We start from the raw sequence: 57,671 nt of genomic DNA, 5'->3' as shown, positions 1-57,671 counted from the left end.
GTTCGGTCGTGCCTGAATTGATGGTGATGACAGGGATCTTCTTGTCGGTGAGTTTCTTGATGGCGCCCTGCAGCACGTTGAAATCGGCAATCGTGACAATGACGCCGTCATACCCTTGGGCCGCAGCCTGTTCGATCAGGCGTGCCATGTCGGCCAGATCGCCATTGGGCGGGTTGCGGTAGTCAACGCGCACGCCATAGTCCTCGCCAGCCTGCTTGACGGAGTTCTTGATGGTGTTCCACCACGAGTCGGAATCGGGTGCATGGCTGATCAGGGCGAACTTGGTTTGGGCGGCAGCAAAGCTGCTGGTGACCACCATGGCGCTGACGAGCAGGGTTTTGAGAAAGGCCTGACGGGAATACTTGCGTGTTTTCATGTTGTCTCCTTGGAAGCGTGTTGAAAGCGTGAAGAGCCGAAATTGCCGGGCGCTTGGGGTTGCCGGACAACAGACGCGGGGGCGCCGCAATCTGAGAAAAATTTTATCGAGTTTCTTGAAAAATAGAAATATGTTTCTGATTAGGATAAACCCTAGACCGAGTTTTCTTTTTTTGCATCTTGTTAGATAATTATTTCTAAACCTGATTCCCTCCAACGAAATTGACCCCATGACCACTGAACCCCATCCCCCGGTCACCGAAGAAGCGCTGATCAAGGCCATCGCGCGTGATTTTGAGGGGCTAAGCCGCCAGCTCAAGGCCATTGGCCGGCATATAGAGCAGCATCGCTCGCAGTTGGGAATTCAATCCATCCAGGAGGTGGCGCAGTACTGCGACGTGCAGCCCTCGGCCGTGGTCCGCTTTGCCAAGCATTTCGGGTTCAGCGGTTTTTCGGCCATGCAAAAGCTGTTTCGGGAGGGCCTGGCCCAGCAGATTTCGCCCAGCCGCAACTACCAGTCGCGCATACGCCAGGCCATCGAGTCCGGTGCGCGGGATCTGACCAGTGCCGAGATCGCGCACGCCCTGATAGGCGGCGGCATCGCCGGCATGGAGGAGTTGCAGCGCACGCTGCAGGAGCCCGCCTTCGAAGAGTCCGTGAACTTGCTGGCAGGTGCCGAGACCGTCTGGTTGATGGCGTCACGGCGTTCGTTCGCGGTCTCCACTTATCTCGCCTATGCCTTGCAGCACACCGACAAGCGGGTGCAGCACATCACGTCCATGGGCAGCATGCAGGACGGCCAGCTGCGCGGCATGCTGCGCGAAGATGTGCTGATCGCGATTTCGTTTGCCCCGTATGCCGAGGAGACCGAAAGCATCGTGCGGCAGGCCCACGAACGCGGCGCCCGCATCATCGCCATCACGGACAGTCGCCTGAGTCCGCTGGCGCGTCTCGCGACCTGCTCGCTGCTGGTGCAGGAAACCAGTGTCTTCGGCTTTCGTGCCCTGACCAATTCCATGGCGGTCGCGCAAAGCCTGTTCATGGCCCTGGCCTACCGCCTTGAACTCGATTACCAACCCACCCGCGCCCAAGCGGTCTGATATTTCCTGAAAGCCCCCTCCATGAAAAAAGTTGCCTTGTTTGGCGCCGGCCGCATTGGCCGCATCCACGCCACCAACCTCTGCGCCCTGCCGGGTGTCGAACTTGCTGCCGTCAGCGACCCCGTCGCCGCCTCCTGCGCAGAACTTGCCCAGACCTACGGTGCCCGAGTTGACTCCATTGACAACATCTTTGCCGATCCGGGCATTGATGCGGTCGTCATCGGCAGCCCCACCACCACGCACAGTGATCTCATCACCCGTGCGGCCCGGGCGGGCAAGCACATCTTTTGCGAAAAACCGGTGGACCTGTCGGCGGTTCGTGCCCAGGCTTGCGCGCAAGCGGTGGCCGCAGCGGGTGTGGCGTGCATGATCGGCTTCCAGCGACGTTTTGACCCGACCTTCAACCAGGCCAAGGTGCGCCTGGACCGGGGTGACATCGGCAACCCCGAGATGCTGGTCATCACCAGCCGCGACCCCGGCGCGCCGCCCGTCGACTACATCAAAAACTCGGGCGGCATTTTCCGTGACATGCTGATCCACGACTTCGATGTGTTTCGCTGGATGCTGTGCGGTGACGGCGACGAGGCCGCCTGGCTCAGCGCAACCGGTTCTTGCCTGACCGATCCCGCCATTGCGCAGGCCGGTGACATGGACTGCACCGCCGTCACCATCCGGACCAAGAAGGGACGCCTGTGCCAGATCAACACCACGCGCCGCGCCGCCTACGGTTATGACCAGCGCTTTGAGGTGATCGGCTCCGCCGGCATGCTCCAGTGTGGCAACCATCGCCCCAGCGAAGTAACGCAGGCTGACGCGCAGGGCACCCGCGTTGACAACCCGGAAGCCTTCTTCCTGCAGCGCTATGCGGATGCCTATCGCCTTGAGATAGCGCACTTCTTTGAACAACTGCAGACGGGTGGCGTCTTTCGCACCACCATTGAAGACGGTGTCCGGGCCCAGGTGCTGGCTGATGCGGCCGCGCAAAGCGCGGCGTCTGGCCAGGCGGTTGAATTTTGAAGGCGACCACCATGAATCCCAAGATGTTGAGAGTGGGTATCGCCGGCCTGGGCCGGCTCGGCCAACGCCACGCCGAGGCCCTGGCGTTTCGGACCCGCCATTGCCAGCTGGTGGCCGCCTGCAGCCCGTCTGCCAGTGAACGTGCGTTCGCCGGCGAACAACTGGGGGTGGAACGGCTGTACGAGGACTTTGACGCTTTTGTTGCCGACCCCACGCTGGATGCGGTGGTGCTGGTCACGCCAACCTCGCTGCACGCCGACCAGACCATTGCGGCACTGAAGGCGGGCAAGCACGTGTTCGTGGAAAAACCTTTGGCGCTGAATGTCGAGGACTGCGATCGGGTGCTGGCCGTAGCGCAGCAACACCCCGCGCAGGTTGCGATGGTGGGGTTCGTGCGGCGCTTTGACCCGAGCTATTTGAACGCGTACGCAACTGTTGCCGCGGGCGAGATCGGGCGACCATTTCTGGTTCGCTCGCAAACCTGTGACCAAAATGACCCGGATGGGTTCTTCGTGCGTTTTGCGCCGACCTCCGGCGGCATCTTCATGGACTGTAGCGTGCACGACATCGACCTGGCGCGCTGGATGCTGGGCAAGCCCCGGGCCTTGCGGGCCTTTGCCACCGGCACCATTGCACTGCATCCGGCGCTGGCGGAGTTTGGCGATGTGGACAACGGCATGGCGGTGGTGGAGTTCGAGGGCGGCGCACGGGCGGTGCTGTATGCCTCCCGCACCATGGCGCATGGCCACGAGACCAGCACCGAAGTGATTGGGACCGCAGGCAAGCTGACCGTTGGCGAACACGCGGCGCGCGATCGCGTAGTTCGCAGTGACGGCCATGGGGTGCGCCACGCCGTGGTGAAAGATTTCTACGAGCGCTTCGAGACCGCTTTTGCGGCCGAGATGGCGGCCTTTGTCGAGGCCTGCCGAGGGGAGCAAGCCCTGGCCCTCACGCTGGCGGACGCGCTGGAAGCCACCCGCATCGGACTGGCCATCACCCGTTCCCTGCGCAGCGGTCTGCCCGAGACGGTGTGAACCGTTCCCGGCGCCCCATCATGAGGTGCCTTGATTCGCTGCAACGCCGAATTTACGCTATTGATTTTATAGCAGAAACCGACCGTTCTTATTGGGCTAGAGGCTTAAATTCCGGACATAAAATCCGATTGGTCCGGGTAACTTTCAGGCAGACTCATTGAACGACCAGGCCGGGTCTCGCCCCGGCCTGACAGTGAAGGGCAAGCCGCTATCACCAATAGCCGCTCGTACGGGCACGTTTCACAGTCCCTGCTAACTCAATGCCCAAACAGTAATCGGCTGAGGTTGAAAACCAAGCCCACTACAAAGGCTTGAAACAAGGCCACGCGCGACGACGGCTGGGCCAAGTTCGTGGAATTCAGCAAGGCCCTGCTTCGCCAGAGCACAATCAGCACCCCAGCCGCCAGCGGGCTAAGCAAGGCATTGAGCCATTGCCACACGGGCATGCGCAAGGCCAGCACCGGAAAGAAATAAACGCTGGCCAGCCCCAGCACAAAGCCCAGCGCCGCACCCACCAACGCGTCACTCAGCGGGTCCGTATCAGGCGGCGCACGCAAAGATTTGCGCAGTCCGACATTGGACAGCTCGGCCAGCAATGTCAGCACACCATTAATGAAGATTTCGGCCAGCCACTCCATCATGCAGCGCTCAGCTTCTGCCGCGCTCCTGAATTTAGGCGGTCAGCCGCGCCAGCGCTTCCTGGTATTTGGCGGCCGTCTTGTTGGCCACGTCGGGCGGCAGCTGCGGTGCCGGCGGGGTTTTGTCCCAGGGCTTGCCGTTGATGCGCACGCTCTCCAGCCAGTCGCGCACAAACTGCTTGTCGTAGCTGGGCGGGTTATCGCCTGCTGCAAAAGCCGTTTCGTAACCCTCAATAGGCCAGTAGCGTGAGGAGTCGGGCGTCAGCACTTCGTCCATCAGGGTCAGGGTGCCGTGTTCGTCCAGGCCAAACTCGAACTTGGTGTCGGCGATGATGATGCCCTTGGTCAGCGCAAAGGCCGCAGCGGTTTGGTAAATCTCGATGCTGATCTTTTTGATCTGCGCGGCGAGTTCAGGGCCCACCACCTTCACCACCTGCTCGTAGCTGATGTTTTCGTCATGCTCGCCCACCTCGGCCTTGGCGGCCGGCGTGAAGATGGGCTCGGGCAGTTTGCTGGCGTTTTTCAGGCCGGCTGGCAGCGGCACGCCGCAGACCGACTGGCTGTCCTGGTACTCCTTCCAGCCGCTGCCGGCCAGGTAGCCGCGCACTACGGCTTCGACCGGGATCGGCTTGAGGCGCTTGACCAGCATGGAGCGGCCCGTGACCTGCGGCACCTCGGCCGGCGTGACCACGCTTTCGGGCGCTTCGCCGGTCAGGTGGTTGGGGCACAGATGGCCCAGCTTGTCAAACCAGAACAGCGCCATTTGCGTGAGCAGCGCGCCCTTGCCCGGGATCGGCTCGCCCAGGATCACGTCGAACGCGCTGAGCCGGTCGCTGGCCACCATCAGCAGCCGGTCCTTGCCGACGGCATAGTTGTCACGGACCTTGCCGCGGGCGAGCAGGGGCAGGCTTTCAAGGGAGGAGGTGTGAAGAGTAGTCATAGAAGTTGCAAGCGCTTATCAATAGTGGCGAGGGCGATGAAATCACGGTCGGCGTGGAGCAGGGGCTCGCCCGCCTCGATAGCGCAGGCGGCGATCAAGCAGTCGTTGGGACTGCGAATGGTGATGCCTTGCCATCGACAACGGGCATAGAGCATGGCAGCGTGGCGAGCAAGGTCTCTCGCGTCGTCGGGCTTGAACAAGGGTACCGCGTCCAGTCGGGCTTGCAAAAGCATGAAATGCTGTGGGTTGGGTGCGCCCTGAAGCACTTCCCGGTAAACGACCTCCGGCATGAGCAATGTCTCACTGGCGCGTATCGCTTGTTGCAGTCTCAAATCGACCAACGACCCGGTTGCCCGCAGCAGTTCAATCCAAGCCGAGGAATCCGCAATCATGGGCGCTTGATCGCAGGTATTTTTTTTGCGCGCAGCTTCGCTTTGGGCGCGCTCACGGTTTTGGGCCACGCGGCTTGCGGCTCAGACACGGAAGGAGGGGTTTCCAAAGACTGGGAATAGCGCGGGTGGGTAAACAAGGCCTTGGGATCGTAGTCGTCAGCAATCACCCCAGTGCCTGCCAGCGCCAACAGCCCGGAATAGTCCGGCGCTTTCACGTAAGCGCGCAGCGCGGCCTCGACAGCCGCTTTTTTGGTGGTGACCCGGGCGCGGGCCATGGCCTGGGCGACCAGTTCATCGTCCAGAACAATATTGGTTCGTGTGTTCATGCCTATACACCTTCGATGTGTATAGCAATTATGCCACCGTGCTCTCCGGTAAGCCACTGGCTCAAAGCAACCCTTCAGCTCAATGCACTACTTGCGCCAGTTCGCCCTTGGCGTATTTGGCCGCCACGCTAGAGAGGCTCTCGCCCTTGATCTTGCCGGCCTGGCCTTCGCAGCCAAACTCGATGTAGCGCTGCTTGCAGATGGCCTTGGCGGCCGCTGTGGCGGGCTTGAGCCATTCGCGCGGGTCAAACTTGCTGGGATTCTCGGCCATGAACTTGCGTGCCGCCGCCGTCATCGCCAGGCGGATGTCGGTGTCAATGTTGATCTTGCGCACGCCAAACTTGATGGCTTTCTGGATCTCTTCGACCGGCACGCCGTAGGTTTCCTTCATGTCGCCGCCGTACTGGCGGATGATGGCCAGCAGGTCCTGCGGCACGCTGGACGAGCCGTGCATCACCAGATGGGTGTTGGGAATGCGACGGTGGATTTCCTGGATGCGCGCTATCGCCAGGATGTCGCCGGTGGGCTTGCGCGTGAACTTGTAGGCGCCGTGGCTGGTGCCGATGGCAATCGCCAGCGCGTCGAGCTGGGTGCGCTTGACGAAGTCGGCGGCCTGCTCGGGGTCGGTCAGCAACTGGTCGTGCGTCATGACCGCATCGGTGCCGTGGCCGTCTTCCTTCTCGCCCTGCATGGTCTCCAGGCTGCCCAGACAGCCGAGTTCGCCCTCGACCGACACCCCGGTCGCGTGAGCCATTTCCACCACCTTGCGCGTCACGTCGACGTTGTAGTCGTAGTCGGCGATGGTCTTGCCGTCGGCCATCAGCGAGCCGTCCATCATGACCGAGCTGAAACCGAGGCTGATCGCGCCGCGGCACACGTCGGGGCTCTGGCCGTGGTCCTGGTGCATCACGACCGGGATGTGCGGAAAGCTTTCCACCGCGGCCTGGATCAGGTGCTTGAGGAAACCTTCGCCGGCGTATTTGCGCGCGCCGGCGCTGGCCTGCATGATGACCGGGGCATTGACCTCGTCGGCCGCCTGCATGATGGCGGTGACCTGCTCGAGGTTGTTGACGTTGAAAGCTGGAATGCCGTAGGTGTTGACTGCCGCATGGTCCAGCAGCTCGCGCATCGAAACGAGTGCCATGATCGAAATCCCCAGAAAGTTGAAAGCCTGCCCAAAAAGGTGGGTTTCGCGGCGCCCCGGCCAGCGCAGCCTGCAGGCTGTTTTCGCCATGGTGAAACGGATGGTAACCGCGAAGTAACCAGCCTTCGATTCTACCGTCTGGCGCTGACGTTCAGGCCGCCGGGCTTTGCATGAAGCCGACCACCCGCTCCAGCACACGCAAGGAGTGGGCCAGAGCCCCAATGATGCTGTTCAGTTAGCCCCGTTCACCCTGAGTTTGTCGAAAGGGCCTGTGCGCCCGGCACCAAGGCTTCGACAGGCTCCTAGGCCACGCGGCAAATCTTGAGCATGTTGGTGCCGCCGGGTGCGCCCATGGGTTCGCCGCAGGTGATGGCATACACATCGCCGCTTTGCACGATGTTGCGGCGAAGCAGGTCCCCTTCGGCCTGTCCCAGTGCGGTATCACGGTCGGCGCTGGTGTCCATCAGCAGGGGGCGCACATTGCGGTACAGGGCCATCTTGCGCTGCGTGTCCAGGCGCGATGTCAGCGCATAAATGGGCACGCGGATGTCGTGGCGGCTCATCCACAAGGGGGTGGAGCCGCTGTCGGTCAGGGCCACAATCGCCTTGGCGCCCAGGTGGTGCGCGGTAAACAGTGCGCCCATGGCAATCGACTGGTCGATGCGGGTGAAAGTCTTGCCGGCAAAATCGGCTTCCAGTTCCTTGTACTCGGCTTTCTCAGCCTCCAGGCAAATCTTGGCCATCTCCTCCACCGTCTCCAGCGGGTACTTGCCGGCGGCGGTTTCGGCGCTGAGCATGACCGCATCGGTGCCGTCGAGCACGGCGTTGGCCACGTCGCTGACCTCGGCCCGCGTGGGCACCGGATTGACAATCATGCTTTCCATCATCTGCGTCGCCGTGATCACGACCTTGTCATACGCCCGGGCCAGCTTGATCATGCGTTTTTGCAGGGCCGGCACCGCCGCATTGCCCACCTCAATCGCCAGGTCGCCGCGCGCCACCATGATGCCGTCGCTGACCTTGAGAATTTCTTCGAGCTTGGGAATGGCTTCGGCTCGCTCGATCTTGGCAATCAGGCCGGGCTTGTGCTTGTAGGGCGCAGCGGCCACATCACACAGCTGGCGCGCCATCTCCATGTCGGTCGCGTTTTTCGGGAAGCTCACGGCCACGTAGTCGGCCCGAAAGCTCATCGCGGTTTTGATGTCTTCCATGTCCTTGGCCGTCAGGGCCGGTGCCGTCAGGCCGCCGCCCTGCTTGTTGATGCCCTTGTTGTTGGACAACACGCCACCGAGCTTGACGCTGGTGTGCACCTCTTCGCCCCGCACGGCATCCACCGTCAGCACGATCAGGCCGTCGTTGAGCAGCAGCACGTCGCCGGCCTTCACATCGCGCGGCAGCTCCTTGTAGTCCAGGCCCACGCCCTTGATGTCGCCGGGCTCGGTGCGGGAGGCATCAAGCACGAATTTCTCGCCCGGCTCCAGCATGACCTTGCCTTCGGCGAATTTGCCGACACGGATTTTGGGGCCCTGCAGATCGGCCATGATGGCCACCTCGCGACCGGCGCGCTGCGAAGCCTCGCGCACCAGCGTGGCCCGGTCGATATGGTCCTGGGCGGTGCCATGGCTGAAATTGAGGCGCACCACATTGACGCCTGCGCGAATCATTTCTTCCAGCAAAGCCGGATCACTGGAAGCAGGGCCGAGGGTGGCAACAATTTTGGTGGCGCAACGAATCATGAAAAAAGGTCTCCTTGTAATTTGGTTTCCATTTTTACATGAAACTGGTTACCAATCGGTTACCAAAAGCAGCCCTGCCGGACCTTGCCGCAAATCAGCCCGCGGCGCGCCTAGCCAGAATCTCGAAGGCCGGCAGGGTTTTGCCTTCCAGCACTTCCAGGAAGGCGCCGCCGCCTGTGGAGATGTAGCCCACCTGTTTCTCAATGCCGTATTTGGCAATCGCTGCCAGCGTGTCGCCGCCGCCGGCGATCGAGAACCCGGCGCTGCCGGCAATGGCGCGCGCAATGCCTTCGGTGCCTTTGGCAAAGGCGTCAAACTCGAACACCCCGACCGGGCCGTTCCAGACGATGGTGCCGGCGGCCTTGAGCTGGGCGGCCAGCTTCGCGGTGGTCTCGGGGCCGATGTCGAGAATCAGGTCGTCGTCCGCCACATCGGTGGCGGCCTTGATGGTGGCGGGCGCATCGGCCGCAAAGGTTTTGGCGGTCACCACATCGGTGGGGATGGGCACGTCGGCGCCGCGCGCCTTCATGGCCTCAATCACGGCCCGGGCTTCGGCCAGCAAATCGGCTTCGGCCAGGCTCTTGCCGATGTTCAGGCCGGCGGCCAGCATGAAGGTGTTGGCAATGCCGCCGCCCACGATCAGCTGGTCCACCTTGCTGGCCAGCGATTTCAAAATGGTGAGCTTGGTCGACACCTTGCTGCCAGCCACGATCGCTACCAGCGGCCGGCGCGGGCCGGACAGCGCCTTGGAGATGGCGTCCATTTCAGCGGCCAGCAGCGGGCCGGCGCTGGCCACAGCCGCGTACTGCGCGATGCCGTAGGTGGAGGCTTCGGCGCGGTGCGCAGTGCCGAAGGCGTCGTGCACAAAGATATCGCAGAGCGCGGCCATCTTGCGCGCCAGTTCCTCGCTGTTTTTCTTCTCGCCCTTGTTGAGGCGGCAGTTCTCGAGCAGCACCAGCTGGCCGGGCTTGAGCTCCACGCCGTCCACCCAGTTGGAGGCCAGTGGCACTTCGCGCCCCATGAGTTCGCCCAGGCGTCTGGCCACGGGCGCCAGCGAATCAGCCGGCTTGAACTCGCCTTCCACAGGCCGCCCAAGGTGGGAGGTCACCATCACCGCGGCGCCGGCATCCAGCGCCATCTGGATACAGGGGATGGAGGCGCGGATGCGGGTGTCTTCGGTGATATTTCCGCTGCCGTCTTGCGGCACGTTCATGTCCGCACGGATGAAAACACGCTGGCCTGCGACCTTGCCGCTGGCGCACAGGTCGGAAAAACGGATGAAATTCATGGATCGCTCGCAAGTGAAAAAGCTGGCCAACACGGCCAAGGCCTTAATTGTAGGTTGCTACACGTAACCCGAGGCCCTCAGAGCAAGTCAGGGCCGGCAAGGCCTCGGAAGTGACGCGAAGCGAACGACAGCGGGGGCTCTCCAACCCAGCAGGGGCCGCGGGACTGGCTTTGCCAGACCGCAGGCGCAGCGGCCCCCTCGGGGGGCAGCGACCCGCGCAGCGGCGGAGCGTGGGGGCTCTAGTTCACCAGCCCAGCCCCAGATGCAGCGGCAGGTACACCGCCATGCCGGCGATGATGGTGCCGAGCACGCCGTGGCGCCAGTAGTACCAGGCGGCGCCGGCGATTACGGCAAACAGCCGGGCGTCTTTCCAGGTGGCAATGAGGTGGCCCTGTGTCATCACCATCTCGGGCACGATCACGGCAGCCAGCGCCGCAATGGGCGCATAGTGCAGGCCGCGCTGCGCCCAGGCCGGCAAGGTCCAGGGTTTGCTGGAGAGGAAAAAGAAAGAGCGTGTGATAACGGTCACCAGCGCCAAGCCGACGATGGTGGCCACGCTCCAGAGATCGGTCTGGTTCATGCGGAATCTCCGGAGCCGGTCGTTTGGGCCTGCGCCGGTTGGGGCAGGGCCGGCTTTTCCAGCAGCAGGCAGACGGCGACTGCGGCCGCGATAGCTACCAGGATATTAAGCTTGAGCGGCAAGGCAAAGGCCGCCACGGCGGCCGCACCGGCCACACCCGCAGACACGGCGCGCAAACGGGTGGTGGTTAACGAGCAGGCGATGCCGAGCAAGGCCAAAATACCGGCAAAACCCAGGCCCCAGGTGGTCGGGATGAGGTTGGCCAAGGCCACGCCTATCATGCTGCTGACCACCCAGTTGCACCAGCTGAGGCCGCAGCTGCCCGCCAGGTAGGCCTGCTGGGCGAGGCGCTGGGCCGGGTCGTCGCTGGGCTTGGGAAAGCGCCGGGTGAACAGCACATAGGTCAGGTCGGCCGTGAGAAAACCCGTGAGCATGCGCTCCCAGCGCGGCAGATGCATCATGTAGGCGCGCAGGTGCGCGCTGAACACCACAAAGCGCAGGTTCACGCAAAAACCGGTGGCCAGGATCACCCACATGGGCGCACCCGCCATCAGCAACGGGATGGCCGCCAGCTGTGCGCTGCCGGCGTACACCAGCACCGTCATCAGAGTGGCTTCCAGCCCGCTCATGCCGGACTTGACCATGGCCACGCCGGTCATCAGGCCCCAGGCGGCAATGCCGGGTGCTACCGCGAGCATGTCGCGTGCGCCCTGGCGGAATTGTGGATGGCGGTAGTGGGCAGGACGCAGGAACATGGGGACTTACTTTCCAAAGGTCATGCCGGGTGCGAGCTCGAAGCCGCGCAGGAAGTCCGCCACGGCCAGGCGCTTGCCGCCGGCGCGCTGCAGCTCGGTCAGGCGCAGCACGCCCTGGCCGCAGGCCACGCTCACGCCCGCCGCATTCACAGACAAAATCGTGCCGAAGCCTATATCAATCGGGCGCGAGTAGCTCTCAATTTCATAGCGCCAGAGTTTGATGGTTTCACCCGCGAACAGGGTGTGGGCGCCGGGAAATGGATCGAAAGCCCGGATGCGCCGGCCAATCACGTCGGCGCTCTGGCTCCAGTCCACCATGGCCTCGGCCTTGTCGATCTTGTGGGCGTAGCTCACGCCCGCTTCGGGTTGCCTGACTGCCCGCAAGCCACCGCAGGCGGCCAGCTCCAGCGCCTCGACGATCAAGCGGCCGCCCAGCACCGCCAGCCGGTCGTGCAGGCGGCCTGTGCTGTCCTGTGGCGTGATGGGCAGGGCGTCTGTCAGCAGCATGTCGCCCGTGTCCAGGCCAGCATCCATCTGCATGATGGTCACGCCGGTCTCCAGGTCGCCGGCCTCGATGGCGCGGTGAATCGGCGCGGCGCCGCGCCAGCGCGGCAGCAGCGAGGCGTGGATATTCAAGCAGCCCAGCTTGCGAGCCCCCACGCTTTTCACTTCGTGTAATGCGCTGCCCCCCGGGGGGGCTAATTTTCCTTGGGGCGGCCCGGCGGAAAATTGCGGGGCACTCATCACATCAAGAACCCACTGCGGCAGGATCAGCCCGTAAGCCGCCACCACCATCACATCGGCCTGCGCCGCCTCTATGGCGGCGCGCGCGGCGGCCGCATCCTCGGGATACTTGCCGTCCAGCCGCAGGCTGCGCGGCTGTGCCACGGGAATGTTGTTGTCCAGCGCGAACTGCTTGACCGGCGAGGGTGTGAGCTTCAGGCCGCGACCGGCCGGCCGGTCGGGCTGGGTCAGCACCAGGGGAATCTCGAAGCCGACGGCATGCAACTGCGCCAATGCCACGCGGGCGAACTCGGGGGTACCGGCAAAAATGACGCGCATGGCTAAGGAAGGGGGTAAACGCGGGGATCTTGAAAGGGATGAACACGCCTGGCGCGCCTGGCGCGCCTGAAGCTTAAAGCTCCAAGCACCGGCAAGAACAGACTCAGTGCACCGCCTCGCGCGCTTCTTCCTTTTTCTGCTTGATCATCTTGGTCTTGATACGGTTGCGCTTGAGCGGCGACAGGTACTCGACAAACACCTTGCCCATCAAATGATCCATTTCGTGCTGGATGCACACCGCCAGCATGCCTTCGGCGTTGTAGGTTTGCAGCTTGCCGTCCAGGTCCAGCGCCTGCGCCTTGACGGCGATGGAGCGCTCCACGCCGTCGTAAATACCGGGCACCGAAAGGCAACCCTCATCACCGACCCGGGTTTCCGGGCTGGCCCAAATGATCTCGGGGTTGATCAGCACCAGCGGCTGGTTGCGCTCCTCGCTGATGTCAATCACGATCAGGCGCTCGTGGACATCGACCTGGGTGGCGGCCAAGCCGATGCCGGCGGCCTCGTACATGGTCTCGAGCATGTCGTCGGCCAGCTTGTGCAGGCGTGCATCCACCGCAGCCACCGGCTTGGCGATGGTGTGCAAACGGGGGTCCGGGTAACGGAGAATGGTCAGTTGGGTCATGGTGACAGGTAATCCAAGTGTCGCTATTTTCGCCACTTTTCGCGGTTTTTAAGCATCTCAATCTTCCCAGAAACTGGTAATCGTTGCTTAATCAAGGGCTTAGGTACAGAATCGCCAGTGATTTATCAAGATTCAAGCACGGTCTTTTTGTGATCCATCCCAAAATGCCGTGCCAGCCCGAGGGGCCTTCAGGATGCAATACATGTTCGGTCGTTTCAGTCATATTTCAATAGCCGTCGCCCTGCTGGGCGCCACGGTCGGGCTGCAGGCCCAGAACTTCCCCATCACGCCAGGCCAGAAAGCCACCGCCACTCAAGTCGCCCAGGCCGGCGTTCCCCTCAGCGAACTGGCGCCCAACGCGCCGGACGAGTACACCGTCAAGCGGGGCGACACGCTGTGGGCCATTTCAGGCCTGTTTCTTAAAAGCCCGTGGCGCTGGCCCGAGTTGTGGGGCATGAACCTGCAGGACATCCGCAACCCGCACCGGATTTACCCCGGCCAGCAGCTTTACCTGGACAAGACCGGTGGACGTGCCACCCTGCGCACGCGCCAGGCGGCGATCGATGGCCCGCCCACCGATGTCGTCCGGGTGTCACCCCGCACCCGCTACGAGTCGCTGGCCGATACGGCCATTCCGGCGCTGGCGCCCAACGTGATCGAACCGTTTCTGAGCGAGGCCCTGATTGTGGACGAGGCCACGTTCGCCGCGTCCCCACGAATTGTGGCAGCCCAGGAAGGCCGCGTCCTGCTCAGCCGGGGCGACCGTGCCTACGCACGCGGCGAGTACAGCGATGGCAAAACCGGCAAGGCCCTGAGCGATGCCAAAGGCGAACCGCTGAACTACCGCGTGTTTCGCAACGCTACCCCGCTGAAAGACCCGGCCACCAAGGAGATACTGGGCTACGAGGCCCAGTTTTTGGGCAAGGCCGAGCTGGTGCGTGGCGAATCCAGCCGTCAGGGCAGCGATGACAAGGCGCCGGCTGAAATCGTGCCCGCCACCATTGACATCATGGTTTCCAAGGAAGAAATGCGCGTGGGCGACCGCCTGGTTGCCGAGCCGCCGCGCGAGTTGCTCAGCTATGTGCCGCATGCGCCCGCCCTGCCGATGGAAGGCCAGATTGTGTCCGTCTACGGCAGCGCCGTGACTTACGCCGCAGCCAACCAGGTGGTGGTCATCAACCGCGGCCTTCGGGACGGGCTGGAACACGGCCATGTGATGGCCATCCTGAAAGACGGTGCGCGCCTGGCCGACCGCACCGATGGCGCCAAACCCCAGATCAAGCTGCCCAACGAGCGCAACGGCCTGCTGATGGTCTTCAAAACCTTCGACAAGCTGTCCTACGCCCTGGTGCTGCAAATCACCGACGGCGTCAAGGTGGGTGACCGCTTCGTCAACCCCAACTGATCATCCGCGGCGTCAACCGGTTTGACCGGCGGTTGACGCCTCATCCCCACGCCGGACGGGCCCTTTTCGTTTGGAAACACAAGAACTCAGCGCCTGGTTGCGCCTGACACTGACCCCCGGTGTTGGCAACGAGACCGCGCGCCAGCTGCTGGCCACCTTCGGATCGGCCCAGGCAGTTTTCGAGCAGACGGCGACCACTTTGCGGGCGCTGGGCTCTGAGCGGCTCGCCAGCGCCATTTTGGCCGAGCCCGCGCAACTGGGCGCCCAGCTGCAAGCCACGCTGGACTGGCTGCAACAGGCCGATGACCGGCGTGTCGTCGCTCTGGGCGATGCCGGCTACCCATCGGCCCTGCTCGACATCGAAGACCCGCCTTTGATGCTTTATATGCTGGGAAGCCTTGTTAAATGTGCGCCAGCAGCTAGCAAAAACATAGCGACCAACCTGGCCATCGTGGGCAGCCGCAACCCCACCCCGCAAGGCGAAGCCAATGCCCGGCAGTTTGCAAAAACACTGGGTGGCGCAGGCCTGTGCGTGGTGTCCGGCCTGGCGCTGGGCATCGACGGCGCCGCTCATGACGGGGCCCTGCTCGGGGGCGGCACGACGATGGCTGTGGTGGGTACCGGCCTGGACCGGGTCTATCCGAAAAAACATCTGACCCTGGCACACCGCATTGCCCAGCAGGGCCTGCTTATCAGCGAATTCCCGCTGGGCACACCACCCCTGGCGGCCAATTTCCCCCGGCGCAACCGCATCATTTCGGGCCTGTCGCAAGGCACCCTGGTGATTGAGGCGGCGCTGCAGTCGGGCTCGCTGATTACCGCACGCTTGGCCGCCGAGCAGGGCAAAGAGGTTTTCGCCATCCCCGGATCGATCCACTCGCCCCAGTCGCGCGGCTGCCACGCCCTGATCAAGCAGGGCGCCAAGCTGGTGGAATCGGCCCAGGACGTGCTCGAAGAGCTGCGCATGGCACCGGCACCGGGCGCAGAACGCGAGCCGCCGGCCATTCCTGGGCAGGCTTCGGGCTTGCCGCCTGAGAACCCGCTGGTTTCGGCACTGGGCTTTGACGCCGTCAGCCTGGACGCCCTGCAGGCACGCACCGGACTGGACACCCCTGCGCTGCAGGCGCAGCTGCTGGAGCTTGAGCTCGATGGGCAGATAACCCGACTGCCAGGCGGCTTATTCCAGCGCCTGGCCAGCAGCTAAGCTTAGGTTAGCGCCGCGAAGGGCCGCCCCGAGCAAGCGACGGCCCCCTCGGGGGGCAGCGCATTACACGAAGTGAAAAGCGTGGGGGCCTAATAGCGGGTAAACAACGGCCTTGACACCGGTTAAGCCATCTGCGTTATATTGGGCGCATGTTTGAAGTACTGGTGTACGTTTACGAGAATTACTGGCAAGGCAATGCCTGCCCCGAACTGCAGCAACTGGGGCGCAAACTCACCGCAGCCGGGTTTGAAGCCGAAGAGATCCAGGCAGCACTGGTCTGGCTCGACGGCCTGAACATTGCGGCGCAAAGCACCCAGATCAACCTGCCCGCCGAAAACGCCACCAGCCCCTCCAGCGCCGGCAACCTGTCCCAATCAGCCCACAGCCTGCGCGTCTACTCCATTGCCGAGCAGGAACACCTGGGGGCACAAGCCCTGGGTTTTGTGAGTTTTCTCGAATCCTCCGGGGTGTTGCCACCCCACATGCGCGAAATCGTCATCGACCGGGCCATGGCGGCGCCGGGCGACCCGGTCACCCTGGACGACCTGAAAATCATCGTGCTGATGGTTTACTGGAGTTTCGGTGAAGAACCGGATGCGCTGGTGCTCGACGAACTCTGCGATGACGCCGAGTTCCGCGTAGCCCATTAAGGCCCCACTACCCCAGCAAGCGCTCGGGATTGGCATCTAGCTTGCCCAGCGCGTCGCGCGTGGCGCGCACCGTCAGGGCTTCCTCTTCGGTCGGCACCAGCAGGCCTGCCTGCAGATAGGCCGCCAGACGGCGCGCCTGAATCAGGAAGTTGCGGCCATCGGCCGAGGCGAACAGGTGCAACTGCTTGCGGTCGCTGCACCAGGCAAACTGCACATGGCTGACCTTGCCGTTGTGATCCAGACTGAACCAGGCCCCGAGCTGGAGCTCTTTCACCCAAGCCCGCATGGCTTCGCTGGGGTGGCTGCCACCGTCGGTAATGATCTGGATATCCGCGGCGTCGATGCCAATCATCATCACCAGGTTTTCGGTGTCCAGCGGCAAATCACCCACATCCTCATCGGACAGGTAGTCCTCCAGATTGGCCAGCCGTTTGGCCATGACGTCAATGCGCTCCGCTGGGATGGCATCGGTCTTGGACATGAAGGCATCGGCCAGCGTGGCGCTGATTACCTTGAGGCGCCCGTCTTGGGCGGGCGCCTCCATGCCCAGCATGGCCATGCCCTGGCGCAGCAGCTGCAGCAGCTTGGGCAGGTCTGCAATCACGCGGGCCCGGTCATTGCGGTTGGGCTTGGCGCTCGCCGCCCACACCAGATCCGCGGCAGCCTGCTTGAGCGTGACGGTTTCCGGATGCTGCGGCCCGTTTCTCATGGCGGCAATGGCCAGCACCTCGGCCCAGATCTTGAACAGGAATTCGCGAATTTCCTCACGCACCGGCATGTCATTGAGCATGCTGCGCATCTCGATGGTGTACTGAATGACCATGGTCTCTTTTTGCTCGACCTGCTGGGCCACACTGACCACCCGCGCCGCACTGCCCTGCTCGGACAGGAATTTCGACAGAAACTTCTGGAACTCGTCGTAGACCAGCTGGAAGACGCGCCGGCCGGTTTCAGGGTACTGCTCAATCACCTGCACGACGCGCTTGATCTCGGTCTCCAGCGCACCGCCCGAGACCGCGGCATCGAAGCCCAGCACACAAGAGCCCATGCGGTCAATCAGGCGGCGGGCCGGGTGCTGCAAGGACCCGAAGAACTCGGGCTCGGAAATCGCCACGCGCAACACCGGCATTTGCAGCCGGGCAAACCACACCCGTATCGCCGGGGGAATGCGGTCTTCCGCCAGAATGCTCTGGAACATCAGGGCCACGATTTCGATCGTGGCCTTTTCGCTGGAAGTGCTGGCCGCCTGCTTGAGGCTGTTGGTACGCTGGCGCAAAGCACTGGCCGCCTGCTCCACATCCGCCTGGCCATACACCTGGGCAGATGTTTCAGCCCGCAAGGTCTGCCCGCCGGCACGTTCGTCGCGTTCGGCACGCTCAGCCGTCTCGACCTTGGCCAGGGCCTGCGCCAGCTGAGGCGAGGGCGGGTTGGCCCGTGTGTCGTCATAACCGGCGTGGTCGGTCAGCAAGCGCTTGAGGTGGCCCATCACGCCCTGGGCCTTCATGCGTGCCCTGGCCAAGGGGGTGGTCGCCGTTTGCATGCGCGTTTCGTCATGCACCGCGTTTCTGCCTGTAGTGGCGCCAGCGCCACTGCTGCCGCCGGCACCGCCAGAGCCGCCGCCACTGACGCCTGAGGCCCCTGCCGGGGCGTTCATGGCGGCGCCAGAGTGACCCCCGCCCGGCAAGCCACGTGAATTAACGCCGCCACCGCCGGAAGTACCGCCAGAGCCGCCCCCAGTGGCTCGCCCAGCATCGGCAAAAGCTCCCATGGGCGCGCCGCCCTGGCTACCGCGCTGACTGCCACCGAAAGCACCACCAGATCCGCCTCCAGCGGCTTGTTCAGTACCCGCCGAGGCATCACCATGGCCGCCACCGCCGAAAGTACCTCCCGACCCATTACCAGTGGTGGGTCCCGTATCAGCCAAGACGCCCATTGGCGCGCCACCCTGGTCGCCGGATGAGCCGCGCGAATTGGCAGTGCTGTCGCCCGCCGCTGCAGCAGTCTTCGGCTGGGCACCCGCTACTGGCTTGGCCTTCATCGGAGCGCCACCGGCGGCAGAAGGGGTCCGTTTGACCAGCGGGCGCAAATCAATCTCGGCCATCACGCCCTGGCCGATCAGAAACTCGTTGGCCGCATGGTAGGCCTCCAGCAAATGGGCGGCCAACTGCTTCTGGATGACGTCCTGCACCATCAGCCACACCTCGCGGGACAGCGGTGCCAGCGTCCATTGCTCGACCAGATGCTGCGTGAGCACCTCGGGACGAAGAATATCGTCCTTGGACAACTCGGCAGTGCCATCCAGGTTCTGCACCCGCAAGCGCAAGTCATTGAGTTCCCAGCTGGCGACATCCAGCAGTCGCAGGGCCAGACGCGAGGCGAGGATTTTGTTCTCCATCACCTCGTTGCCCATCAGCTCGAATTTTCCACTGTTAAGGAAAAGCCGCCCCGCTTTGGCCGAGGCCGGCGGCGATACCAGTGCTTTTCTCCACGCATCGAGCGTGCCCCGAATCCAGGTGGCTTCGTTTTGCTGAAATGCGAGCCAGGCATCCCGGTGCTCCTGCATCTCGCGCGCGTTGCCGATCTGCCCCGCTAGCGCTGACAACCTCTCCCTGACGGCGCTGGAAAGCTCCGGAAGAATCCGGGCCGCATGCCCTGCAAATTGCTCGCGCGCCTGCTGGGCAAGAAAGTTGCTTTGTTTGTTGTCTGCAGCCACAACCGCTCTGTTTATTTGACCTGTAGCTTAGCTTACACCCTGGCCCCGGCATTGGGGTCATTCGGATCTTCATCTTTTTTCGCCGTGGCCTTGATCAGGTCTTCCCGCTTGATGCCCAGCCACATGGCAATGGCAGCGGCCACAAACACCGACGAATAGATGCCGAACAGGATACCAATGGTCAGGGCCAATGCGAAGTAAAACAGGGTGGGCCCGCCAAACAGCAGCATGGACAGCACCATCATCTGGGTAGCGCCGTGCGTGATGATGGTGCGGCTGATGGTGGAGGTGATCGCGTTGTTGATGATCTGCACCGTGTTCATCTTGCGGTAGCGGCGAAAGTTCTCGCGGATACGGTCAAAAATCACCACCGATTCGTTGACCGAGTACCCCAGCACGGCCAGCACGGCCGCCAGCACCGAGAGTGAAAACTCCCACTGGAAAAACGCGAAAAATCCCAGAATGATGATCACGTCATGCAAATTGGCGATGATGGCGGACACGGCGTATTTCCACTCAAAGCGGATGGCCAAGTAAATCATGATGCCGAACACCACCATGGCCAGCGCCTTGAGGCCGTCGTGGGCCAGCTCTTCACCCACCTGCGGACCGACAAACTCGGTACGGCGCAAACCGACCTCGCTGTCCGCGGCCTTCAGCGCCGCCATCACCTGCTCGCTTTGCTGCGCCGTGCTCACGCCCTTCTTGGCCGGCAAACGGATCATCACATCGCGCGCGGTGCCAAAATTCTGCACCTGCACATCGGTCAGGCCCAGCCTTGCAATCGTGCTGCGAATCTTTTCTACATCGGCCGGCTTGGAGTAACTCACCTCCATGAGCGTGCCGCCGGTGAACTCCACCGACAGATGCAGGCCCCGCGAAAACAGGAAAAATACCGCCAGCGCAAAGGTCACGAACGAGATCACATTGAAGATCAGGGCGTGCCGCATGAACGGAATGTCTTTACGGATCTTGAAAAATTCCATTTGCCTGTTTCCTGTTTCAGTTCGTGGATGCAATGGATTTGCTGTCCGGCTCGGCACGCCAGACGGTGCCAATCGAGACTGACTTGAGTTTCTTCTGCCGTCCGTACCAGAAGTTGACGAGCCCGCGCGAGAAGAGCACGGCCGAGAACATGCTGGTCAGGATGCCGATACAGTGGACCACCGCAAAGCCCCGCACCGGCCCGGAGCCGAAGGCCAGCAGCGCCACGCCGGCAATCAGCGTGGTGATGTTCGAGTCCAAAATGGTGGCCCAGGCACGCTCATAGCCGGTGTGGATGGCGGCCTGGGGCGACGCGCCGTTGCGAAGCTCTTCACGCACGCGCTCGTTGATCAGCACGTTCGAATCGATGGCCATGCCCAGTGCCAGCGCCATCGCGGCCATGCCGGGCAGGGTCAGGGTCGCCTGCAGCATGGACAGCACCGCCACCAGCAACAGCAGGTTGACGGCCAGCGCCACACCCGAGAACAGGCCGAACAGCATGTAGTACACCGCCATGAAGGCCACGATCACCACAAAACCCCAGGCCACGCTTCGAAAGCCCTTGGCGATGTTGTCGGCGCCCAGGCTGGGGCCTATGGTGCGCTCTTCAATGATTTCCATGGGCGCGGCGAGCGATCCGGCGCGCAGCAGCAGGGCCAGGTCGTTGGCTTCGCTCACGCTCATGGAGCCCGAAATCTGGAAGCGGTTGCCGAGCTCGCTTTGAATCACCGGCGCGGTCAGGACTTCGCCCTTGCCTTTTTCAAACAGCAGGATCGCCATGCGTTTCTTGATGTTTTCACGGCTGGTGTCGCGCATGATGCGCCCGCCCTTGGCGTCCACCGTCAGGTCCACCTTGGGTTGCTGGTTCTGCGAGTCAAAGCCGGGCTGGGCATCGGTCAGGCTGTCGCCGGTCAGGATCACCTGCTTTTTCACGATCACGGCCTGGCCGTTGCGCTCCAGATAACGCTCGGCGCCAAACGGCACGGCGCCGGTGTTGTTTGCGGCGGCTCTGGCCTCGGCGCTGTCGTCCACCAGGCGCATTTCCAGCGTGGCCGTGCGGCCCAGGATGTCCTTGGCCTTGGCCGTGTCCTGCACGCCGGGCAGCTGCACCACAATCCGGTCAATCCCCTGCTGCTGGATCACCGGCTCGGCCACACCCAGCTCGTTGATGCGGTTGTGCAGCGTGACCATGTTCTGCTTGAGGGCCTGCTCCTGCACGCGGCGGGCGGCCTCGGGCTTGATGGTGGCCGTCATCCGGTATTCGATGCCGTCCGGCGCATCCACGGTTTGCAGGTCGGCAAACTGGTCCTGCACCAGCGCCTTGGCGGCATCCAGGGTCTGGCTGTCACGGAACTTGATCTCGATGGCCTGTCCACTGCGGTTGATACCGCTGTGGCGGATGTTTTTCTCGCGCAGCGACAGGCGGATGTCACCGGCCAGCGACTCGGCCTTTTTGGTCAGCGCGGCCTGCATGTCCACCTGCAGCATGAAGTGCACGCCCCCGCGCAGGTCCAGGCCCAGGTACATGGGCGCGGCGTTCAGCGAGGACAGCCAGGCCGGCGAGCGCGACAGCAGATTCAGCGCCACCACATAAGCCGGATCGGCCGGATCCGGGCTCAGCGCTTTTTGAACGGCATCCTTGGCCTTGAGCTGCGTCTCGGTGTCGCCAAAACGGGCCTTGACCGAATTGCCATCGAAGGTGATGAGTTCGGCCACGAGGCCGGCTTCCTTGAGGGTCTGCTCAATCCGGGTCACGGTCGTGCTGTCGACCTTGACGGTGGATTTGCTGCTGGAGACCTGCACCGCCGGCGCTTCCCCAAAGAAGTTGGGCAGCGTGTACAGGGCTGCAATCAACAACGCGACCACAATGATCGCGTATTTCCAGGCCGGATAACGATTCATGAGACTACTGTTCCTGGTGGACTGATAAACGAGAAGGCAGGCAGGCCAGGCCCTGAACGGGCGGGAGGTGGCCCGCTTTCTTTACTTGGCCGAGTTGATGGCGCCCTTGGGCAGCACCTGGATGATGGCGCTGCGCTGCAGCTGCACTTCAACACCGGGGGCCAACTCGAGCGTCAGGTAGACATCGCCCAGCTTGGTGACCTTGCCGAGCAGGCCACCGGCGGTTGCGACTTCGTCGCCTTTGGCCAGCGCGTCAACCATGGTGCGGTGCTCTTTCTGCTTCTTCATCTGGGGACGGATCATCACGAAATACAGCACCACGAACATCAACACCAGCGGCAGCATGCCGGTCAACGACGACAGCATGTCGCCCCCGGGAGCGGCGGCAGGGGCAGTCTGGGCAAAAGCAGAAGAAATAAACACGGCAAACTCCACAACAATTGAATGGACAGTGACAGGCGCTCCGGCCACTACAGCCAGAGCACAAAGACCATGATTGTATGCGGGCAGGTAGCGCCAAGTCCTTGTAATTTGTGGGGTTTGCCCTGTTTTCAAGGCCCCCGGAAGGATACCTTTGATCAGCCCCCGTCCCCCCAAAAAACCGGCCACCGTCACCGATGGCCAGGTTTCGGCAAGTTTCAGGCCACTTTTTGCGGACGGCGGGCGCCGGCCGGCTCGAACGCCTGCATCAGGCCGGCCCATTGCAGCCTGGCCGTTTCAACATTGCGCTCCTTGATGTGGCCATAGCCCTTGATGAGCTCCGGAATGCGGGCAATTTCCACGGCAGCGGCGTGCTTGCCGAGGTCGAGGCTTTTGAGCACGGTCTCGATGCTGGCCCGGTAGTCTTCAATCAGCGCCCGCTCCATTTTCCGTTCGGCACTGCGGCCAAACACGTCCAGCGGCGTGCCGCGCAGGCCCTTGAGTCTGGCCAGCACGCCAAACGCGGTGCGTATCCAGGGGCCAAACGGCTGCTTGATCAACTCGCCCTTGTCGTTTTTCTTCGCCGTCAGCGGCGGCGCCAGGTGGTGCACCAGCTTGTACTCGCCCTCGAACATGCCGGCGATCTTGTCGGTGAACGCCTTGTCGGTGTGCAGCCGCGCCACCTCGTACTCGTCCTTGTAAGCCATCAGCTTGAACAGGTAACGGGCCACGGCTTCGGTCAGCGTGGTTTTGCCCAGCGGCGCTTCCACGGCACGCACCTTGTCGACAAAGGCCTGGTAGGTCTGCGCGTAGGCGGCATTCTGGTAGCCGCTCAGGAATTCGACGCGTTTGCCGACCATTTCGGCCAGCGAGGGCTTCTTGACGAACTCGATCACCTGCGCGGTCTTGAACAACGCCTGCACCGCGGCCAGGTCGTGCGCGCAGCGCCGGCCCCATTCGAAAGCCGCCTTGTTGTTGTCCACCTGCACGCCGTTGAGTTCGATGGCGCGCATCAGCGCGGCGTGCGACAACGGCACCCGGCCTTTTTGCCAGGCAAAGCCCAGCATCAGCGGGTTGGTGTAGATCGAGTCGCCCAGCATCTGCACCGCCACCTGCTCGGCGTCAAAAGTGCCGATCAGCCCGGCGCCCACTGCGGCGCTGACGGCGCTTTCGCAGTTGCCGCCCGGGAACTGCCAGTCGGGGTTGGCGACAAACGCCGCCGTTGGCGTGCCGTGCGAGTTCAGCGCCACATAGGTGCGGCCGGGCTGCATCACCGCCAGCGTGTACTTGTTGGCCGCCACGATGGCGTCGCAGCCGATCACGAGGTCGGCCTTGGCGGTATCGACCTTGGTGGTGTAGATGGCCTCGGGCCGGTTGGCGATCTGGATATGACTCCAGGTCGCGCCGCCTTTTTGCGCCAGGCCGCCGGCATCCTGCGTCACCACGCCCTTGCCCTCGATGTGGGCCGCCATGCCCAGCAACTGACCGATGGTGATGACGCCGGTGCCGCCCACGCCACCGACCACAATGCCCCAGGCGCTCTCGGCCACCGGCAGCACGGGCTCGGGAATCCCCGGCAGGGTCGACAGGTCACCCTTTTTCTCCTTCTTGGGCTTCTTCAGCTGGCCGCCTTCGACCGTGACAAAGCTCGGGCAGAAGCCCTTGACGCAGGAGTAATCCTTGTTGCAGCTGCTCTGGTTGATGCGGCGCTTGCGGCCAAACTCGGTTTCCAGCGGCTCGACCGACAGGCAGTTGCTCTGCACCGAGCAGTCGCCGCAGCCCTCACAGACCAGCTCGTTGATCACCACGCGCTTGGCCGGGTCCACCATGCTGCCGCGCTTGCGGCGGCGGCGCTTTTCGGTGGCGCAGGTCTGGTCGTAGATGATGATGCTGGTGCCCTTGAGTTCGCGGAACTCGCGCTGGATGCGGTCCAGCTCGTCGCGGTGGTGCACGGTCACGCCGGGCGGCAGCGCCATGACCAGCTCGGGGTGGCCTGCGCGGGCCGGGCTGACGGCCGTGCGGCCGCTGTACTTTTCGGGCTCGTCGGTGACCACGACCATCTTGACCACGCCCTCGGCCCGCAGGCTGTTGGCGATCTGCAGCACCGAATGCCCCTCGGGCCGCTCGCCGACCTGCTGGCCGCCGGTCATGGCCACCGCATCGTTGTACAGAACCTTGTAGGTGATGTTGACGCCGGCGGCAATGCTCTGGCGGATCGCCAGCAGGCCGCTGTGGAAATAGGTGCCGTCGCCCAGGTTGGCAAAGACATGCTGGTCGGTCGTGAAGGGCGCCTGGCCGACCCAGGGCACGCCCTCGCCGCCCATCTGGGTGAAGGTGCTGGTGCTGCGGTCCATCCAGGTGGCCATGTAATGGCAGCCGATGCCGGCCACGGCGCGTGAACCTTCGGGTACGCGCGTGCTGGTGTTGTGCGGGCAGCCGCTGCAAAACCAGGGGGCGCGCTCGCCGGTGTCGGCCTTGACCTCGGCCAGGGCACGCTCGCGCGCCTCGATGATCGTCAGACGGGCATCCATGCGCGCCGCAATGTCGCTGGACACACCCAGTTTTTTCAGGCGCTTGGCAATCGCCTTGGCGATGATGGCCGGCGTCAGGTCGGCCTTGGCGCGCAGCAGCCAGTTGTCGCTGGGATTGGGCATCGACCATTCGCCGCCCGACGAGTCGCCCTCGGGCTCGTCAAACTTGCCCAGCACATGGGGGCGTACGTCGGCGCGCCAGTTGTACAGCTCTTCCTTGAGCTGGTACTCGATGACCTGGCGTTTTTCCTCGACCACCAGGATCTCCTGCAGCCCTTGGGCGAAGTCGCGCGTGATGGTGGCCTCCAGCGGCCACACCACATTGACCTTGTGCAGGCGGATGCCCAACTGGCGGCAGGTGTCGTCGTCCAGGCCCAGGTCGTTCAGCGCCTGGCGCGTGTCGTTGAAGGCCTTGCCGCTGGCGATCAGGCCGAAACGATCCTTGGGGCCGGCGATCACGTTGTAGTTCAGCTTGTTGGCACGGATGTAGGCCAGCGCGGCATACCACTTGTAGTCCATCAGCCGCGCCTCCTGCTCCAGCGGGGGGTCGGGCCAGCGGATGTGCAGGCCGCCCGCAGGCATCTGGAAGTCTTCGGGCAGGATGATCTTGACGCGGTCCGGCTCGATTGAGACCGAGCTGGAAGACTCCACCACCTCCTGGATCGTCTTCATGCCGGACCAGACGCCCGAGAAACGGCTCATCGCAAACGCGTGCAGCCCCATGTCGAGGATGTCCTGCACGCTGGAGGGAAAAAATACCGGCAGGCCGCAGGCCTTGAAGATGTGGTCGCTCTGGTGCGCTGCCGTGCTGCTCTTGGAGATGTGGTCGTCGCCGGCGATCGCGATCACACCGCCGTGCCTGGCGGTGCCGGCCATGTTGGCGTGCTTGAACACGTCGGAGCAGCGGTCCACGCCCGGGCCCTTGCCGTACCAGATGCCGAACACGCCGTCGAATTTTTTGCTTTGCGGATACAGGTCCAGCTGCTGCGTGCCCCAGACCGCGGTGGCGCCCAACTCTTCATTGACGCCGGGCTGGAACACGATGTTCTGCGCCGCCAGGTGCTTCTTGGCCGCCGCCAGCGCCTGGTCGTAGCCGCCCAGCGGCGAGCCGCGGTAGCCGCTGACGAAACCCGCCGTGTTGAGCCCGGCGATGGCGTCACGCGTGCGCTGCAGCATGGGCAGACGCACCAGCGCCTGCACGCCGCTCATGAAGGCGCGGCCGTGGCCCAATGAATACTTGTCGTCCAGCGTGACGCTTTCCAGCGCTTTGCGGATGTGCTCGGGTAGCGGGGCGTTCATGTTCGTGGGTCTCCAGATTGTTTGTCATGCCGCCGGGCAAGCAGCGCAAAACGCGACCCTAGCGGAGTAGGGAGCGGCCTCTAATCAACTGGAAAGTGTATGCCCGGTCGCCTGATATGTCTTTGCTTTTTATGCCTGATTAAAGGCGTTAAAAGAAAGGATATTGCTTATAATTATCAAAAATGGAAACACTTGACAAGTTTGACATCGCCATCCTGAAAGAGCTGCAAACCGAAGCGCGCCTGACCAACGCCGAACTGGCTTCGCGCGTGGGCCTGTCGGCGGCGCCTTGCTGGCGGCGCGTGCGGGCGCTGGAAGAGTCGGGCTTCATCACCGGCTACCGGGCTGAAATCAACCGCCACAAAATCGGGCTGGGCGTGCTGGCCTTCGTGCGGCTGGATGCCGAGCGCAACACCGGCGATGCCACGCGCCTGCTCGAAGAGGCCATCAAGAAGCTGCCGGAAATCGTCTCCTGCCACTACATCAGCGGCACCGGCACCTTCGAGCTGCAGGTGGTGGCGCAGGACCTGGAGGCTTTCAGCAAATTTGCGCTGCAGAACCTGATCAACCTGCCCTATGTGAAAGACCTGCACACCAGCTTTTCGCTCGGCGAGGTCAAGGCCAGCAGCGCGCTGCCGCTGGGGCATTTGAGCCGCAACACGACCTGACCCGTCGTTTGAAGCCAGAAATTCAAGCCTTTTAGGCCTTCAGCCCGTGCAAAATATGCTCAAACAGCTATTAATTTAATAGCAAAATAAGACCTGCAAGGGTCGCAGCCGGTGCGGATTTAACTATCTTTACCTGCACTTTGCCTGCGCACGATGAAGCCGTGCGGCGTCGCTTGTAAAGTCAGGACATTGGGACAATCGGCACGCCCCTTGAACCTGGAAACCGCTCTGCACATGCTCAAACTCAACCCCCAAGTCCGGCGCTACGGCCCGATGGCGCTGGCCCTCCTCCTCACAGTGGCAGTGGCTGTGGCGGCCAAGCTCTACTTTTTCCCGTCCGCCAAAAAGTCCGAATTCGTCACCGCCACGGCAGCGCTGTCCGACTTGGAGCAGTCGGTGCTGGCCACCGGCACGCTGCAGGCGTTCAAGCAGGTCAGCGTGGGCGCGCAGGCCTCGGGCCAGGTCAGGTCACTCAAGGTGGCGCTGGGCGACGCCGTCAAAAAAGGCCAGCTGGTGGCCGAGATTGACTCGATGAAGCAGCAAAACGACTTGCGCAACACCCAGGCCGCGCTGGACAGCGCCCGCGCCCAGCTGGCTTCCAAACAGGCCGCGCTGAAACAGGCGGAGCTGGCGTTCAGGCGCCAGCAGGAACTGCTGGCGCTTGACGCGATTTCGCGCGAGAGTTTTGAGCAGGCCGACGCCAAGCTGGAGACCACCCGCGCCGAAATCCGGGCCACCGAAGCCCAGATTGCGCAGGCCAAGATTGCGGCCGATACCGCGCAGGTCAACCTCGGCTACACCAAAATCCTCGCGCCCATGGACGGCGTGGTGGTGGCCATCGTCACGCAGGAAGGCCAGACCGTCAACGCCAACCAGAGCGCCCCCACCATCATCAAGCTCGCGCTGCTCGACACCATCACGGTCAAGGCGCAGATCTCCGAAGCCGATGTGGTGCGCGTCAGGACCGGGCAAAAGGCGTATTTCACGATTCTGGGCGCGCCCGAGAAGCGCTACTACACCACGCTGCGCACCATGGAGCCGGCGCCCGATTCGATCGCCAAGGAAGACACCAGCTCGTCCAGCAGTTCGGCGTCGGCGATTTACTACAACGGCCTGCTCGATGTGCCCAACACCGACGGCCGCCTGCGCATCTCGATGACGGCGCAGGTCTATATCGTGCTGAACGAGGCCAAGCAGGTGCTCACCATTCCCGCCGCCGCCCTCGGTGAACGCGGCCGCAAGGGCATGACGACCGTGCGGGTGCTCGGCGAGGACGGCAAGGCGCTTGAGCGCCAGGTCAAGGTCGGCATCAACAACAACGTCAACGCGCAGATTCTGGAAGGCCTGGCGGTCGGCGACAAAGTGGTTACCGGTGAGGCCCCCGCCGCCGGCAGCCAGCCGCAGACCGGCCGGCAAATGCCGCGCATGAGGTTCTGAGCATGGCCCGCGCCACCAACCCGGAAGACGCCATGGGCAGCGTAGCGGCAGCCGCTGCCGGCGTGGAGGCCACGCCCTTGCTGGTGCTCAAGGCCCTGCGCCGGGAATTTCCGGCCGGTGACGAGACCATCGCCGTTCTGAAGGATGTCGACCTCACGATCCAGTCCGGTGAAATGGTGGCCATCGTCGGGGCCTCGGGCTCGGGCAAGTCCACGCTCATGAACATTCTGGGCTGCCTGGACCGGCCGACGACCGGCTCTTACCGCGTGGCCGGCCGCGAGACCGGCCAGCTCTCGGTGGACGAGCTCGCCGAGCTGCGCCGCGAACATTTCGGCTTCATCTTCCAGCGCTACCACCTGCTGCCCGACCTCCATGCCCTGGGCAATGTGGAAGTGCCGGCGGTCTATGCCGGGCGCACCCGGCAGGCCCGGCATGCGCGCGCGGCGGCGCTGCTGACGCGGCTCGGGCTGGCCGACCGCATGCACCACAAACCGGGCCAGCTCTCGGGCGGCCAGCAGCAGCGCGTGAGCATTGCACGCGCGCTGATGAACGGCGGCCACGTGATCCTGGCCGACGAGCCCACCGGCGCGCTCGACAGCCACAGCGGCGCCGAGGTGATGAAGATCCTCGAAGAGCTGCATGCCGAGGGCCACACCATCATCATCGTGACGCACGACATGCAGGTGGCCCGGCACGCCGACCGCATCATTGAAATCAGCGACGGCGAGATCGTGGCCGACCGCCTACGCGACCCGGACGCCGCCATCACCAGCGCAGCGCTGGCGCCGCCGCCCGTCAGCGAACGCAGCGAAGGGCCGCCCCGAGCAAGTTCAGCCCCCGAGGGGCTGACGCCCGCGGCTCGCGGTGGTGCGTCCAGCGCAGCACACGAAGTGAAAAGCGTGGGGGCCAGTTCCACCGCCGGGCCGCCCCAAGGTGGAACAGCCCCCTCGGGGGGCAGTGCAGCACACGAAGTGGCAAGCGTGGGGGCACAGAGTTGGCAGGCGATCTGGGGCCGTTTCACCGAGGCTTTCCACATGGCGCTGCTGGCCATGCATGCGCACCGCCTGCGCACCTTTCTGACCATGCTGGGCATCATCATCGGCATCGCCTCGGTAGTCTCGGTGGTGGCGCTGGGCGAGGGCTCGCGCCTGCAAATCCTGAAAAACATCAGCGCCATCGGCACCAACACCATCGAGATTTTTTCGGGCAGCGGTTTTGGGGACCAGCGCGCCGCCCGCGTGCGCACGCTGGTGCCCGGCGATGCCCAGGCGCTGGCAGAGCAGGCTTATGTCGACAGCGTCACGCCCACGGTCAACAGCTCGGCCACCTTGCGCTACGGCAACATCGCGGTCACCGGCACCATCAACGGCGTGGGCGAGCAGTATTTCCGGGTGCGCGGCGTGCAGCTGGCCATGGGCCGCACCTTTGACCAGGGCGGCGTGGCCGCCATTGCCCAGGAAGTGGTGATTGACGACAACACGCGCAAGCAGCTGTTTCCCGACACGCGCAACCCCGTCGGCCAGGTCATCCTGCTGGGCAGCGTGCCCTGCCGCGTGGTGGGTGTGGCCAAAAAGAGCGAGTCGGCGTTCGGCAACCAGGAGGCGCTCAACGTCTGGGTGCCCTACACCGCCGTCATGCGCCGCGTGACCGGCCAGAACCACCTGCGCAGCATCACGGTGCGCGTCAGCGACGAGGTCTCGACCGAAGCGGCCGAGCAGGGCATCAACACCCTGCTCAAGCAGCGCCACGGCGTGCAGGACTTTTATGTGCTGAACACCGACACGATCCGCCAGACGATTGAAAGCACGACGAAAACCATGACGCTGCTGATCTCGGCGATCGCGCTGATCTCGCTGATCGTGGGCGGCATTGGCGTGATGAACATCATGCTGGTGTCAGTGACCGAGCGCACGAAAGAGATTGGCGTGCGCATGGCCGTCGGCGCGCGGCAAAGCGACATCCGCCAGCAGTTTTTGATCGAAGCCGTGCTGGTCTGCTTGCTGGGCGGCATTCTGGGTATTGGCCTGTCGCTGCTCACGGGCGTGGTGCTGGAGGCAACCGGCAGCAGTTTCACGCTGGTCTACTCCACGCTGTCCATGGTCGCGGCCTTTGTCTGCTCGACGCTGATTGGCGTGATCTTCGGCTTCCTGCCGGCCAGCAACGCGGCGCAGCTGGACCCGGTGGACGCGCTGGCACGGGAATGATGAAAGACATGAACCACTCCACACGCACCCGGCGCGCGACACGACGCCTTTCGGCCTGCATGGCGGCGGCGCTGCTGCTTGGCGGCTGCGCCTCCTCGTTCAACCCGCCTTTCGAGGCCCCCGCCACCACCGTACCGGCCCAGTACACGCACGCCAGCGCCAATACAACCAGCAGCCCCGGCAGCAGCGACCCCTGGTGGACCAACTTTCAGGACCCCGCGCTGAACCGGCTGGTGGACCAGGCCCTGCAACGCAACAACAACCTGGCCGCCGCCGCCATTCGCGTGCGCCGGGCCCAACTGCAGGCCGGCCTGGCCGACAGCAAGCTCGGCCCCCAGTTCAGCGCCAGTGCCAGCGTGGGCGCCAGCCGCCGGCTCGAGTCGGGCGCCAGCACCACGCGCAGCAACAGCGTCTCGCTGGGCGCCAGCTACGAGCTCGATTTGTGGAACAAGCTGGGCAGCCAGCGCGATGTGGCCCAGTGGGAGGCCCAAGCCACGGCGCAGGACCGCGACAGCACGGCGCTGGCCCTGACGGGCACCACGGCACGGCTTTACTGGCAGCTGGGGTTCTTGAACCAGCGGCTGGCGTCGAGCGCGCAAAGCATTGCCTACGCGCAAAAAACCTATGACCTGGTGCAGGCGCAGTACCGCGCTGGCGCAGTCTCGGGTCTGGAAGTCGCCGAAGCGCAGCAAAGCCTGGCCAGCCAGCAAGCCAGCCAGACGCAGTTGCAGCAGCAGGCGGTGGAAGCCGCCACGGCATTGGCCCTGCTCTTTGACGGCCCGCCCGGCACCCGCTACGCCGACCCGAAAACCCTGCCCGAAACGGTATTGCCACCGGTCAACGCCGGCCTGCCCACCGAGCTGCTGGCCCGCCGCCCCGACCTGCGCGCGGCCGAGCTGCGCCTGCGCAAGACCTTCACCAGCATGGACGCAACGCGCGCCAGCTACTACCCGGCCCTGACGCTCACGGGCAGCCTGGGCTCCTCCAGCACGGCGCTGGCCCAGGTGCTGCAAAACCCGGTGGCCGCCCTGGGGCTTGGCTTGACCCTGCCGTTTTTGCAGCGCACCCAGATGAAGCTGGACATCCAGGTGTCCGAAACGCAGTACGAGGAAGCCGTGCTCAATTTCCGCCAGACGCTGTACACCGCCCTTAGTGACGTGGACAACGCGCTGTCGGCACGCCAGCAGCTGGGCGAGCAGGCGGTGCTGCTGGAACAGTCGCTGGCCGCGGCACGCAGGACCGAGCAGCTCTATGAAATCCGCTACCGCGCCGGCTCGGTGGCCTTGAAGACTTGGCTGGATGCGCAGGAAAAACGCCGCAACGCCGAGATCGCCCTGGCCGAAAACCGGCTGAACCGGCTCATCAACCACGTGACGCTGTACCAGGCGCTCGGCGGCGATGCCCAGGCCCTTGCAACGCCCCGTTGACGCGCCGGCCAAAACGCCCTAAAACGCAACATGGCCAACACCTCCAGCTGTCTTTGGGCTCTTTGCTTGATGCCTTTTATGGCTCTAGCCGGTACCGTACATGCGCAAACAGCTATCAATTCAATAGCAAATAACGAGGCCTTGCCATTGCGCAACCTGCAGATTGAAGTGCGGCAGCTGCGCCAGGACAGCCAGTCCCAAACGGCCATCGCCGCCCAGGGCGGCGTGATCCTGCAGCCGGGCCATTCGGGCGGCAGCGTCAACCTCTCGGCGCAGGCCGACCAGCGCAGCAAGCAGCGCGACCTGGTGCAGCGCGTGCTGGCGCTCAACGGCCGCCCGGTCAACATCAACCTGGGCAACGCCACGCCGCTAAGGCTGGTGCAGGCCTTGGTGCAAAACGGCATGACGCGCTACGTCGCCGGCACCGTATGGATTGAAGCCAACAGCGGCTTTGCGGCCCGCCCGGTCTGGCGCGGTGGCGACAGCGCCGAGATCGAACTGGCCGCGATACAAACGACGCGAACCACAAGCTCGCTGCCGTCGGCTGCCGCCACCAGCACCACGCTGCTCGCGCCGCTGGGTGAATGGGTCACGGTAGCCGAGACCGATGACGTGTCGGCGGGCAGCAGCTCGGGCCTGACATCGGGCGGGCAAACCGGCGGCCGCAGTGCGGTGACGGTGCAGTTGCGGCTCTCCGTGCGTTAGAGCCTGCTCACTCTCTCCACGCGCCCGCCCCACGCTGGTTAGCTGCTGGCTTTCATCGCGGCGGGCGCGATGCTCTGGACGCGCTTGACTTCGTCGCGGATCCGCTGCGTCAGCGCCTGCGGGGTGCCGCCCTGGGTCTCAACCCCGGCCTTCTGGAGTTTTTGCCAGACGGCCGGCTCGCGCAAGACCTCATTGAGCTCCTTGTTCAGGCGGGCCGTGATGGCAGGTGGCATTTTGGCGGGGCCGAACAAGCCGTTCCACAGGCTGATGTCATAGCCCTTGAGCGCCGGGGTTTCCGACAGGGACGGAATTTGCGGCGCCGCGCGGGAACGGCTCAGCGTGGTCACGCCAAGCGGCACCATCTTGCCGGCCTCGATATGCGGCAAGGCGGTCGGCGTCATGAAAAAAGCCAGTTCAATGTTGCCGCCGGTCACGTCGATCGCCATCTGGGCCGCACCCCGGTAAGGTACGTGGGTGATTTTGGTCCCGGCTTTCTGGTTCAACAGTTCCCCGGCCACATGCAGCACGGTGCCCACGCCGGACGAGGCGTAGCTCAGTGAGCCTGGCTCACGCTGGGCCTTGAGCAGGGCTTCGGGCGCGGTCTTGAGCCCGGCTTTGGGGCTGGCCACCAACACCATGGGCACATCGCCCACCAGCCCGATATGCGTGAAGTCGGTTTCTCCGTTGTATTTGACGGCGGGGTTGAACAGCCGGGCAATCGACACTTCGCTGCCCGATGCCATGAACAGGGTGTAGCCGTCCGGCGCGGCATTGACCACCTTCTGGCCCGCAATGGTGCCGCCCGCGCCGCTGACGTTTTCAATCACAACCGGCGTGCCCAGGCGTTTGCCCAGCGGCTCGGCAATGGTGCGTGCAATCATGTCGGCGCTGCCGCCGGCGGGGAAACCCACCACCAGGGTGATGGGGCGGGCAGTTGGCCAAGACTGCGCGTGGGACAGGCCGGCCAGTGCCGGGACCACCGTCATGATCGCGAGCGCGCAGGCGCGGATCAGGGCGTGACGTTTGGATTGAAGAAGAGCTGACACCGGAGGCCTTTCAGGTTGGCGTGAATGTGGAGATGAATAGAGAAGCGGATGGCTCGATTAGCCGGCTCACTCGCTGTCGGGCAGCAATGCGCGCCCATCACGGGCGACCACGCGGCCGCGCTTGAGCACCATCCGGCGCGCCGGATGGTAGGCGACGGCCTCGGCCGCCGTTTCGGCCTCGACCAGCACCAGGTCGGCGGCCGATCCAACCGCCAGGCCATAGTCCGCCAGGCCCATCACCTGCGCGCCGCCATAAGTCGCCATGCGCAGGGCGATTTCAATGCCTGGATCGTCCCGGAATCCGCTGCGGTAGGCCAGCAGGAAGGCGCGCTCGAGCATGTCGCCGTTGTTGAGCGGACTCCAGGTATCGCGAACGCCGTCCGAACCCGAGAACAGCCGCACACCGCGCTCGTGCAGCAGGCGTATCGGCGGGAAGGGTGTGGGGCCCGCTGGTGCGTGGGTCATGATCGCGATGTCGTTCTCCAGCAGCAGCGCGATGAGGGACTCCAGGCGCGCAGGCTCCACCCCGCCAAGGCAGAACGCGTGGCTGATCGCGACCTTGCCGGCCAGGCCGAGGCTGCGGGTACGTTCGGCAATCATTTCTATCGTCACCGCTCCCAGATCGCCGCGATCATGCAGGTGAATGTCGATGCCGCAACCGTACCGGCCGGCAATGGCGAAGATCCCGTCCAGCTGGCCTTTGGGGTCGCGGTCGACACCCACGGGATCGAGTCCGCCTATCACTTGCGCGCCATCGCGCACGGCCTGCTCCAGCAGGTCGAGCGTGCCGGGCCGGATCATCACGCCCGTTTGCGGGAAGGCCACCATGTCAATGTCGATCCAGTCGCGATGCTTGTCGCGCATCGCCTGGACCCCGTGCAAGTGCGCCAGCCCGACGTCGGGCCCCACATCGACATGGGTCCGCACATGGGTGGTCCCGCAAGCAATCAGGCGCCTGAGCAGCCGGGCGCTCTGGACTTCGGGCGACAGACCGAGGGCGCCAAGGACCTGCCGCTCGTTTTCGATCTTGTCCATCAGACTGGGGCCAGCCTGGTGCGGATGCCATGGCGTGCCCCAGAGTGTCTTGTCGATATGCGCGTGCGCATCCACCAAGCCAGGAATGACCAGGCAGCCACGGGCGTCCACAATGTCTGCCCCCGGCGCGGCGGGGAGATCGGGGCCCATCGCAGCGATGCGGCCATTCCGCACGGCAATGTCGGCGCTCTGGCCGCCCCAGGGCCGGCCGCCCCGTATCACTAGGTCTTGCATAGCTAATCCTTCAATAATGACTGGCACGCCACAAGCGGGCGGGCGACTCGGTCAAGTGGCGCAGCCCGCTGCGATCGAGCATGCGCTCAGCGGCTTCATTCACGCCCTCCAGAATCTCGCTCTCGTTGACGGTCAGCACCTGGCGGTCTTGCATCAGGATACGGCCATTGACGATGGTGGTGCTCACATCGGCCGCGTTGGCAAAGCAGGTGACGCGGTAGACCGGCATGTTCAGCGGCATCAAATGGGGCTTGAACAGGTCCACCAGGATGATGTCGGCTTTCTTGCCGGCTTCCAGCGAGCCAATCTCATGGTCCATGGAAAGCGCCCGCGCGGCATCAATCGTCACCATCTCCAGCACCTTGCCATGCGGCAGCACACCGGCATCGCGAAAATGCCGGCGGTGGTAATGCATGCACTGCGACATGTGGCGGAACATGTCGTAGCCGCGATCCGGGGCGGAACCATCGGAGCCAATCGCCACGGTGATGCCCGCATCAATCAGCTCGGGCACCGGGCAGCGGCCGCGTATCGACATGATGGCACTGGGGTTGTGCACGATGCGGGTGTCGGTGTCCCGGGTCACCGCAATGTCTTCTTCCGTCAGGTCAATGCTGTGCGACATGAACGATGTCGGGCCCAGCAAGCCCAGCTCACGGTGCGCCAGCGCCAGCGTGCCGGTGCGGTGGCCGTCCTGCGTGAAGGTCAGGCCGCGCGCCTTGGCCAGGCCGAAATAATCCCTGGCCTGGCGATGAAACTCATCGCGCAGCAGGACATGGTCCGGCTCGTGCATGGGCGCAAACACCGGCAGGGTGATGGCAATATTCAGGCGGCCTTCCGCACGGCCATGGTTCTCGTCAATGATCTTGTTGCAGACCTCCAGCATCGTGGCCGCGTCAATATCGCGTGCCGTTGGCGGCTCGGTGGCCCAGTCCACATAGCGCGTGGGGGCTGCGGGCCGTGAGGGGCCCACCGCCACCACCGAACGGGTGCCGGCGCGCTCCACCGCATCGCAGTGGGCCTTGGCGTATTTGGGGTCGTCCACCCGCATGATGGAGTCGCCGCCGCCAAACAAAGACACGCCCGTCGTCACGCCCGCCTTGAGGCGTTCCAGCGAGGTCATGGCTGACTCGGCGCGCCAGAACTGCTCGTCCGACGCCGAGGTGTAAATCACGGCGCAGGCGTCCGACCAGGCATTGGTGTTGCCCGCGCCCATGGTGCGCAGCATGCCGTGCCCGGCATGGGCGTGGCTGTCGATCAAGCCCGGCAGCACGGCCTTGCGGTAGGCGTTGATGGTTTTGGTGGCCGTGAAACGGGCACGCAATTCGGCCGTCGTGCCGACGGCCACAATGCGGTCGGCCTTGACCGCCACGGCACCGTCTTCAATGACGCGGCGTTGCGCGTCCATGCTGATGACGGTGCCATGCTCTATCAAAAGGTCTATGTTTTCAATCATGGGGGCAACTCAGGCAAGTGAAAAAGAAGAGGCGGGATGGGCCGCGCCCGGCATGAAACGCACGGGCTGGCCGCTGCTGCTGACGGCGTGGCAGGCCACCAAGACACCGTTGTCCAGCGTGCGCAGCGCGGGTGCTTCGCGGCGGCAAATGTCCATGGCCGCCGGGCAGCGCGGATGAAAAGTACAGCCTGGCGGTGGCGCCAGCGGACTGGGCAGCTCGCCCGCCGGAAGACTCACGGCGCGGCGACCCTGGCCGATGCGTGGAATAGCCTCCAGCAGCAGCTGCGTGTACGGGTGGCGCGGCGCGGCAAACAACTCGGCCGTGGGAGCCACTTCAACCAGGCGACCCAGGTACATCACGCCGATCATGGAGGAGACAAAACGGACCACAGCCAGGTTGTGGCTGATGAACAGGCTGGTTAGGCCCTCTTCTTTTTCCAGGCGCTTGAGCAGGTTCAGGATTTGCGCCTGCACCGACACGTCCAGCGCCGACGTGGGCTCGTCGCACACCAGAAAACTCGGCTCACCCGCCAGCGCGCGCGCGATGGAAACGCGCTGGCGCTGGCCGCCTGAAAATTCGTGCGGAAACTTGGCGGTATCGGCCGCCGACAAGCCCACGCGAACCAGCAGGTCTTCCACGCGCTGCTTCACGTCGGCACGCAGGCGCAGATGCTGGAAGGTGATCGGCTCGGCAATTGCATCACCGACACGCCAGCGCGGATTCAGCGAGGCATAAGGGTCCTGAAAAATCATCTGGGTGCGATGCACGCGGCCGTCAAGCGGTGCGCCGAACAACATGGAGCCCGCACTGGCTTTGTCCAGCCCGGCAATCACACGGGCCAAGGTGGTTTTGCCGCAGCCCGATTCGCCCACCAGGCTGAAGGTCGTGCCGACAGGAATCTCAAAACTGACGTTGTCCACGGCGCGCACCGTGCGGCCCTGCGCCTTGAATTCGCGTGACAGGTTTTTGACACTGAGGTAGGGAATGCTCATGCTGCCACTCCTGCTACGCCTGCCACGGCCATGCCCTGCTGGGGGTGCCAACAGGCTACCAGCGCCTCGCCTTCCGGGTGCGGCAACGGCCTCGTGATGACGCACTGCTCGGTCGCATGCTTGCAGCGCGGATGAAAGGGACAGCCTGTCGGCCGCGACGCCAGCCGGGGCATCGCCCCGTCAATCTGCTGCAGCCAGTCGGTGTCACGATCGACCGGCGGGATGGAGCCCATCAGCCCCCGCGTGTAGGGATGGTGCGGCTGGTTGACGATCTGGTCCACGGGCCCGGTCTCGACAATGTGCCCGGCGTACATGACGGCAACCCGGTCGGCGTTTTCAGAAATCACACCCATGTCGTGCGTCACCAACAAGACCGCCGTGCCGCGCTCGCGGCATTGCGTGCGCAGCAGCTCCAACACTTGCGCCTGCACCGAGACATCGAGCGCCGTCGTGGGCTCGTCGGCAATTACCAGATCGGGCTCTGCGCACAGGGCCAGCGCAATCACGATGCGCTGGCGCATGCCGCCCGAGAACTGGTGCGGGTAAGCGTCCACGCGCTCGACCGGTGAAGGAATGCCCACCTGGCGCAACCACTCGATGGCCCGCTCGCGCGCTTCCTCGCGACTCAGGGGAAGGTGGGTGCGCATGGTTTCCGTGAGCTGGTCGCCCACCGTCAGCAGGGGGTTGAGGCTGAGCAACGGGTCCTGAAAAATAGCGCCTATGCGCCGGCCCCGCAGCTTGCGCATGCTGGCGGCAGGCAGCTTGTGAATGGGTTGGCCGTCAAAAACGATGTCGCCGGCGGCGATGTGGGCGGGCGGATCGAGCAAGCCCAGCACCGCCATGCCGGTGATCGATTTGCCGGCACCCGACTCGCCGACGAAGCCGAGAATCTCTCCACGGGCAATGTCAAAGCTCACATCTTCGAGCGCGGTCAGCGCACCGTGTCGCGTCGGAATCTGCACGCACAGGCCGCGCACAGAGAGCAGGGGCGCAGCCCCCGTGGATGCATTGAAAATGGTCATGGTTATTTCAATCGTGGATTGAGCGCATCGCGCAGCCAGTCACCGAACAGGTTGACACTGAGCACCAGGCCGATCAGCAGCAGGCCCGGCAATACCGTGATCCACCACTCACCGGAAAACAGCACCTCGTTGCCCAGGCGGATCAGCGTGCCCAGCGACGGCGAGGTCGCCGGCACGCCCAGCCCCAGAAAGCTCAGCGTCGCTTCGGTCAACACCGCCAGGCCGATGGACAAGGTGGCAATGACCAGCACCGGGCTCAGGATGTTGGGCAACACGTGGCGAAAGAGGATGCGCGCCCGGCCCATGCCGATCAGCCGCACCGCATTGACGTAGTCCTTGTCTTTTTCAATCATGGTGACACTGCGCACCGTCCTGGCGTACTGCACCCAGTTGGCCAGCGCGATGGCCACCACCACGATGAGCAGTGACAACTGCTCGTGCACGGCACGCGGCAGCACCGTGCGCGACAGACCGTCGATCAGCAAGGCGACCAGGATGGCCGGGAAGCTCAACTGGACGTCGGCAGCGCGCATGATGACGTTGTCCAGCCGGCCGCCGACATAACCGGCCACCAGGCCCAGCGTCACGCCCGCTACGAGCGACAACAGGGTGGAAGCGATCCCGACAAACAGCGACATGCGCAGGCCGTAGAGCATCACCGACACCATGTCCCGCCCCTGGCCGTCGGTTCCAAGCAGGTATTTCAATTGGCCGCCTTCGCTCCAGGCCGGTGGCAGACGCGCATCCATCAGGTCCAGCGCGGTCAGGTCGAACGGGTTCTGCGGCGCCAGCAGCGGCGCCAGCAGCGCCATGCCGATGTACACAAGAAGGACCAGCGCGGACAACCAGGCTTCGGGCGAGCGGCCCAGACTCCACGCAAGATCGGATTGGCGCCAGCGGCGCAGGGTCAGCATCATGGTTTTCATGTCGTGTTCCTCAGCGTTGTACGCGCAGGCGCGGGTCAACCGCAAAATACAAAAGATCCACCACCATGTTGATCAGCACAAACAGCAGCGCGATCAGCAGCAGGTAGGCCGCAATCACGGGGACATCGCCAAAGCTGATGGCCTGGATGATCAGCAGCCCCAGGCCCGGCCATTGGAAAACCGTTTCCGTGATGATGGAAAACGCAATCATCGAGCCCAGCTGCAAGCCGGCCACGGTGATGATGGGGATCAGGGTGTTTCTCAGGGCGTGGCGGAAATTGATAGATCGCTCACGCAAACCCCGGGCCCGTGCGAACTTGATGTACTCGCTGCGCAGCACCTCCATCATCTGCGTGCGGGTCAGACGCATGAAAAGGGTCAGCTGGAACAACGCCAGCGTCACGGCAGGCATGACGAGGGATTTCCATCCCGACACAGTCAGCAGCCCCGTGTTCCAGACGCCCAGCAGCACGGTGTCGCCACGGCCAAAAGACGGCAGCCAGTTCAGGGAAATGGAAAACACCAGGATCAGGATGATGCCGGTCACAAACGACGGTACCGAGATGCCGATCAGTGAAATGACCTGCAGGCCCCGGGTCAGCAGTGAGCGCGGGTGCAGTCCTGCGTACACGCCCATGGGAATGCCGACACCCAGTGCCAGAACGGCGGCAATCAGGCTCAGCTCCAGCGTGGCTGGCAGCCGGCTGGCAATGACCCGGGAGACCGGCTCGATATTGCGGTAGGACACGCCAAACTCGCCCTGCACCGCCCGCCCGACAAATTTCAGGTACTGCAGCGGCAAAGGCTGGTCCAGCCCCAGCGATTTGCGCATGGCATCGCGCTCGCTGACCGTGGCATTTTCACCGACCAGATTGCTGATCGGATCGCCTATGAAGTTAAACAGCGCAAACGACAGCATGGACACCAGCACCATCACGATGGCACCGTTGGCCAGTCGACCCAGAAGAAAGCGCAACATCAGTTTGTCTCCCAAGGAGGTGCAGATGGTTTTAAGCACCCATCTTGCACCTTGTTGCTTTACTTCGCGTTGACACGTACCAGCCACAGGCGCAGCTGGTTATCGGGCGCCTGCGCCATGGCAATGCCTTTGCGCGACGCCCAGGTCACCGGCTGCTGGTGCAGCGGAATATGGGACACATCGGCCCGCTCGATGGCCACCGCCTCCTCAATCAGCCTGGCCCGCTTGGCCGGATCGATCTCGCTGGCAATTTGCGGCAGGTAGGCGTCGAACTTCGGATTGGAGTACTTGCCCGCATTGAGCGAGCCTTCCTTGGCAGTACGGGTGGCGACCACGTCCTTGAGCAGACCGTACACATCGGCCATCGGCAGGCCGGCATGCCCCACCATGTACAGCGACACATCATTGGAGTTCAGGCGCACGCTCCATTTGACGGTCGGCTCTATCATCATGTTGGTCTTGATGCCCACCTTGGCCAGCATGGAGGACATCGCCAGGCAAAGCGCTTCGTCGTACACATAACGGTCATTGGGGCACTGCATGCCCACCGTGAACCCGTTGGGATAGCCCGCTTCGGCCAGCAGGGCCTTGGAGGCTTCCGGGTTGTAGGGCAGCAAACGCTTGTTCAGCGCCACCGGTGAGCCGTTGAGAGAGGGTGACAACAGGTTGCCGGCTGGCCAGGAAGCCCCCCGCATGACCGAGCGCTTGAGGGCTTCAACATCGATGGCCTGGTAAACCGCTTTGCGCACGCGCAGATCCTTGAACGGATTTTTGCCTTTGACGTCGCTGTACAGCAACTCGTCGCGGCTCTGGTCCATACCCATGAAGATGGTGCGCAGTTCAGGGCCCTGCACGACATCCAGCGTCGGAACCGACTTCAGGCGCTGCACGTCCTGCAAGGGCACGTTGATGGCTGCGTCAATGCCGCCGCTGATCAGGGATGATGTGCGGGTTGCATCCGACTTGATGGGGGTGAACATGACCTGGGTCAGGTTGTGTTTGGGTTTATCCCACCAGCCGGCGTTGGCCGCCAGCACCGTTCGCGTGTCGACCTCGCGCGAAATCAGCTTGAAGGGCCCGGTGCCGTTGGCGTTGCGGTTGGCAAAGTTTTCCTTTTGCCGGCCCAGATCGCTGGCTTCGACCGCACGGTTTTGCTCGGCCCAGCCCTTGTCCACGACCAGCAGCTGCACCAGCTCGTTGGTCAGGGTGGGCAGGGGGGCGTTGGTCTCCACGTCAACGGTAAACGCATCGACCTTGCGCACATCTTTCAGATCGCTGAGGTTGCCCTTGACCAGCGAGCCCGGCGTGTTGACGCGCTGCCATGAGAACACCACATCGTCGGCGTCAAAGCTTTCGCCGTTGTGGAACTTGATCCCCTGGCGCAGGGTAAAACGCCAGACCGTGGGGCTGACGACTTTCCAGGAAGTGGCCAGGGCGGGCTCAATCTGCAGCTTGTCGTTGAAACGGACCAGCGCTTCATAGATATTGCTGACGAACGCGTTGGTAAAGCTGTTGTTGGTGGAGTGGGGGTCCATTGACAGGGCGTCAAGATTGGAGGACCAGGTGAAGCTGTCGGCGCCTGCCGCCGTCATGGCAAGACCGGTGGCAAGGCCAATCGCACCGCGTTTGAATGTCGAGATCTTCATGGGAATATCCTTCAAGGATGGGGGGTTGAGGTTGGGAGTTTCTCGGGGACAGGGAACGAAAATGGAACCGGTCATGCAGACGGCGCAAACTGCGCCATGGCACCGGTGAAGGGCTTGATCAAAGGCGGTGCGTAATCACCCTGTTTGCTGGTGCGCATGCCCAGGCCCACCAGCGCCTCGGCCAGCTTGACGGCCGCGGTGACACCGTCAATGACGGGAACACCCAGCTGGGCCGTCAGTTCGCTGCACAAGTCCGCCATGCCGGCGCAGCCCAGCACAATCGCGCCGGCACCGTCTTCGGCCAGGGCGCGTTCGCATTCGGCCCTGATTTTTTGTCTGAGTGCGTTGCTCGTCTGCGCTTCCAGTTCCAGCACCGCGATACCGGTCGCCCGCACCCGGCGGCAGCGTGCAGCCATGCCGTAGTCCCGCAGCAGGCGCTCTGCCGTTGCCACCGTGCGCTCCAGGGTCGTGACGACGGAAAATGAGGCCGACACCAGGCAAGCCATCTGCATGGCCGCCTCTGCAATACCGATGACCGGCGCCCTTGCCATTTCACGCGCGGCGCGCAGGCCGGGGTCGCCGAAGCAGGCAATCACGTGGGCATCCACCCCCATGGCCTCACCGGCCTGAATCCGGGCCAGCAGCCCCGGCAGCGCCAGCGCTTCATCACTGGCGCTTTCAATCGATGCCGGCCCGGTGCTCGACTGCACCGCCAGGATCTGCGTCCCGGCAGAAGCCACCTGACGGGCGGCCACCGCCATCTTGGCCGTCATGTCATCCGTCGTGTTCGGGTTGATCAGTTGAATTCGCATATTTTCTCAGATTGTCACAATGAATTTTTCTCAAGCCCCAATGGAAAATCAAGAAAATCCAGCCATATTTTCAGTTGTATGAATTTATTGTGACATTAAATTATGAAATTGTCACAATATTTTTTACAATAGTGACAATCAAACAGAAAATGTGGCACCATCCAGTCTTGAATTACATTAAGAGCCATGCCTCGTCCCCCTAAAAGCAAGCCGGCCCCGGCCCGGCCAGATACCGCCACCGACACTTCCCAGACCGAACTGGCCGAGGAGAACCGGGTTCGCCACGCCATCGTCGAAGCCGTGCTGGCCCACCGCTTGCCGCCCGGCACGCGGCTGGTCGAGAGCCGGCTGTGTGAGGCTTTTGGTGTCAACCGCTCCCTGCTGCGCCGGGTCTTTGTGCGGCTGGCAGGCGAAAAAGTCATTGAGCTGCAGCACAACCGGGGCGCCACCATTGCGCAGCCCGGCCCACAGGAAATGCACCAGGTCTTTGAAGCCCGGCAACTGATTGAAAGCGGCATCATCCGCTCGCTGGGCCAAAAAGCAACGCCCGAAACACTGGCCGCCATTCGCAGCCTGGTCGCAGAGGAACGCGCCGCTTACCTGGCCGGCGAATGGTCCAAATGGGTACGCCTGTCCGGCGAATACCACCTTCAGGTGGCCCGGCTGCTGGGCAATACCGAGCTCGAAGACATTTTGCGCAGCCTGATTGCGCGCACCACCCTCATGATCGCGCTGTACGACTCGCCGGGCAGCAACGTCTGCCCTTTTGACGAGCACATTGAAATCCTCGAAGCCCTTGAAACCGGCAACAGCGAGCACGCCTGCAGCCTGATGAGCCATCACCTGCACGGCGCCGAGGTCAAGCTGCAGCGCGACAACGGGGTGCCCGAGGTTGACCTCGTCGCCCTGTTCAGCAGCGCCCCATGAGCCGCCCCACTTGAGCGGCGCCATGCCTGTCCACCTCACCAGCCGCTGGCAAGGTCTGGGCGCCGCACTGGGCCTGTCCCTCTCGCCGCTCGTGGCGCTGGGGTTTTCGAGGTTTGCCTATGCCTTGCTGCTGCCGCCCATGCGGGACGAGTTTGGCTGGACCTTCGTTGAGGCCGGCGCGCTCAACACCAGCAACGCCATCGGCTACCTGGCCGGCGCGCTCCTGGCCGCCTGGTGCGCGGCCAGGTTTGGCAAGCTCAGAACCTTTGCCTGGGCGCTGGGGGCCAGCGCAGCCGCACTGATGGCCACGGCCTGGCCCTCCGATTTTTCGGCTCTGCTGGCCATCCGCGCCGGCGGCGGTTTTGTCACCGCCATTGCCTTCGTGCTGGGCACCTCTTTGGTGTCGGCAACCATGCCTGGCCGGGCCGCCACCGCGCTGTCCATTTACTTTGCAGGCTCGGGGCTAGGCATCGTGCTGGCCGGCACGCTGATTCCCCTGGCGGTGTCGGGTGGTGGGGCGCTGGACTGGCGGCTGGCCTGGCTGGTCATGGGCGCGGTGTCTGTGCTGGCATCGGTGGTGGCCTGGCATTGCGCCCGCGCCTCCATCCGCAATCCCGATAAAAACGCCACGGCCTCGTCAACCCCGGTCTGGGGAACCCTCGCCCCCAGCCTGCTGGCCAACCTGTTTTACGGCGCGGGCTACGTGGGCTACATGACCTTCATGATCGCGCTGCTGGACCGGCTCGGTTTCGGTACCCCCATGAAGGTCGTGTTCTTTGGACTGATTGGCGGCGCCTCCATACTGGCCAGCTTTCTTTGGGGCCGGGCGCTGGGACACCTGAAAACCGGGCGTGGCTTCGCACTGGTCTGCGTCATCGTGGCAGCAGGCACCCTCCCCGCATTGATCTGGCCCACCCCACTGGCGATCGTGGCTTCGGCACTGCTCTTTGGCTCCAGCTTCATGGCGGGGCCCGCGGCTGTCAGCGTGGTGGCCCAGCGACTCCTGCCCGGCTCAACCCTGACCTTGGGCCTGGCACTGCTGACGGCGGCCTTTTCATTGGGCCAGTCACTCGGACCGCTCCTGGGGGGCTGGATTTCCGACATGACAGGCTCGCTGGCAGCCGGACTCTGGCTGGGGCCGGCACTGTTGCTGATGGGTGCCGTGGTCTCTTTGCAGCAGCGGCCAGTAAACAATAGCGCCAATAGCGCCAGCCAGACAGCCGCTCCAAGAATCATCACCAAGGCCTGACCGCGCGAAAGCCAGGGCCTTCAATCGCGCACGCAGCGCGCCACCAGCGGCAGCAAGGGGTAGTGCAGCAGGGCCTCACGCCCACTGGCGCCCAGACCGAACTCGGCGCGCATGCGTGCATTGCTGTAAACCGGCTGCTTTTCGCTTGATCCCCCTGCATCACGAGACAGCAGGTCGTAGTCGCGCGGGCCCTTCAGCAGCACGCTGTCATCCACGAATTGGGCCGTGAACTCAATGCCATGCTCACACCGGTAATGAGGGGAGCCGGACAACCCAGCACAGCCAGCCAGCGCCACGCCCGTCAGCATGGCGAGCATTGACTTCGTCACGACCTTGCCCATAGCGCCCATTCCGATAGCTCCTGTTACTTGGGCCAGAGCACCCACAAGCGCAAAGGCTGCTTCAGGCGGCCGGCCATGTCGCCCGCTTCGCCGCCGGTGCCGGCAAAGTAGTCGGCACGTACCGCCCCCACAATGGCGCTGCCCGTATCCTGGGCCAGCACCAGTTTTTGCAGATTGACAAGTGGGCCGCTGGAGGCCAGCCAGACCGGAGTGCCGTAGGGGATGCTGTCACGGTCCACCGCGATCGAGCGGCCCGGCGTGAGCGGCACGCCCTGGGCACCGCGCGGGCCGAACGCTGCATCCAGTTCGGACAAGGCCTCTTCACGGAAAAACACGGTGCGCGGGTTGCTCCAGAGCATTTCATTGACACGCTGCGGGTTCTGCACCGTCCAGGCCTTGATGCCGGGCCAGGACGCGTCACGCAAAGCCCCCTGGCTGAGCAGCCAGTTGCCCACGCTGCGGTAAGGCTGGTCGTTGGTGCCCGCAAACGCGAGCCGCACGGTCCGCTGGCTGCCGTCGGCTTCCGCGATGCGCAGCCGGCCCGAGCCCTGAATCTGCAGCATCAGGGCATCGAGCGGATCGGCCACATAGGCGATCTCGCGGCCGCGCAGGGCCGCGCGCGCCTCGGGCAGCGTGTCCATCTCCTGGCGGGTGAACCAGGGCTTGCGGCTGGCCAGGGTAGCCGGCGGGCGGTACAGCGGCACGGTGTGACTGGCGCTGGCCTGCCGGCTGGCATCGAGCATCGGTTCGTAATAGCCCGTCAGCAGACCTTCGGCAGGGCCCTGCAAGGGCTCCACCCGGTAAGGTTGCAGACGCGCCACCATCCAGGCTCGCTGCTCCTCGCCCGAAGCAATGCTTAAACGCCGAACCTCGCTGCACAGGGGCGCAAAGGCAGGCCCTGGGCGCTCGCAGCTTTTGAGCCAGGCATTCCAGGCCTCAAAGAGTTTGTCGTCTTCAAAGCCGGGCAGCTCGCCCCAGCGCACCGCTACCCAGCGGCTTTTGCCTTGAACCATTGGAGCCGGCAGGGGGCCCGCGTCGTCACGGCGCCCGGTGGCGCCCGATGGCAGGTCGGTGGGCCCGGCTGGCGGTGGTTCGGGCGCATAGACCGCACAGGACACGAGCCCGCCCGCCATGGCGATAATTGCAGCTGTTTTGATGATTCGGGGAAAAAGTGTCATGGCCTTACTTTTGCTCGAAGCCCTGGGGGCTTTGTTACTGCTGGTATTCATTGTCTGGTGGACGATGTTTTCAGGCCGCAAAAACGGAGAACTGAAAGACGACTCGGGGCGCGACGCTGCCGATAAACAATAACCCTCCGCCGTCAACCGCTACAAATTACGTAGCAGGTTGGCCAACTCCACCGCCGACTTGACGGCCATTTTGTCAAACACCCGGGCCCGGTGCACCTCCACCGTGCGCACACTGATATCGAGCTGGTCGGCCACCAGCTTGTTGGGCAAGCCCTCCACCACCAGCCGCATCACATCGCGCTCGCGCTCGGTCAGGCCATCGAGCCGCGCCTGCAGGCTGGTGGATTCGTGGTGCTGGGCCAGCGCAGCGGCCGAGCGCTTGAGCGCCTGCTCGATCCGGTCCACCAGGGCATTGTCCGAGAAGGGCTTTTCGCAAAAATCAAACGCGCCGCGCTTGACCGCATCCACCGCCGTCGGCACATCGGCATGGCCGGTCAGAAAAATCACCGGCAAGGTCGGCTGCAAACCGTAGCCAATCAGTTTTTCGAACATGGCCAGGCCGCTCAGGCCGGCCATGCGGACATCGAGCAGGACGCAGGACGGCGACTTGACCTGGAACGCGCCGGAAATCCTGGCGTCGAAGGCTTCGGCACTGTCAAACGACTCGCTGGGCAGGCGGCGCGAGCGCAGCAGCCAGGCCAGCGCATCGCGTACGCTGGCATCGTCATCAACAATATAAACCGTGGCATTTTGGATGGGTTCCATGACAACTCCAATGAGAACTGGCGCCTAAACGGCCGGTGGCGGCGCCGCCGGCAGCGTGAATTTGAAAATCGTACCCTGGGGCGATGCCGCCTCAAAGCCCAGAAACCCGCCATGCTGCTCGATCACCGTACGGCACAGGCTCAGCCCCAGCCCCATGCCCTCCACCTTGGTGGTGAAAAAAGGCGTGAACAGCTGGCGCGCCACTTCGTCCGGAATGCCGGCGCCGCAGTCAATCACCGCGAACTCGACCCAACGGCTGTGCTCTTTGGAGGCGGCCGGCCGCACGCGCAGGGTCAACACCTTTTCGGGGACAGCTTTTCCCGGCGCCTCTGCTGCGCCGTCGCCCTGCATGGCCTGCATGCCGTTGCGCGACAGGTTCAGCAACACCTGCTCCACCATGGTCCGGTCGCACAGCACCGCCGCACAGTTGACATCCACCTCAATGACCACCCGTACGCCCAGTTTGCGCGCCTGCAGGCTCACCAGCGGCATGACCGCATCCAGCAGCGCATGCGGCGTCACCGCTTCACGCACCTGGTCGCGGCGCCGCACAAAGTCATGCACGCTTTTGATGACCTTGCCGGCCCGTTCGGCCTGCTCGGCAATGCGGCGCATGGCCAGTTGAAGGTCTTCCGACAGATGCGCCGAAGGCTCCCGTGCCACCCGGCCCTTTGACGCGGCATCGCCCGGATCAGCGTCGGGCTGGTGCTGCAGCAAATTGAGCGAGCCCGTTGCGTAGCTGGAAATGGCCGCCAGGGGCTGGTTCAGCTCGTGGCTGAGCAGGGAGGCCATCTCGCCCACCATCGCCAGCCGGGCCGTGGCCTGCAGCCGGTCCTGGCTGGCGCGCGACAATTCTTCGATGCGGCGCTGCTCGCTGACATCCAGGATAGCGCTCATCCAGCCCGTGTGTTTGCCCTGGGCGTTGATCAGGGGCGCCTCCATGATCAGCACCGGAAAACGCGTGCCATCAGGCCGCATGAACACCGATTCATGGCCCTCGCGCGGCAGGGTGTTGCCGGCCAGCCGAATCGCCTGGCGCTGCTCGTACACGCTCGCCAGCTCTGGCGGCCAGTAGGGCGAAGGAAAGTTGTGGTTGAGCAGGTCTTTGGCGTCAACCCCCACCATCTGGCAAAAAGCGGGGTTGACATAGGTGATGCGCCCCTGCAGGTCACGCGCCCGCAGGCCCGTCACCAGCGAGTCTTCCATGGCCTTGCGAAAAGCCAGCGCTTCGGCCAGGTCATGCTCGACCTTCAGGCGCCGGCGCATGTCGCGGGCCAGCAGCACCAGCACCGCCACCAGGGCCAGCGACATGGCCGTGACCAGCGCCGTCAGCACATTCGGGAAAAATGCCGGCGTGCCCTGGCGGCTGTCCAGGCGCAGCACCAGCGTGTTGCCGGGGAAATCCAGCAGCTGCTGCGCGGTGTACATCCGATTGCCCCGCGCCGGCGTGCCGCGCAGCGCCAGCCGCGTGCCATCGGCCTCGGTGAACGACAGGCTTTGCCCGCGGCCCAGCTGTTTGCCCACCAGCTCGACCAGAATGTCCTGCAGCGAATAGGTGGCCACGGTGTAGCCCGTCAACCGGCCCGCCATCACAATCGGCATGCACATATCCAGCACCTCCAGGCCCAGGCCATCGGCCTGAGGCAGGAAGTAGCTGGTGGAATAGGCCGAACCACTCAGGCGACGCGCGGTCGTGCATGCCAGGCCCAGATCGGCCTGCACGCTGGCCCGCCCGAGACGCTCAAATACGGATGCCCGGTAGGGGGATTCGGCATAGGCCAGCACGTCCAGCGACTCGTTGCGCCACTCCAGGCGCATGAGTTCACGGCGCTCGTGCAGCAGCTCGGTGGCTGACCTGCGCCATTCATCCAGCGCCTGGTCGCTGTGCGGCAAGGCCTGAAAGCTCTGGATGTTGCGCGTCAGCCCGGCGCGGATATCGGTGACGATTTCAGCGGCATCGTGCTCAAGCCGGCTTTGCACCTGGCTGACCTCATACCGGCCGGCCAGCCATACCAAAATCGCCAGCAGGCTCAGCACCAGCCCCAGCAGCAGGGCCCAGAGCGCCCAGCGCCGATGGGCCCAGTTTTTGCCGCGGTGGTCGCTGGAGCTCACAACAAAACGCTATGGTCCAGCGCCGGCAAGCGGGCCCGCACCGCCAACAGGCGGCCACTGAGCACCTCGCCCATCACCACCGCCGGCCCTTCGGCGTGCTGCGCCAGAATGTGGCCCCAAGGGTCGACAACCATGCTCTGGCCCCAGGTGCGGCGGGCATTCTCGTGCACACCGCCCTGCGCGGGTGCAACCACATACGCCAGGTTTTCAATGGCGCGCGCACGCAACAGCACCTCCCAATGCGCCTGGCCCGTGGTGTAGGTAAAGGCGCTGGGCACCAGCAGCACATCGGCCTTGAGAGCGCGGTAAAGCTCGGGGAAACGCAGGTCGTAGCAGATACTCAGGCCGATCCGGTAGGTGCTGCCATCGATGGACGGCAAGTCAAACGTCACCGGCTGGGCTCCGCGCTCCAGTACACGGGTCTCGTCGTACTGCTCGGCCCCGCTGTCGAAGCGAAACAGATGGATTTTGTCGTAACGTGCCACGCATTGGCCCGAAGGCGCATAAACCAGGGTGCTGTTGCGCACATGGGTCGGCGTCTGGGTGGCCATGGGCAGCGTGCCGCCCACAATCCAGAGCTTGAATTCGCGGGCGCATTGCGCCAGGAAGTCCTGCAGCGGCCCCTGACCGGGCGCTTCGCCAAACTGCAGCTTGTCGGTGTCCTTGAAGCCGAGCAGGCAAAAATATTCGGGCAACACGGCCAGCTCGGCGCCTTGTGCGGCCGCCTGTGCCAGCAGCTGGCGTGCGGCCGCCAGATTGTCAGGCACGCTGGCGCCCGAAACCATTTGAAGGGCCGCAACTTTCATGGCTTGCGGACCTCCCCGGTGCTGCTCTCAGGCTTGCTTTCGACCTTGGTGATCTTCGGGGCTGCCCAGGTCCCGTCAATGTGAAACTCCTGGGTGGCCGCCTGGATGAGCGGGCGCCGCAAAAAGATCTGCGCGAGAAAACTGCCCAGACCAATGGCCGGGTTGATGGCTGTCGCAATCAGCGAGGCGGTGCCGGCATTGATCTCCGGAACCACAACCACCTTGATATCTTGCGTTTCTTTGGCAATGTCGGCACTGCCTTCCATCAACACGGCCGCATTCACGCCCTTCATCTGCAAATTGTTGGTAAAAGCCACACCCTGGTCGATGCTGGCATCACCCCGCACAAAGTCAAAGGCAAAACCTTCTGAAAACACATCCCGGAAATCCAGCGTCAAACGGCGGGGCAGGGATTGCAGGCTCAGCACGCCCAACAGCTTGGCAATGCCCGGATCCGCCTTGAGAAACTGGCCCGACTCCACATTCACATTGAACTGGCCGCTCAGGCTGGGGTAGTCCAGCGCCAGCGGCGAGCCGACCCAGGCCACCTGCCCTTCGAGCTTGCCCTTGCCGCCCCGGACCACGTCGTTCATGCCAAAGCGATTGAGCAACTCGCCGGAGTTGGCGATATCAAGCTTGAAATTCATCACCGTACGGCGGCGTTCACTGGCGCTGCGGGCCGGTCGCTGGCCGCCGGCGGCAACCGTCTGGGCATTCAGGGCGGCCCAGTTGCCCGTGGCCGTCAGGGCCGCTTCCGGCAAAGTCACGTTGAGTTTGTTCAGGCGCCATTCGCGCACACCGCTTTCACGGCCCGCGGCAAACGCCCCGCGATTGACCGCCTCAATCTCGACCCGACCCAGTTTTCTGCCACGCAGCTCCAGGTCGTCCACCACGATGTCCAGAGCCGGAATGCCGGCCGGCTGCTCGTCGAGAACCGCCTCGACCTGGCTGGCTGTACTTTGCCCCAGGCTCAAGCGTGACAGCCGGGCATACACGCGTCCGGCACCGGCTCCGCCGGGCTGGCGGAACTCGACATAGCCATTGAGCTCGGCCGCATCAATATTGGCACGCCAGGTCAGGCCGTCACGCGAACCGCCGACCACCACGCGGTTGAGCTTGTGCCCTTGCATCACCAGTTCATGGGCTCGGATGGCCATGACCGTGGGCAGGTAAGTCAGCGCTGCGCTGCTGCTGTTGATCGGACTGGTCGTGGCCGCCGGTGTGCCCGCTGGCGGGGCAACGACCCCACCGGCGCCTGAAGAGTCTGAAGAAGAAGCCAGGACTTTTTCCCAGGCATCCAGATCCACCCTGGCGAAATTGATGTTGGCCGCGACACCGCTGTCCAGCGCCGCCACCGTTTCACCCGGCTCCAGCCCGACGCCAATGCTGCCGCGGATGACGCGTGGCTCGGGGCCGCTCATGTCGCGTACATACATCATGGAAGCCAGACGTCCTATCGTGACCGACAGCTGGTCCTGCAGTGTCTTGCCGGTCCCCAGCGAATCGCGCATCAGGGTGTTTTCAAAGCGCAGGGGCAATGCGGTTTCGGCGGTTTTGCCCAGTGGCGCCGGCAGGCTCAGGGCCATGCCTTGCAGACTGCTGGCAACCAGCATCTCGGCCACGCCGCGCCTGAACCCCAGGGAGGCCGTGTAAGCAGCGCTGCCACTGGCGTTTTGCGCCATGCGCGACACAAAGCCCATGTCTTTGGCCTGCCGCAGGCCCTCGGCCGTGAGCGTGCCCTGCGCCTTGAAAACAACGCTGGTTTCGGCGTCCGGGCCACCGGCAGGGCGCATTCCCCCGCTAAAACGCATGTCGCCGCCCAGCAGGCGGGCCTGGGCGCTGGCGACATTGAACCCGCCTTCCGTGAAGGTCACCGCGCCCTTCAGGCGCGCCAGCGGCGGCGATCCAGACGTGAACTGGACATCGTTACCCGGCAGGGTGACGCTGCCTTGCACCCGGGTTTTTTCCAGTGCATGGACAGGCAGCTTCAGGGCCAGGCGGTAATCAGCGGACCCGCTGGCCACCGTCTTGGCCAGCGCATGACCGAGCATGCCGCCCACCGGCGAGGTGTTGACAAAGCCCAGGGCCTCGGCGAGCGGGCCTTTCAGGTCGGCGTTGACTTCCACGGTGGCGTCATGGGTCAGGTCTGCAATGCGCGCATCCGCCTTGGCCAGCACCAGCCCGGCGAAACCGGCGGCCTTGCCGCTCACCTTGTTGATCTGAAGCGACGCGCGGTTGAAAACCAGTTCGCCATCCAGATCACTCAAGGCGGGCCATGGCGCGGCATCACGGGCTTGCACCGATTTGGGCACATAGGCAAAGTGGCCTTGGTGGACCTTGGCCGATACCCGGAATTCCCCTTTTTTCGGATCAGCAAAAGGCAGGTCATTCAAATTGCCCTTGACCCGAAACTTCACATCACTGACCTCGCCTTGCACCACGGCATCGCGCACATAGTGGCGAACGCTCTCGGGCAGCACCAGCGGCAGGTAGCGATGCACCTTGCTGCCGTCACCCCGGCTCAAGGCACCCTGCAAATCCAGCACGCCGGGAAACCGGTCCTCCCCGCTGGCGCCGGCGGCCACCTCGGCGGTGTGCCAGCTGGCCTGTGCCTCGCCCTGAGCATCCGGGTTGGCAAACTCGATATTGCGAAACTGGGCTTCAATCCTGTTGCCTGCCAGCTTCCACTGGGCATCCATGCTCAATTGGTCCACCGGCACACGGGGCTCTTCAAAAATGCCCGGCAAGTCGATCGCGCCCCGGCTGATGTGGACCTTGGCCTGCCCCCCTTGATGCGTCAGGTCGAAGTCAATCGTGGCCCCGCGCACGCCGGGCCGTCCGGTCACCGGCTGGGTCTGCGTGCCCGTCACCGCGCCGGGCAGGTTTTGCGCGGCCACTTCCAGACCGGTCACACGGCCCTTCGCGGCATAGGTGTGGGGGGCATCCACCGGGCCCTGCCACCTGGTCTCGAGGGTTTCGACCAAGCCCTTGGGCGCCAGCGCGTCCATCAGCGCATGGCTGGCCGCGTCCAGCGGCAGACGGTTGGCAATCTGGGCCAGTGCAGCCAGATCCAGCTTGTCGGCCTTGATCTCGCCGTGCTGGGGTGTCCGGCCCTGGGCGTCGGCATGAACCACAGCGATATTGCCACCCGGCCACTGCAGGCCGTCCTGCGTGCGAAAGCGCAGACCCTCGGTGCGGAACTCAAAGCCATTGGCCAGCTGCCGGCCACCCAAGCGGCCCACCACCGACTCCAGCGTGAGCGATTTGAGCTGTTCACCCAGCTGGGCATCCACTTCCAGCAGCGCCACATCCGCAACCCCGCCGATGAGCTGCCCTCGGTCCACATCGACCCAGGCGCGCAAAGCGCCATTGCCGCGGTTCAGATCAACCCCCAGGCTCTTGAGGCTGGCATATTGCTTGAGCCGGGACACATCCACCCGGCTGAATTCACCATACAGCTGGCCGGCCCATTGCGTCCACTGGCCGGCGCCGCTGGACAGCAGCGGCTGCCGGAAGATACCGCGCAGGCTGAAGCGCTCGCCCCATTCGGCCGGCGGCGTGGCATCCAGGCGCATCAGATGGCGGCGTCCGGCGTTGCGCATCACCCAATCCACCTGGGTCAACGCCAGCGGCGGCGCCTTGCGCAACTCGTCGGTCCAGCGCAGCGTGCCGCCGCGAATGAAAAACTCGGTTTGCGAAAAAAACCAGTCCGCGACCGCGCTGCTGCCGTCGCTGCGGTCTTGCGAGAGGTCGAGCCCGCCCACATGGATTTTCCCGTCGGCCGTCCGCCGGATGTCCAGCTCGGGCTGGTCAATGTAGAGCTGCTCAAAGCCCAGACCCCACAGCGAGGAGGGCGACAGCGCGCCCTGCAGGCGCGGCAGGCGCAGGGCTTCGCGCCCCTGGGCATCGAGCAGGGTCACCTCGCGCAGCTCAAACGAGGGAATCAGGCCGCTGGACCGGGCCGTGATCTGGCCGATGCGCACCGGCACCCCCAGAGCCTTGGTGGCTTCCATTTCCAGCCGCGGGCGAAATTCCCCGATTCGCGGCACAATCCAACCGTGAAGTACCCCCCAACTCACGCCGAACAACACCCAGGCCGCGACCACGAGCCATAACAATACGCGTGTGACGGCGGCAAACAGCCTGGTGCGCCGGGGCGCCGGGGTTGGCGAAGTAAAGGTCATTTGATCCATTGACATGAGAATTATGACTGTCAGCGATCCAGTCCGTTCAATCCATGAAGACCGAAGCTTTGTTATCTACTAGTGTGATGCCTGTCACGTCAGCAATCCCGCCCATCGCCACATCAGACGCCAGCCTGATGGCGTCTGGCCATTCCCGTTTTGCCCAGCGCATCCGCCGGCGCTACGCCGCTGAAATGAAGCTTTTGCCGGCGGGCGCCCCGGTACGGGCCACCATGCAGGTGGCGCTGGACGCCCTGCTCGCGCAAGGGCTGGACACCGGGGCCGCACTGCGGGTGCTGCGCCAGGTGGTGATGGAGCGGCTGGTGGTGCTGGACTGTGAACACCAGGCGCCCCTCGTGGTGGTGACCCGGGCCATGACCGAGCTGGCCGAGCTCGCGCTGGATGTGGCCATGCGGGCCTCCCGCCAGGACCTCGATGCGACTTATGGCGCCCCCCAGGCCCCGGAAGGCCAGCGCGCCCACCTGTGGGTGGTGGGCATGGGCAAGCTGGGCGCCCGCGAGCTCAATGTGTCCAGCGACATCGACCTGATTTACGTCTACGACCACGATGGCGAGACCACGGGCCGTGACGATGGCCGGGGCAAAATCTCCAACCACGAATACTTTGCGCACCAGGTCAAGGCCATCTACAACCTGATCGGCGACACCACCGAACATGGCTTCGTGTTCCGGGTCGACTTGGCCTTGCGGCCCAACGGCAACTCCGGGCCCGCCGCGGTGTCGCAAGACGCCCTTGACGAGTACTTCCAGATTCAAGGCCGTGAATGGGAACGCTTTGCCTGGCTCAAGAGCCGCGTGGTGGCCCCGCTGGACTGCATCCGCAGTGGCTCGGCCCAGGCCTTGCGCGGCTCGGTCCTGCCTTTTGTGTTTCGCCGCTACCTGGACTACAACGTCTTTGATTCGCTGCGCATCCTGCACCGGCAGATCCGCGAGCACGCCGCCAAGCGCTGCGCCGGCCACCCGGAGCGCGCCAATGACGTCAAGATGTCGCGCGGCGGCATTCGCGAGATTGAATTTACCGTGCAGCTGCTGCAGGTGGTGCGTGGCGGCCAGTTTCCCGAATTGCGCACCCGGCCCACGGTCGATGCCCTGCAGCGCGTGGCGACGGCCGGCCTGATGCCGCAAGACACCGCCGACGCGCTGGCGCGGGCCTATGATTTTCTGCGCAAGGTCGAGCACCGCATCCAGTACCTGGACGACCAGCAGACCCATGTGCTGCCCACGCACGACGGCGATCTCGCCTGGATTGCCCAGACGCTGGGTTACAGCAATTGCTGCCCGTTTCTCAGTGAACTGGATACGCACCGCGAACTGGTGGCGCAGGAGTTTGACAAGCTGCTGGGCGGCAAGACCGACTGCAAGGGTTGCGGCAAGACTGCCAGCACGCCGCCGCAACTCGATGAGCTGCTGGAGCAACTCTCCAGCCAGTGGCCGGAACAGTTTCGCGCCCGGCTCGCCCTGTGGCGCGGGCACCCGCGCGTGCTGGGGCTGCGCGAAGACGCCCGGGCCCGCCTGACGCGGCTGGTCCAGCGCACCGCCCTGTGGCTGAAAGAAGGCAAGGTCAGCGAAGCCGCCGCGGTGCGGATCATCGACTGGATCGAGCCTTTGCTGCGCCGTGAAAGCTACCTGGCCTTGCTGCTGGAGCGCCCGTCCGTGCACGAGCGCCTGCTGCGCCTGCTGGGCGCCGCCAAATGGCCGGCCCGTTACCTGCTCCAGCACCCGGGCGTGATCGACGAGCTGGCCAGCGATGCCATGCTGCATGAACGCTTTGACGCGGCCGCCTTCACTCGCGAACTGCAGCAGCGCCTGGCCGCGCTCAAGCGCACCGGCGAGGACGATGAGGAAACCTGCCTGAACCTGTTGCGCCGCGCCCACCATGCCGAGGTGTTCCGCACCCTGGCGCGGGACGTGGAGGGCATGCTGACGGTCGAGCAGGTGGCCGACGATCTGAGCGCACTGGCCGAGGCCGTGCTCAAGACCACCACCGGCTGGTGCTGGCAGCGGCTCAAGAACCGGCACCGCGAAACCCCGCAGTTCGCCATCATTGCCTACGGCAAGCTCGGCGGCAAGGAGCTCGGCTACGGCAGCGACCTCGATATCGTGTTTGTCTATGAAGACGAGCACGAGCAGGCCCCGGAGGTCTATGCCGCGTTTGTGCGCAAGCTGATCAACTGGCTGACCATCAAGACCGGCGAGGGCGACCTGTTCGAGATCGACACCGCGCTGCGCCCCAATGGCAACTCCGGCCTGCTGGTCACCAGCTTTGAAGCCTATGCCAGATACCAGCAACAGCGCGGCAGCAACACCGCCTGGACCTGGGAACACCAGGCCATGACGCGCGCACGCTTTGTTCTGGGCGATGAAGATGTGGCCCCCACGCTTGCCACTGCGTGTGCTGCGCTGCCCCCCGAGGGGGTGCCCGCTTGCTCGGGGCGGCCCAGCGCCGCGCTCTCGCTACGCCAGCGCTTCGACCAGGTTCGTGAGGCGGTGATCACTGCGCCGCGCGATGCTACGGCCTTGCGCCATGAAATCGTGGCCATGCGCGAGAAGGTTCGCGCGGCGCATCCGGTCAGGGACGGCAAGTTCGATGTCAAGCACAGCCCCGGCGGCATGGTCGACGCCGAGTTCGCGGTGCAGTTCCTGGTGCTGTCGCAGGCCCGCAGCCATGCCGGCCTGATCGACAACGTGGGCAACATCGCCTTGCTGCAACGTGCCGAGGACTATGGCTTGCTGCCCCCGCAGACCGGCCAGGCCGCCGCCCGCGCCTACCGCGAGTTGCGCCGCGTCCAGCATCAGGCGCGCCTCAATGAGGAGCCCACCCAGGTCACCCCGCCCGCGCTGCAGGCCGAACGCGATGCGGTGCTGGCCTTGTGGGCCCATGTATTTGTCGCCCCAGACGCCTCTGCCTGAGCGCCGCGGCATGAGCCGCCGGGCCGCTCCCAAGGCGAATACCGCAGCGCGTAGCGCGGAGGTTACCCAATGAGCCCCCACCGCCCCTGATCGGTTGCTATCCGTCAGGCCGCAGGACCGGTCTGGGCGGGCAATGGTAGGCTTACGGGTTGCGTGCCGCCGCCAAACCACAAAAAGGCTCAGCCACAGGTGCGCGCCTCAGCCCCCATCTAGGGCCTGTTCACACTGATACTGGAGGATGCGTTGCGAGCCAAAAAGGCCATGAGCAAGGCGCAAAACGCCGTCGGGGTAGACCCCCGACAAGGCTTTGCAACGCCGCGCATGGCCTTTTTGGTCGCAACCCGAAGGGAAGGGGTCCCATCGGGCGCAACTCGGCGTTGCCTACCTTGCCCGCACATCAGTGCGGGCGGCAGCAGGCGCCTTGATTTGCGCCCGATGGAACCCCTTCGCACCTCCA

46 protein-coding genes (1 of these 46 running past the window's edge) are annotated in these 57,671 nt (G+C 64.1%); 14 read left to right on the top strand and 32 right to left on the bottom strand.

The window, feature by feature from the left end:
* Positions 1 to 376, bottom strand: partial view of a sugar ABC transporter substrate-binding protein gene (locus V6M61_RS14035; protein WP_442957782.1) — the beginning only. Its footprint begins 662 nt before the window's first position; 376 of the gene's 1,038 nt are visible here — the first part of the coding sequence; its start codon is at positions 374 to 376; its stop codon lies off the left edge, out of view.
* Between the two features lie 229 nt (positions 377 to 605).
* Here V6M61_RS14035 and V6M61_RS14030 point away from each other — a divergent pair, with 229 nt between their 5' ends.
* From V6M61_RS14030 to V6M61_RS14020, 3 genes are read left to right on the top strand one after another with little or no spacing between them, the layout of a single operon-like run.
* The gene (locus tag V6M61_RS14030; RefSeq protein ID WP_332777194.1) at positions 606 to 1,475 is read left to right on the top strand and encodes a MurR/RpiR family transcriptional regulator; all 870 of its coding nucleotides are present in this window, start codon (positions 606 to 608) and stop codon (positions 1,473 to 1,475) included.
* 21 nt (positions 1,476 to 1,496) lie between these two features.
* Complete coding sequence (iolG, locus tag V6M61_RS14025) at positions 1,497 to 2,492, top strand: inositol 2-dehydrogenase (protein ID WP_332777193.1); 996 nt, start codon at positions 1,497 to 1,499, stop codon at positions 2,490 to 2,492.
* Between the two features lie 11 nt (positions 2,493 to 2,503).
* Entirely contained in the window at positions 2,504 to 3,526 is a 1,023-nt protein-coding gene (locus V6M61_RS14020; RefSeq protein WP_332777192.1) for a Gfo/Idh/MocA family oxidoreductase, read from the top strand.
* Positions 3,527 to 3,783: 257 nt separating this feature from the next.
* Here the strand turns inward: V6M61_RS14020 and V6M61_RS14015 are convergent, their stop codons facing one another.
* The 11 genes from V6M61_RS14015 to def all read right to left on the bottom strand — a co-directional run bounded on the left by V6M61_RS14015 (position 3,784) and on the right by def (position 13,012).
* Entirely contained in the window at positions 3,784 to 4,167 is a 384-nt protein-coding gene (locus V6M61_RS14015) for a hypothetical protein (RefSeq protein WP_332777191.1), read from the bottom strand.
* A 31-nt stretch (positions 4,168 to 4,198) separates the two neighbouring features.
* A complete protein-coding gene (locus V6M61_RS14010; RefSeq protein WP_332777190.1) occupies positions 4,199 to 5,104 on the bottom strand; it encodes a phosphoribosylaminoimidazolesuccinocarboxamide synthase in 906 nt (301 codons plus the stop codon).
* On the bottom strand, positions 5,101 to 5,496 hold the full coding sequence (gene vapC, locus V6M61_RS14005; RefSeq protein ID WP_332777189.1) for a type II toxin-antitoxin system VapC family toxin: 396 nt from the start codon (positions 5,494 to 5,496) through the stop codon (positions 5,101 to 5,103). Before vapC ends, V6M61_RS14010 begins: the two co-directional genes overlap by 4 nt.
* Positions 5,493 to 5,822, bottom strand: coding sequence for a type II toxin-antitoxin system VapB family antitoxin (locus V6M61_RS14000; protein ID WP_332777188.1), 330 nt, complete (start codon positions 5,820 to 5,822; stop codon positions 5,493 to 5,495). Before V6M61_RS14000 ends, vapC begins: the two co-directional genes overlap by 4 nt.
* A 79-nt stretch (positions 5,823 to 5,901) precedes the next feature.
* Positions 5,902 to 6,966: a class II fructose-bisphosphate aldolase gene (fba, locus tag V6M61_RS13995; RefSeq protein WP_332777187.1), complete on the bottom strand. Its 1,065-nt coding sequence runs from the start codon at positions 6,964 to 6,966 to the stop codon at positions 5,902 to 5,904.
* Positions 6,967 to 7,268: 302 nt separating this feature from the next.
* A complete protein-coding gene (gene pyk, locus V6M61_RS13990; RefSeq protein WP_332777186.1) occupies positions 7,269 to 8,702 on the bottom strand; it encodes a pyruvate kinase in 1,434 nt (477 codons plus the stop codon).
* A 94-nt stretch (positions 8,703 to 8,796) separates the two neighbouring features.
* Entirely contained in the window at positions 8,797 to 9,990 is a 1,194-nt protein-coding gene (locus tag V6M61_RS13985; RefSeq protein WP_332777185.1) for a phosphoglycerate kinase, read from the bottom strand.
* 244 nt (positions 9,991 to 10,234) lie between these two features.
* Complete coding sequence (locus V6M61_RS13980) at positions 10,235 to 10,570, bottom strand: AzlD domain-containing protein (protein ID WP_332777184.1); 336 nt, start codon at positions 10,568 to 10,570, stop codon at positions 10,235 to 10,237.
* On the bottom strand, positions 10,567 to 11,325 hold the full coding sequence (locus V6M61_RS13975; protein ID WP_332777183.1) for an AzlC family ABC transporter permease: 759 nt from the start codon (positions 11,323 to 11,325) through the stop codon (positions 10,567 to 10,569). Before V6M61_RS13975 ends, V6M61_RS13980 begins: the two co-directional genes overlap by 4 nt.
* A 6-nt stretch (positions 11,326 to 11,331) precedes the next feature.
* Positions 11,332 to 12,387 carry a methionyl-tRNA formyltransferase gene (locus V6M61_RS13970; protein ID WP_332777182.1) on the bottom strand — a complete coding sequence of 352 codons (1,056 nt, stop codon included), beginning with the start codon at positions 12,385 to 12,387 and terminating at the stop codon, positions 11,332 to 11,334.
* A 103-nt stretch (positions 12,388 to 12,490) separates the two neighbouring features.
* Positions 12,491 to 13,012: a peptide deformylase gene (gene def, locus V6M61_RS13965; protein ID WP_332777181.1), complete on the bottom strand. Its 522-nt coding sequence runs from the start codon at positions 13,010 to 13,012 to the stop codon at positions 12,491 to 12,493.
* 193 nt (positions 13,013 to 13,205) lie between these two features.
* On the opposite strand from def, the gene V6M61_RS13960 reads away from it, so the two are divergent.
* From V6M61_RS13960 to V6M61_RS13950, 3 genes are all read left to right on the top strand, one after another.
* On the top strand, positions 13,206 to 14,417 hold the full coding sequence (locus tag V6M61_RS13960) for a LysM peptidoglycan-binding domain-containing protein (protein ID WP_332777180.1): 1,212 nt from the start codon (positions 13,206 to 13,208) through the stop codon (positions 14,415 to 14,417).
* Positions 14,418 to 14,487: 70 nt separating this feature from the next.
* Positions 14,488 to 15,621, top strand: coding sequence for a DNA-processing protein DprA (dprA, locus tag V6M61_RS13955; protein ID WP_332777179.1), 1,134 nt, complete (start codon positions 14,488 to 14,490; stop codon positions 15,619 to 15,621).
* Positions 15,622 to 15,770: 149 nt separating this feature from the next.
* Positions 15,771 to 16,271: a DUF494 domain-containing protein gene (locus tag V6M61_RS13950; RefSeq protein ID WP_332777178.1), complete on the top strand. Its 501-nt coding sequence runs from the start codon at positions 15,771 to 15,773 to the stop codon at positions 16,269 to 16,271.
* Positions 16,272 to 16,278: 7 nt separating this feature from the next.
* On the opposite strand, the gene V6M61_RS13945 is transcribed toward V6M61_RS13950, so the two are convergent.
* The 5 genes from V6M61_RS13945 to V6M61_RS13925 form a co-directional block, all read right to left on the bottom strand.
* Positions 16,279 to 18,984, bottom strand: a complete 2,706-nt coding sequence (locus V6M61_RS13945) for a DUF1631 family protein (RefSeq protein ID WP_332777177.1) — start codon at positions 18,982 to 18,984, stop codon at positions 16,279 to 16,281.
* Positions 18,985 to 19,016: 32 nt separating this feature from the next.
* Positions 19,017 to 19,970, bottom strand: a complete 954-nt coding sequence (secF, locus tag V6M61_RS13940) for a protein translocase subunit SecF (protein WP_332777176.1) — start codon at positions 19,968 to 19,970, stop codon at positions 19,017 to 19,019.
* Positions 19,971 to 19,986: 16 nt separating this feature from the next.
* Positions 19,987 to 21,870, bottom strand: a complete 1,884-nt coding sequence (gene secD / locus V6M61_RS13935) for a protein translocase subunit SecD (RefSeq protein WP_332777175.1) — start codon at positions 21,868 to 21,870, stop codon at positions 19,987 to 19,989.
* An 81-nt stretch (positions 21,871 to 21,951) separates the two neighbouring features.
* Entirely contained in the window at positions 21,952 to 22,293 is a 342-nt protein-coding gene (yajC, locus tag V6M61_RS13930) for a preprotein translocase subunit YajC (RefSeq protein WP_332777174.1), read from the bottom strand.
* A gap of 215 nt (positions 22,294 to 22,508) precedes the next feature.
* Complete coding sequence (locus V6M61_RS13925) at positions 22,509 to 26,120, bottom strand: indolepyruvate ferredoxin oxidoreductase family protein (protein WP_332777173.1); 3,612 nt, start codon at positions 26,118 to 26,120, stop codon at positions 22,509 to 22,511.
* Positions 26,121 to 26,302: 182 nt separating this feature from the next.
* On the opposite strand from V6M61_RS13925, the gene V6M61_RS13920 reads away from it, so the two are divergent.
* The 5 genes from V6M61_RS13920 to V6M61_RS13900 all read left to right on the top strand — a co-directional run bounded on the left by V6M61_RS13920 (position 26,303) and on the right by V6M61_RS13900 (position 32,561).
* Entirely contained in the window at positions 26,303 to 26,788 is a 486-nt protein-coding gene (locus tag V6M61_RS13920) for an Lrp/AsnC family transcriptional regulator (protein ID WP_332777172.1), read from the top strand.
* Positions 26,789 to 27,022: 234 nt separating this feature from the next.
* Positions 27,023 to 28,225, top strand: coding sequence for an efflux RND transporter periplasmic adaptor subunit (locus V6M61_RS13915; protein WP_332777171.1), 1,203 nt, complete (start codon positions 27,023 to 27,025; stop codon positions 28,223 to 28,225).
* A 32-nt stretch (positions 28,226 to 28,257) separates the two neighbouring features.
* Positions 28,258 to 30,429: a MacB family efflux pump subunit gene (locus tag V6M61_RS13910; protein WP_332777241.1), complete on the top strand. Its 2,172-nt coding sequence runs from the start codon at positions 28,258 to 28,260 to the stop codon at positions 30,427 to 30,429.
* Positions 30,430 to 30,437: 8 nt separating this feature from the next.
* Complete coding sequence (locus V6M61_RS13905) at positions 30,438 to 31,856, top strand: efflux transporter outer membrane subunit (RefSeq protein ID WP_332777170.1); 1,419 nt, start codon at positions 30,438 to 30,440, stop codon at positions 31,854 to 31,856.
* Positions 31,857 to 31,934: 78 nt separating this feature from the next.
* On the top strand, positions 31,935 to 32,561 hold the full coding sequence (locus tag V6M61_RS13900; RefSeq protein WP_332777169.1) for a hypothetical protein: 627 nt from the start codon (positions 31,935 to 31,937) through the stop codon (positions 32,559 to 32,561).
* 38 nt (positions 32,562 to 32,599) lie between these two features.
* Here the strand turns inward: V6M61_RS13900 and V6M61_RS13895 are convergent, their stop codons facing one another.
* From V6M61_RS13895 to V6M61_RS13855, 9 genes are all read right to left on the bottom strand, one after another.
* Entirely contained in the window at positions 32,600 to 33,607 is a 1,008-nt protein-coding gene (locus V6M61_RS13895; RefSeq protein ID WP_332777168.1) for a Bug family tripartite tricarboxylate transporter substrate binding protein, read from the bottom strand.
* Positions 33,608 to 33,673: 66 nt separating this feature from the next.
* Positions 33,674 to 34,876, bottom strand: a complete 1,203-nt coding sequence (locus tag V6M61_RS13890; RefSeq protein ID WP_332777167.1) for an amidohydrolase family protein — start codon at positions 34,874 to 34,876, stop codon at positions 33,674 to 33,676.
* Positions 34,877 to 34,886: 10 nt separating this feature from the next.
* The gene (locus tag V6M61_RS13885) at positions 34,887 to 36,332 is read right to left on the bottom strand and encodes an amidohydrolase family protein (RefSeq protein WP_332777166.1); all 1,446 of its coding nucleotides are present in this window, start codon (positions 36,330 to 36,332) and stop codon (positions 34,887 to 34,889) included.
* A gap of 9 nt (positions 36,333 to 36,341) precedes the next feature.
* Positions 36,342 to 37,325 carry an ABC transporter ATP-binding protein gene (locus V6M61_RS13880; protein WP_332777165.1) on the bottom strand — a complete coding sequence of 328 codons (984 nt, stop codon included), beginning with the start codon at positions 37,323 to 37,325 and terminating at the stop codon, positions 36,342 to 36,344.
* The gene (locus V6M61_RS13875; protein WP_332777164.1) at positions 37,322 to 38,347 is read right to left on the bottom strand and encodes an ABC transporter ATP-binding protein; all 1,026 of its coding nucleotides are present in this window, start codon (positions 38,345 to 38,347) and stop codon (positions 37,322 to 37,324) included. Before V6M61_RS13875 ends, V6M61_RS13880 begins: the two co-directional genes overlap by 4 nt.
* A gap of 2 nt (positions 38,348 to 38,349) precedes the next feature.
* The gene (locus tag V6M61_RS13870; RefSeq protein WP_332777240.1) at positions 38,350 to 39,264 is read right to left on the bottom strand and encodes an ABC transporter permease; all 915 of its coding nucleotides are present in this window, start codon (positions 39,262 to 39,264) and stop codon (positions 38,350 to 38,352) included.
* A gap of 19 nt (positions 39,265 to 39,283) precedes the next feature.
* A complete protein-coding gene (locus V6M61_RS13865; RefSeq protein WP_332777163.1) occupies positions 39,284 to 40,252 on the bottom strand; it encodes an ABC transporter permease in 969 nt (322 codons plus the stop codon).
* A 59-nt stretch (positions 40,253 to 40,311) separates the two neighbouring features.
* Positions 40,312 to 41,898: an ABC transporter substrate-binding protein gene (locus V6M61_RS13860; protein WP_332777162.1), complete on the bottom strand. Its 1,587-nt coding sequence runs from the start codon at positions 41,896 to 41,898 to the stop codon at positions 40,312 to 40,314.
* Between the two features lie 71 nt (positions 41,899 to 41,969).
* Positions 41,970 to 42,710 (bottom strand): aspartate/glutamate racemase family protein, encoded by a 741-nt coding sequence (locus V6M61_RS13855; RefSeq protein WP_332777161.1) that lies wholly within the window; start codon positions 42,708 to 42,710, stop codon positions 41,970 to 41,972.
* Positions 42,711 to 42,896: 186 nt separating this feature from the next.
* Between V6M61_RS13855 and V6M61_RS13850 the strand changes: the two genes are divergently transcribed.
* Positions 42,897 to 43,637, top strand: coding sequence for a GntR family transcriptional regulator (locus V6M61_RS13850; RefSeq protein ID WP_332777160.1), 741 nt, complete (start codon positions 42,897 to 42,899; stop codon positions 43,635 to 43,637).
* 22 nt (positions 43,638 to 43,659) lie between these two features.
* Positions 43,660 to 44,886: a YbfB/YjiJ family MFS transporter gene (locus tag V6M61_RS13845; RefSeq protein ID WP_332777159.1), complete on the top strand. Its 1,227-nt coding sequence runs from the start codon at positions 43,660 to 43,662 to the stop codon at positions 44,884 to 44,886.
* Between the two features lie 20 nt (positions 44,887 to 44,906).
* Here the strand turns inward: V6M61_RS13845 and V6M61_RS13840 are convergent, their stop codons facing one another.
* From V6M61_RS13840 to V6M61_RS13815, 6 genes are all read right to left on the bottom strand, one after another.
* The gene (locus V6M61_RS13840) at positions 44,907 to 45,236 is read right to left on the bottom strand and encodes a hypothetical protein (RefSeq protein WP_332777158.1); all 330 of its coding nucleotides are present in this window, start codon (positions 45,234 to 45,236) and stop codon (positions 44,907 to 44,909) included.
* Positions 45,237 to 45,250: 14 nt separating this feature from the next.
* The gene (gene mltA / locus V6M61_RS13835; RefSeq protein ID WP_332777157.1) at positions 45,251 to 46,456 is read right to left on the bottom strand and encodes a murein transglycosylase A; all 1,206 of its coding nucleotides are present in this window, start codon (positions 46,454 to 46,456) and stop codon (positions 45,251 to 45,253) included.
* 99 nt (positions 46,457 to 46,555) lie between these two features.
* Positions 46,556 to 47,182, bottom strand: coding sequence for a response regulator transcription factor (locus V6M61_RS13830; RefSeq protein ID WP_332777156.1), 627 nt, complete (start codon positions 47,180 to 47,182; stop codon positions 46,556 to 46,558).
* Positions 47,183 to 47,206: 24 nt separating this feature from the next.
* Entirely contained in the window at positions 47,207 to 49,294 is a 2,088-nt protein-coding gene (locus V6M61_RS13825; RefSeq protein ID WP_332777155.1) for a two-component system sensor histidine kinase NtrB, read from the bottom strand.
* Positions 49,291 to 50,100 (bottom strand): carbon-nitrogen hydrolase family protein, encoded by an 810-nt coding sequence (locus V6M61_RS13820; RefSeq protein ID WP_332777154.1) that lies wholly within the window; start codon positions 50,098 to 50,100, stop codon positions 49,291 to 49,293. Before V6M61_RS13820 ends, V6M61_RS13825 begins: the two co-directional genes overlap by 4 nt.
* On the bottom strand, positions 50,097 to 54,299 hold the full coding sequence (locus V6M61_RS13815; protein ID WP_332777153.1) for a YhdP family protein: 4,203 nt from the start codon (positions 54,297 to 54,299) through the stop codon (positions 50,097 to 50,099). The genes V6M61_RS13820 and V6M61_RS13815 overlap by 4 nt, the downstream gene beginning before the upstream one ends.
* Before the next feature lie 71 nt (positions 54,300 to 54,370).
* On the opposite strand from V6M61_RS13815, the gene glnE reads away from it, so the two are divergent.
* The gene (gene glnE / locus V6M61_RS13810) at positions 54,371 to 57,214 is read left to right on the top strand and encodes a bifunctional [glutamate--ammonia ligase]-adenylyl-L-tyrosine phosphorylase/[glutamate--ammonia-ligase] adenylyltransferase (protein ID WP_332777152.1); all 2,844 of its coding nucleotides are present in this window, start codon (positions 54,371 to 54,373) and stop codon (positions 57,212 to 57,214) included.
* Positions 57,215 to 57,671: the final 457 nt, after the last annotated feature.

Origin of the sequence: Polaromonas sp., from assembly GCF_036676035.1 — a bacterium.
Taxonomy (GTDB): Bacteria; Pseudomonadota; Gammaproteobacteria; order Burkholderiales; family Burkholderiaceae_C; genus Polaromonas.
Note: the sequence above shows the minus strand (reverse complement) of the source record. Positions and strands in the feature narration are given on the sequence as shown.

What these genes read in the sequence shown, in the direction of transcription:
- V6M61_RS13885 (WP_332777166.1), bottom strand. Translation starts at nt 36,332, where the DNA reads ATGATTGAAAACATAGACCTTTTGATAGAGCATGGCACCGTCATCAGC.
- V6M61_RS13900 (WP_332777169.1), top strand. Translation starts at nt 31,935, where the DNA reads ATGGCTCTAGCCGGTACCGTACATGCGCAAACAGCTATCAATTCAATA.
- V6M61_RS13870 (WP_332777240.1), bottom strand. Translation starts at nt 39,264, where the DNA reads ATGATGCTGACCCTGCGCCGCTGGCGCCAATCCGATCTTGCGTGGAGT.
- V6M61_RS13875 (WP_332777164.1), bottom strand. Translation starts at nt 38,347, where the DNA reads ATGACCATTTTCAATGCATCCACGGGGGCTGCGCCCCTGCTCTCTGTG.
- V6M61_RS13860 (WP_332777162.1), bottom strand. Translation starts at nt 41,898, where the DNA reads ATGAAGATCTCGACATTCAAACGCGGTGCGATTGGCCTTGCCACCGGT.
- fba (WP_332777187.1), bottom strand. Translation starts at nt 6,966, where the DNA reads ATGGCACTCGTTTCGATGCGCGAGCTGCTGGACCATGCGGCAGTCAAC.
- V6M61_RS13830 (WP_332777156.1), bottom strand. Translation starts at nt 47,182, where the DNA reads ATGGAACCCATCCAAAATGCCACGGTTTATATTGTTGATGACGATGCC.
- V6M61_RS13840 (WP_332777158.1), bottom strand. Translation starts at nt 45,236, where the DNA reads ATGGGCGCTATGGGCAAGGTCGTGACGAAGTCAATGCTCGCCATGCTG.
- secD (WP_332777175.1), bottom strand. Translation starts at nt 21,870, where the DNA reads ATGAATCGTTATCCGGCCTGGAAATACGCGATCATTGTGGTCGCGTTG.
- V6M61_RS13890 (WP_332777167.1), bottom strand. Translation starts at nt 34,876, where the DNA reads ATGCAAGACCTAGTGATACGGGGCGGCCGGCCCTGGGGCGGCCAGAGC.
- V6M61_RS13880 (WP_332777165.1), bottom strand. Translation starts at nt 37,325, where the DNA reads ATGAGCATTCCCTACCTCAGTGTCAAAAACCTGTCACGCGAATTCAAG.
- V6M61_RS13850 (WP_332777160.1), top strand. Translation starts at nt 42,897, where the DNA reads ATGCCTCGTCCCCCTAAAAGCAAGCCGGCCCCGGCCCGGCCAGATACC.
- V6M61_RS13915 (WP_332777171.1), top strand. Translation starts at nt 27,023, where the DNA reads ATGCTCAAACTCAACCCCCAAGTCCGGCGCTACGGCCCGATGGCGCTG.
- V6M61_RS13845 (WP_332777159.1), top strand. Translation starts at nt 43,660, where the DNA reads ATGCCTGTCCACCTCACCAGCCGCTGGCAAGGTCTGGGCGCCGCACTG.
- V6M61_RS13905 (WP_332777170.1), top strand. Translation starts at nt 30,438, where the DNA reads ATGAACCACTCCACACGCACCCGGCGCGCGACACGACGCCTTTCGGCC.
- iolG (WP_332777193.1), top strand. Translation starts at nt 1,497, where the DNA reads ATGAAAAAAGTTGCCTTGTTTGGCGCCGGCCGCATTGGCCGCATCCAC.
- secF (WP_332777176.1), bottom strand. Translation starts at nt 19,970, where the DNA reads ATGGAATTTTTCAAGATCCGTAAAGACATTCCGTTCATGCGGCACGCC.
- V6M61_RS14010 (WP_332777190.1), bottom strand. Translation starts at nt 5,104, where the DNA reads ATGACTACTCTTCACACCTCCTCCCTTGAAAGCCTGCCCCTGCTCGCC.
- glnE (WP_332777152.1), top strand. Translation starts at nt 54,371, where the DNA reads ATGCCTGTCACGTCAGCAATCCCGCCCATCGCCACATCAGACGCCAGC.
- def (WP_332777181.1), bottom strand. Translation starts at nt 13,012, where the DNA reads ATGACCCAACTGACCATTCTCCGTTACCCGGACCCCCGTTTGCACACC.
- V6M61_RS13855 (WP_332777161.1), bottom strand. Translation starts at nt 42,710, where the DNA reads ATGCGAATTCAACTGATCAACCCGAACACGACGGATGACATGACGGCC.
- V6M61_RS14020 (WP_332777192.1), top strand. Translation starts at nt 2,504, where the DNA reads ATGAATCCCAAGATGTTGAGAGTGGGTATCGCCGGCCTGGGCCGGCTC.
- V6M61_RS13910 (WP_332777241.1), top strand. Translation starts at nt 28,258, where the DNA reads ATGGGCAGCGTAGCGGCAGCCGCTGCCGGCGTGGAGGCCACGCCCTTG.
- V6M61_RS13980 (WP_332777184.1), bottom strand. Translation starts at nt 10,570, where the DNA reads ATGAACCAGACCGATCTCTGGAGCGTGGCCACCATCGTCGGCTTGGCG.
- V6M61_RS13985 (WP_332777185.1), bottom strand. Translation starts at nt 9,990, where the DNA reads ATGAATTTCATCCGTTTTTCCGACCTGTGCGCCAGCGGCAAGGTCGCA.
- V6M61_RS14000 (WP_332777188.1), bottom strand. Translation starts at nt 5,822, where the DNA reads ATGAACACACGAACCAATATTGTTCTGGACGATGAACTGGTCGCCCAG.
- V6M61_RS14015 (WP_332777191.1), bottom strand. Translation starts at nt 4,167, where the DNA reads ATGATGGAGTGGCTGGCCGAAATCTTCATTAATGGTGTGCTGACATTG.
- V6M61_RS13975 (WP_332777183.1), bottom strand. Translation starts at nt 11,325, where the DNA reads ATGTTCCTGCGTCCTGCCCACTACCGCCATCCACAATTCCGCCAGGGC.
- V6M61_RS13950 (WP_332777178.1), top strand. Translation starts at nt 15,771, where the DNA reads ATGTTTGAAGTACTGGTGTACGTTTACGAGAATTACTGGCAAGGCAAT.
- V6M61_RS13925 (WP_332777173.1), bottom strand. Translation starts at nt 26,120, where the DNA reads ATGAACGCCCCGCTACCCGAGCACATCCGCAAAGCGCTGGAAAGCGTC.
- vapC (WP_332777189.1), bottom strand. Translation starts at nt 5,496, where the DNA reads ATGATTGCGGATTCCTCGGCTTGGATTGAACTGCTGCGGGCAACCGGG.
- mltA (WP_332777157.1), bottom strand. Translation starts at nt 46,456, where the DNA reads ATGAATACCAGCAGTAACAAAGCCCCCAGGGCTTCGAGCAAAAGTAAG.
- V6M61_RS14030 (WP_332777194.1), top strand. Translation starts at nt 606, where the DNA reads ATGACCACTGAACCCCATCCCCCGGTCACCGAAGAAGCGCTGATCAAG.
- V6M61_RS13865 (WP_332777163.1), bottom strand. Translation starts at nt 40,252, where the DNA reads ATGTTGCGCTTTCTTCTGGGTCGACTGGCCAACGGTGCCATCGTGATG.
- pyk (WP_332777186.1), bottom strand. Translation starts at nt 8,702, where the DNA reads ATGATTCGTTGCGCCACCAAAATTGTTGCCACCCTCGGCCCTGCTTCC.
- V6M61_RS13820 (WP_332777154.1), bottom strand. Translation starts at nt 50,100, where the DNA reads ATGAAAGTTGCGGCCCTTCAAATGGTTTCGGGCGCCAGCGTGCCTGAC.
- V6M61_RS13960 (WP_332777180.1), top strand. Translation starts at nt 13,206, where the DNA reads ATGCAATACATGTTCGGTCGTTTCAGTCATATTTCAATAGCCGTCGCC.
- V6M61_RS13815 (WP_332777153.1), bottom strand. Translation starts at nt 54,299, where the DNA reads ATGTCAATGGATCAAATGACCTTTACTTCGCCAACCCCGGCGCCCCGG.
- V6M61_RS13920 (WP_332777172.1), top strand. Translation starts at nt 26,303, where the DNA reads ATGGAAACACTTGACAAGTTTGACATCGCCATCCTGAAAGAGCTGCAA.
- V6M61_RS13970 (WP_332777182.1), bottom strand. Translation starts at nt 12,387, where the DNA reads ATGCGCGTCATTTTTGCCGGTACCCCCGAGTTCGCCCGCGTGGCATTG.